The following is a 50781-nucleotide window of genomic DNA, read 5'->3' on the forward strand; positions in this document are numbered from 1 at the left end:
GTAGCGGTCAGGCGGCCGGGAACAGGACGGACAGCGGGTTGCCGCACACCGTGCAGCACATCGCGTCCGGATCCGCAGGGCGGCCCTCAGGAGGTTCACCGCACAACGTGCAGCGGGCGGGAGGGGCAGGGCGGCGGAAGATGAACCGCAGGCCCTCCACGAACATCTCGGCGAACTGGGCTCGCGTGCGGGGCAGGTAGTCAAGCATGTTGTGCACTCGATTCACGGGGGCGGGAAAGCGGTTACCGGGGGTGGCCCCGGCCGGTAGAGGGCCGGGGCCGGGAGGTCAGCGGGTGGCCAGCTGCTCGGCGTGCTCGGCGTCGTCCTGTGCGGCCTGGGCCTCGCCGGACTCCCAGTCGGACGTCCACGCCTCCAACTCGGCGTCGCTGACATCAGGGAGTTCGTTCATCGCCTGGAACAGGTGGACGCCCAGCGAGTCCTCTATGGGCAGCAAGATCGTGCCGTCGAGGACCATGCCGATCAGCTTCGCCGTCTCCTTCGACGCTCCCGGCCAGGCGGCGAACCGGGCCAGCGCCGTGCGGTCGCGGCCTGTGGGGCGGCCCTTGAAGAGCGGGTTCGTCACGTTACGAATCGCGTTGGCGGCGTCGATGACCTGGTTTGGGGTGAAGGCGGCAGCCCACTCGCTGACGGTCACTGTGCGGGAGATGAGCTCGGCGTCCGGGGTGCGGGCGTCCTCGGCCTGCCAGGCGCGCTCGTCGGCTACGCGCTGCTCGAACCACTCGCGGTCTGTCGCGTGGTCGGGGTAGGTCTCGATCAGGGTCTGCCACTTCCCATGCCGGGTGGTGGTGAGGCGGATGGCGTACTCGGTGCGGGTCTCGGCGGTCATCGCGTTCTCCTGCGGTTGAGGTGGGGCAGCGCTTGCGAGTTCAGGGAGGGGAAGGGGGCCCGGGGTCTCCCCCGGGCCGGCGGGTCAGAGGCCGAGCAGTTCGCGGGCGTCGGCGAGCTCGCACCAGTAGCCGTCCCGGATCTCGGGCGTCTGGTCGGCGAGGAAGCGGTCCCTCAGCTCGGGGATGTCCCGGCTGAGCATCTGGTGCATCGCCACGATGATCGCGGCGGTGGCCTTCTCGTCTTCGGTGGCGGTGCGGGCCATCTCGTCTCCCTGGCGTCTCGCTCTGTTCGTGCATATGCACAGTAGCGTGTCGTGCATATGCACGACAACCCCTTCTGTAGACTTTCTGCATATGCACGGCCTATCCTCAGATCATGGTCAGCCGAGCGAAGGAAACCCACACCACCAACCGCGTCGTGCGCGTGGACGACGCCTTGTGGGACGAGTACGAAAAAGCCTGTGCAGACGAAGGCGCCAACCGCTCCGACGACCTACGCGCGCACATGCGACGAAAGGTCGCGGCGTGGAAGCGGCGCCTCGCCAAGAAGCAGCCCGACGCCGGCGAGTAGCCGCTCACCGTCCCCTCGCAGGTGAGGCCAGCCCGTCATGCCCGGTCACCAGGCGCACGCTCGCGACATGGGCACACGAGTCGGCCTCGCCGCACGAGCACACCCACACCCCGTCAGTGAGGCGGACGAAGTGCCGGGCCCGCCGCCCCTGCACGCGGGCCCGCACAACCGTGGGCGGAGAGTCGTTGCCGCCCCCGCTCGCCCGGCACACCAGCACCCCGCCGTCCCGGATGTAGGAGCAGGCGAGGGAACGCACATCGGCGGCCATTACGGCGCCTCCTTCGGCTGGTCCAGCGCGGCGAGGTCGACACCCAGTTCGGCGAGCATCCCGATCGCGGCAACGGTGGCGATGGACGCGGCGCGGGCCACGTCGACCTCGGTCTCGTCCTGGACATGGGCTCGGAGGTGCTGGCCGATCCGCTCGTACAGCAGCTCGTCCGGGGTGAGGTCGGCTCCGGTGCGGCGGGCCCACTCCGGGGACAGACGCGGGGGCGGCTCGGACTCGGGCTTGGCGGGCGGGTCTCCGGGCTTGCCCTTAGTGATGAGCAGCAGCGCCCAGGTGTCACGGCCGATCAGGGTCCGCCAGTAGACGGGGCGGTCCATCTCGGGCGAGGCCCAGGCGTTGGCGAGCTTGGCCAGGCTGAGGATCGGGATGCGGCGGATCATCAGAACGCCTCCCTGGACTGCTGGCCGCGCTCCTGCTTGCGCTTCCACGCGGCTGCGGCTCGGCGCTCGCGGCGGTTGCGTGGGGCTTCCACGTCTACGAGGTCTTTGGTTTCACGGTCTACGAGGGGTCCGCCCTGCTTGTTGACCTTCACCCAGGATCGAGCGATCTTCATCTGCCTTCCTCCCCCGCCTGGTGGGCTTCCTTGTCGGCGTCCATCAGCATCCGGATCAGGCTGTCGGCGTCCTCGCGGGCCATCTCGTACGGCTCGACGTCGAGTTCGCCGTGGGCGATCCACACGGTTTCGGTTTCGCCGACGGCTGCATCTTCGGCGTTGACGGCGTAGTCGAGGATGCGGGCTGCGGCGTCGGGGTGGGCGCTGCCTGAGGTGGTGGTGATGCGGCCGTCCCACCTGAGGATGACGATCTTGGTTGGTTTCATTGCGTTCGGGTCTCCTATCGAACATCGCGTGAATTGATCTTGATCAGCTAGTTATTCGATCTTGAGTTCCCAGCGAAGCGCCCAGAATCGCCACAGAATCGACGCTGGGCGCTCCGCAGAGGCGCGGACCTACACAGGGAGCGGATCGGCCCCTGGAGGCGTCAGCGTCGCTTCTGGGCCACTTCTCGGCCCATCCCCGCCCGGCGCGACCCCAGCCACATCGGCCCCACCGGACCCGATCGCGTTGAACAGCCGGTCCGCCGCCGCCCACGACGACAGCCCTTGCTCGCCCAGGACGGCCAGCTCGTCGAGCACCACCGCCTCGGCCGCCTCGTCCTCGACCGTGAACCGGTACGGGACCACGATCTTGACCGGGGCCTGCCCGTGCACCGACGCCCAGTCCAGCGGCGACGGCCCCGCGGGCTCCTGCGCCGTCTCGGTCGTTGAGGGGGCCGAGCTCCACAGCTCCGGCCAGTGATCCCACCCCCACCCGGGGAACGGCCACGTCACGACGGGCCGCCGTTCAGGGTCCGAGCCACGGCCAGCGCGTGGAACGTGTGGCCGTCCGCGCTGTTGCCGCGCTTCTCCCACATGCGAGCCTCGGTCTCCAGCCAGGAGGCGAGAAGATCCCGGGCGTTGATCAGCGTCACCACCAGCCGCGCCAGGACGCGGTCTTGCACGTCGAAGTAGTGGCAGTTCCGGCAGATCTCGGCGGGCTCGTCGTGGTCGCCGCAGATCACCACGACCGCCGTGTGCTCGATGACGCGGGCGGTCACGGCGGGCAGCAGGTGCTCCCGCGCTCGCGCGGCTGCCTCCCGCATCTCGTCGGCGGGCGTCTCGGCCTTCTTGGGTGCCAGCAGTGCCACTGCGCAGTCCCGGCAGAACTGGCCGGGCCGCCCCTCGAAGAGGTGCAGGTGCTCGAATGTGGACCCGCACCGGGAGCAGGTGTCGTCGGCAGGCGTCTCGGTCCTGGTGTCAGCCATCACGCGAATCCCATCCCTCGAAACACGAGAACCCAGTTGTTCTCGCCCTGCCGCTGGTACATCACGTCGGACATGGCCGCCTCGAAGCGGATCCGCCAGTCCCCGGGCGTCTCCCGCGCCTTGAGCTCGAAGTGCGCCAGCCGCTTCTTCTCGCTGTCGCCCTCCCAGACGATCTCGCCGTCCCGAGTGACGGACACCCGCCCGAACCCGACCGCGCACACCCGAGTCAACGGCAGGGCGGCAGGCTTGGGCGGACACGACAGGCAGCCGCCAGGGACGGGCCGCATCGAGAACACCGGCAGCACGCCCGGCCCGTCGTAGCCGCAGAACGACCACCGGGAGCCCCGCGCGAACCGGTCGGCGAGGATCCGTGTCTTGCGGCGCTGGCCCTTGGCGTACACGTACCGGGCGTCAACCTCGTTGACGGTCAGGTAGCGCCAGCCGTCGTAGCGGTCATCCCGGAGCGCCCACACCTGCCCTGGTGCCACTTCGATCTTGGTCGTCTCAGCCATTCGGGCTCTCCTCGCTGATCGGTTCAGGGGTGGGGTCGGGTGGGGCGGGACTGGAGAAGATCGGAACGACCTCCGCCATAGGCGCAACAGGAGGCGGCGGGCCCAGCCACACCGACTCGCAGCCGTCACTCGTGCAGATGAATCCCGGCCCGCCCGGCGCCTCAGGCAGCCGATAGAAGAACCCGGGGATGACGCCCGCCAAGTCGGCCAGCAGCCGGATCTGCTCCGGTGTGGGAATCCGCGTGCCGGCCTCCCACTCGTCGACCATCGGCTCCTCGCCGCCGAACATCCGGTCGACCTCCGGCCCGTACAGGCCAGCGAGGTTGAGTGCTGCTGTGATGCGATCCGGGAGCGGCTTCTTCGTGGCGAGTTCCCGGTCTTCCCGCTGCCGCAGGAGGGTCATCTTGTACTTCGCTCGGTCGTTCACGCCTCCTCCTTCGGGTCGGCTGGTCCGGGGTCGGACAGCAGTTCGTCGAGCAGGCGGATCAGCTCGTTCAGGTCGCCCCATTCCGAGCCGCAGCAGCACACCTGCGAGGGCGGGCCCTCGAACGGGTAGCAGCCGCCGCAGCTCGGGCACGGGTTGGTGGTGGTCGTGCTCATCGGCTGCCGACCCTCGAACGGATGCTCCAGTACTTCGCCTTAACCGGACCGTCCTTCTGGCACCAGACGACCTCGTCGTGCAGCAGCAGTGACCAGCCGCGATAGGGGAGCTGGCAGAGGTCTCCGACGCCAAGTTGTCCGAGTAGGCGGCAAACGAGACCCGGCATCTCCATGTCGTGTAGACCCATGAACGGTGACGGGCACATGAAGACTTTGAGACGCCCATATCCACGCCAGTAGACATGTGTGTAGTCGACGGCCTGAGCCATCCACGCGGTGAAATCCCGCGTGGTTGCCAGATCGGGGACCTTGAACTCCAGCCCGAAGACCGGCTCATCGTCCTTCCATTGAGAGTCGTCGATGGGACGGAGCACGGCGTCGATGCGGAGTTGCCTGCCCGAGCAGTGCGAGCCCCAGACTTCGCGCTCGACGTGGAACGACTGCGCCAGGTCCTCAAGCACCCGAGCGGCCAGTTCGGCCTCGCTCCACGCCGGCGGGGGAGCGATCCTAGAACGGAGGCGCATCGGGCGTGCCTCCGTTCGCCCACGGGTCATCAGCCGTGCCGCCGTTGCTCGAACGCTCCGCGGTCTTCGGCGGCCAGCGCAGGTTCAAGCCGGCCGACTCCACCCGCACCTCGATACGGGAGTGCTTCTGGCCGTCCTTCTCCCAGCTCGACTGGAACGCCTGCCCAGACACGACCACCGCGGCGCCCTTGCGCAGGTTCTCGGTGACGTGCTCGGCGAACTGATCCCACGCGGTGCAGGTCCAGAACGTGGTGTCGACGTCCTCCCACTGGTCGCCGTTCTTGCGGCGGCGGGAGGTGACGACGGTGAAGCGGGCGATGGCTTTGCCGGTCTGGGTGAACTTCAGCTCGGGATCGTTGGCCATGCGGCCGGTGAGGGTGATGGGTGCGGACATGGGGCTATGCGCTCCTTCGGTCGATGGAGTCCCAGCCGGGGGCGGGGACGAAATCGGGGACGACCTTCCAGGGCCAGTTGCCTTCGCCCCCGTAGGTGAGGCGGGTTGGCCAGTCACGGTCGTCTCGGGCGCCACGCCAGGGCTTGACGGCCACGGTTCGGCAGCGCTCGCCAGGCCGCTGGTCGGGGTCGTCGGGGGCGATTCCGAGGCCGAACTCGGGCCAGCGCAGCAGGAGGCTCGACCCGACTGGGCGGACGGAGCGGTCTTTCCCGCCGCCGGCGTTGCCGTGGCCTGCGTGGGCTTCGATGACCATCGCGCAGTCGGCCAGGACTCGCGCCTGGTCGAGCACGGCGACGGTGGCGCGGGCGGCTTCCTCGTCGTTGATGTTGCCTGCGTGCAGGCGGTAGAACGGGCCGATGAACAGCAGGTCCGGCTTGTGGGCCGTGACCCGTTCGAGCAGCCATGCGGCGTCGCCGGGGCGGAGCATGTCGATTCCCGCGGGCTTGTGGATGAGGCGCAGCGCGCCGTCCGGGACGCGATGCCCGAATTTGATCGACGAGGCGGCGAGCGGCCGGAACTTGCGGCGGGACTGCTGCTCGGAGTTCTCGCAGTCGATCAGCAGCACCCGCATGGGAGGGATGTCCGTCCACTTGAACGGGTGCATCCCCGCGGCGACCATGACGGCCATCTGACGAATGGCCATGCTCTTGCCGAGCCCTTCGAATCCCGTAAAGACGAGCCGGTCTCCGCGCTCCAGCAGGTTGGGCACCACCCAGTCGAAGTCTTCGTCGTCAACGGAGATGAACTCCCACAGGTCCGGCGCGAGATCAGGCTTGGCGGGCTCTTCGCTGGCCCAGATCTCCACCAGGTCCGGCAGCTTCTTGCCCGCCTGGAAGTGGTCTGTGGCGTCCTTGCCGACCGCCGGTTCCGCGATGCGGATGGAGGCGGCGATCCCCGTGAGCGCGTCGCGCACCCGTCGGGCGTGCGCCTCGCCGGGGTTGTCCCGGTCGCAGATGATCGTGACGTCGGCGTCGCGGAACACCTCGTTGTACTCGGGCCGCCACTTGCCGGCGCCGCCAGGGTTGCACGTCGCGACGAGCCCTTGGCCTTCCAGCGTGTGGACGTCTTTCTCTCCTTCGGTGATGAAGATGACGTGGCCGTCGCGGATGCCTTCGATCACCCTGGGGAGGCGGTAGAGCGGGCGGCGGGTGTCGCCGAGCTTCCAGCTCCAGCCCTTCGGCCGGGACGGGTCGGGGATCCGGCAGGGGAACTGCTTGTCCGCGGTGCGCATCACCTGGAACAGCAGCTTGCCGTCTTCGTCCACGTAGTCGTAGATCGCAGTTGCCGGGCCGCGGGGCGTCCACTCGCCGCGCTCCTCGCGCTGGCCACGCGGCTTGCACAGGTCCTCCCAGGTGAGGCCGATCGCGTCGAGGATGGCGTCACGGTCGCATCCGGCGTGGCAGGTGAACACCACGGGGTGCTCCTTGCCGACGGCGAGCGAAAGGCTGGCGGTGCCGTCGTTGTGGGCGGGGCACCGGGCCATGAAGCTGCCGTTCTGGGAGCGGACCCCGTCCAGCTTGGGCAGGAGCATCTCGCGCAGGATGTCCATCAGTTCTCCCAGAACATGCCGACGTTGGCGGGCCGATGAGTTTCAGCGTGGGTCAAGGGCTGGTCTTTCCAGCGCTCGCCGTTGAGCCAGGTGGACGGGTGGGCGATGAACTGGGGATCACGTGACCGGGTGGGGTCCATCCGGAACCGCTCGGCGCCAGCGATGATCTCTTCAGGGTCGACGTTGTCGTCCATCGCCTTGGCCCATGCCTTCTTGGCGTGGCCCTTGCCGACCTTGCGGGGGTAGGTCTCCCAGAATCGGGCGAAGCCGGGATCGTCATCTCCGACGCGGCGTGAGCCGCGTTTCCCCCTCTGGGGGGTAGGGGGGTTATTTCCCTGCTCCCTGCTCCCTGCTCCCTGCTCAGGGCCGAAGGTCTCCGGAACGTTCCCGCCGCTCTCGCGAGACTCTCCGGAGAGTGGGACTACGACATCTGACTCGTCTTCGTCGTCGCAGCTCAGCATGTATGCCATGGCGAACGCGTCGTCGATTTCGTCCGGTGTCGGCCGGACGTAGCGAGGCTTTCCGGGGTGCGACACCTTCTGGTGCTCATCCCAGCTCGTGATGAACAGGAGAGCCCTTCCGGCGGCCTCGTAACGCACGATCAAACCCGCCTCGGAGAGTCTCCGGAGATCCTCCCGCGTTCTCACGAGAGCCTCCAGAGGGTCATCCTCAAGGGGCCAAATCGCAGCAGCGATGAGCCGCACGTTGTCGGCGGCCACTCCGTTGTCGTCCGCGTGCGTCCACAGGCCGATGAACGTCAGGCGAGCCGACATGGGCAGGGATGCGATCTTCTCCGACGTGAAGAAATCGGGCTTGATCGACCTGATGCGCGCCATCTATTTGCCGCCCTTCTTGCCGGCGATCTCAGGGCGTGGAGCTCGGCGCATCTGGTACGTGCGGAAATGGTCCTCCGGTTTCACCGCAGACGCGGGCCAATACCACTGACCGACTGCGCAGTTGCTGCCGTAGCAACGCCAGCAGGTGCCGTCCCTCTCCGCCCAGGTCCAGTTGTCATCACGGTGCCCGCACCGCGTCAGGTAGACCGTCCGCTCACTGTCAGGCACATGCCAACTGATGGCATCCCCCGGGCCGGCAGCCTCAAGGACAATGACGTGAGCTTCCTGCCACCAGCCGACGCCGCCCGCCTTGAGCATTCGCCGGAGTTCGATGGCCTTGTCCATGCGCTCCCAGTGCGGGCCCTTCACTTCCGCCCAGGTATTGATGGCCGGCAAGTGAAAGTCGGGCAGGTATTGCTGCCCACTGGGGAGTTGGAGCGCGATCGGCTCGTACTGCCAGTGGAGATCCAGCTCGTCGAAGGTGCTTGCCCAGTCAGCTTCAAGGCTGGATCGGAACTTGATCCCCTTGTAGGTCAAGGGGACGGCGCGGATGTTCAAGTGCGGGAGGACCTTCCGTGCTGATGGTGCTGATGGGACCGACGAGGGCTCGTGCTCCCCCGCTTGTTACGTTCTTCCACTCCTCACACTATGCCACTACCCATGGCATTGCCTAATGGCCACTAGAGTTGGCTATACTGAGACCATGGGAGACAGCCATGCCCTGATGCCTCCACCCATGTGCGAACATGAACCGGTGGATAAGGACCGTCAGCAGCGCCTGCGCCGCCTTGCGGCCACGTACAAACGCCGCACGGATGCCGCCGAAGCGGCTCACGACGAACTGGTGCGCGAGGTCCTCGACGCGCTCGACGATGGGGAGCAACAGGTCGACATCGTTCGAGAGATCGGCTTCACCCGCGAATGGGTCCGCCGCAAGGTCGTCGACGCCCGAAAGGCCAAGGCGCACCAAGACGAGAGGCGACGCCAGAGCGCCCCCTCCTCCTCCGACTGACCTGTTCACGCCCGCGCCGATCATGCTGCGCTCTTCTTCCTGTGCTCCCTAACCCGGCGCCGGTCGTACTCACGAGCCGCGGCCACCATCAGCGGGGACTGGTCGCCGTGCCGCCTGTGCGCGTAGTGGCAGGCGGCGATCTCGCCGTCGTCCATCAACCGGACGCGGCGCCGCAGCTCGGCTTCCAGGTCCTCGCCAATCAGGTCGATCAGGTCATCCCAGGCAACCGGCGGCAGCCACCCCTTCGCCGCGGCGACTTTCTTGACCCGGCGGATGCTGGCGCCCAGCTGACCTGCGCCGGCAGGGTCGACGTTCCACAGCCGGTCGTAGACAGCGGCGACTGCGCGGGCCGTCCGCGCTTTCACCCGGCCACCGTCCGGTGCCGCGAGGATGCGGTGGGCGTGAGCGTCGGGCAGCCCGGCCAGTTCCCCCACATGCTTGATCGGCCATCCAATGGCGGCGAGCGCCTGCAAGCGGCGGCGCGTCCCCACCGCGGGGAGCCAGCCGCGGGTAGGGACCTGGCCCGCGTGAACCGCGAGAATCTTGTCCGCGGTGGACGGCCGCACCGTCTTGGAGGGCGGCTGATTCTTCGACGGATGCCCGTACATGAGTGCGGACAGCCGTTGCGTGTCCAGCCCGGCCAGCTCCGCGATGGCGGGGATGCCAAGCCCGGAGTTCTGCAGGCGCTGAACGTGCTGGCGTACCGGCTCGGCGTGAACGTCGCGCCGGTGGGTGCCGGACATGAGGCCCATCCGGTACCGGTTGGCCGACGCCGCGTTCGCGGCCCGGCACGGCCCGCACCGGCAGCCGCCGTACCGGTAGCGGCGCACGTCCCCGTGGGGGTGCTCGGCCATCACGCCACCGCCTCCTGCTTACCCTCGCGGCGGCGGCGCGCAGCCTCGTTGGTGCAGGGGCGGCACATCGAGTTGAGTCCGTCAGATGACCGCTTGTCCCTCCCGAACCAGCCGGCGGGCAGCGTCTCCTCGCATTGGTGGCAGCGCTTCTCGTCCACCGTGGGCTCCTGGGGGATGACGGAGGCGTGGAAGCCTGCCCGCTGTCGCCTTCGCCTCGCTGAGACGCGCTCGTCTTCGTTGAGGCCACCCCACAGGCCGGCGCGTTCCGGATGGGACAGCGAAAATTCGAGGCACTCGCTACGCACCGGGCACCCGGCACAGATGGCCTTGGCCTTGCGCTCGCGCACGTCCCGTTCGGGCTGCCGTTCTCCGTCAGGGCCGAAGAACAGGACCAGGTCCTCCCCGCGGCACGAAGCAGAGTTCTGCCACTCCCAGCTAGGCGCCGCCATTACTGGCCTCCGTTTCAGATCGTTCCGAGGTGTTACGAATCGCGCCGGAAGCGTCCGAAGTCATCCGGTCGTGTCCGGCCAGCAGCCCTGCGACCGCCTCGTACGCCACCTCGGCCACCACCCGCGGGTCGGCATAGATCAGCCCTCCCACGGCGTGACAGCAGCCGGTGAGTGCTTCTACGAGCTCGTCGGGCACTCGGGCGGTGGTGCGGACCACCCGGGCGCGGGCTCGCAGCGTTTCCGCCGCCTGCGCGAGGGTGCGGTCGCGGACGTGGTCCTCGTGGTCCTTGAACTCCGCGGCGACGATCTCCGTCACTCGCATCAGGTCCTCGGGGAGGCGCAGCACCGGGCCGGCCTCTACGGTCTGGTCAGGCATCGGCGGCCTCCGGAGGCTTACGTACGGTCACATGGCAGCCGCCAGGACCCTCAGCGCAGCGGCAGGCGCACCGGTTGGCGTCGGCGACGTCGGCGGGCAGCGGCCACGGGTGGCCCGCATGCTCGGCGTCTTCCGGATCCATCCAGGTGTGCGCTTGCGGCGGGTCGAAATGCTGGCCGAACTGGCAGGCCCAGCAGCGGGTCAAGCAGACGATCGCGTAGTCAGGCATCGGCCGCCTCCGCTCTGGCGAGAGCGTCAGCGACGGTGTAGCCGCGGCACGCAAGATGTGGAGCGAGACGGCCAGCAAGAGCGCACGCCGCCTTCTCGTCGAACCGGTGCCGGGCCAGCCAGTCGTCACGGGCGGCGTTGTCTGCGGCGATCTCCTCGTCGGTGACCGGCTCCTTGTCGCCGGGCGGCCCCCACGAGCGGTTGCCTTCGGCGTCGAAACAGGCACCGCGCAGGGTGACCGCCCAACGACCTTCGCCGCGATACTCGACGATCAGCGTGAACATGTCAGCGTCCGGGTGCATCTCGGGCAGACAGGACACCTGGAAGCGGGTGATACGCACCTCGGGCTTGGGAATTGTCACGGGTGCTATCCGCCTCTCTTGGGCTCGTCGAGAAGGTCAGGGTTGGGCCTGGGCACTCGGCACACGCGGGCGTGATCCTCGGCGGAGATGCCGTCGAGCTCGGCGACGACGCAGCAGTACGGGCGCAGGTCCCCAGTCATGCGGCCACCTGCTCTCGCTTGTCTACGGCGACGATGTGGCGGGCGACCTGCTCCACGACAGGGACGGCGACCGCGTTGCCTGTCTGCCGGCACCGGGCGGCGTCGGACTGGCCTGCGGTCCAACCGTCCGGAAAGCCCTGCAAGCGCTCACGTTCAAGTGGGGTTAGCTGCCGTACGGCCCAGCCGATCTGCACTGCGGTCGCCTGAGTCGTGGTCAGCGCGGTCGGGGTGGGGCCGTAGCCGAGCCGCATGTCGCCGCCGGTCTGCGGGTTGAACGCCATCGGCGGTGCTGCTGCGATACGTACCGGGAGCAGCGTGGACGTGGCGTCAGAGTCGGGGCCCTTCGCGTCGCGGGCCTTAACCGTCGTAGCGATCAGGTGGCCGGCTTGGGCGGCGTTGTCGTCCGGGCCGCCACCGCCTCCAACGCTGTTAGCAGTGAGGGCGGCAACGACCTGCCCCGACGCTCGGCCCGGCGTAGGATTCCCTGCGCCGCCTTCGGGCTCAAGTAGTACTTGGACGGGACCTCGAGCGTCGGCTCCAGCACGTCCGACAATGATGACTCGACGGCGCTGCTGAGGGACTCCGTGGTACTGAGCGTCCAGCACTCGGTAGGCGAACCCATACCCGCGGTCTCCCAGCGACCCGAGGACGAGACCCATGGCGCCACCGTGCGCTCGCATGCATCCTCCGGGGCAGGATCCGCCGGCGAGCTGGTGGGGTTCGGCGCATCCGTCGTGCTGCCCGGTACCGGGACAGGGGCAGACCGCTGACAGGAGGCCAGGGACGTTTTCGAGGACGACCCAGGCGGGGCGAAGGTCAGCCAAGAGCCGGTCGATCTCCCAGTAGAGGCCAGATCGTGTCCCTTCACCCATGCCGCGGCGACGTCCTGCCACGGAGAGGTCCTGGCAGGGGAAACCTCCGGTGAGGATTCCTCGCTCTGGAACAAATCCGGCTGCTCGTAGCTGGTCACCGGTCACCTCTCGCACGTCTTCGAACAGGGTCACGTCGGGGAAGCGGCGGGCGAGGACGGAGCGGGCGGCGGGGTCGATCTCGACTGCGGCGACCACTTTGACGCCGGCTCGCTGTAGCGCCAGGTCGAAGCCCCCGATACCGGCGAACAGGGAGACTGCGGTGAGGTCAGTCACGGCCCTCCTCCTCGGGGAACACGTCGTGTATGTCGTCGTCAGCCAGCAGGGCGGCCCACAGCCGATCCCAGGCGGGATCGTCAGGCGGAGGAACAGCCACACGCTTCCGGCGGTCTTGGCGGAGCGACCACGCCCAAGCGGCGGCGCACCAGCAGAAGGCGGCGACCACGAGGGCGCCGATCCCGGCGAAGACATTGCGGATCAGGTCAGCCACGGTCGCCTCGCTCCGCGTCCCACCGCATGAAGTCGGGGACATCGTCGGTGTTCTCGGGCCGGTAGGTGGTGGGCTCGTAGGCGGCCCACCACCCTGCCGCCGCACGGTCGGCGGGCTCTGACACCTCTCCCAAGGGGCGGGCCAGGTAGCCGATCAGGACCCCGCCGGTGAGGAAGAACAGGCACAGCAGGCCGACGAGAAGGAGCTCAACCTGGTCAGGGGTGATCACGTCTGCCCCATCCGCTTGGTGAGGAGGGAGACGACCTCGCCCGGGGTGAGGCTCTCCACCTGGGCGCGCAGTTGGGTGTTCTCCCGCTCCAGGTCTGCGATGTACACCCGGTACTCGGCTGCTCTCTCGCTCCATGCAGCGGTGAGCCGGTCAGCGGCGCGAGCTTTGGCGGCCCGGTCACGTCCCCAGAACCACCACCACAGGGCGTTGGCGGAGACGAAGGCCACCACGCCGGCGACCGCGATGACGAGGTCGCCCTTGCTGGCACCGGCCGCCGCGAGAGCACGCACGGCGAGCGTCATCAGCGTCGCGCCGACGATCGCGCCCCCGACCACTGCGACGGCGCCGATGGCCACCGGGGGAACGCGGGGCACCCACCGCTTCACGACGGCCCGGATCTTGGCGAGGTCAGCCACGGGGCTCACCGCCCTCGTCGGCGTCGAGGTTGTCGAGCCAGTCCGCCTCGGACGCGAACTCCGTGATCACCTTCATGGCGGCGGCGGGGTCTCCGGCGTTGGCCAGCCGGACTGCGCGGCGGATCTCCAGGGCCACCACGTCGATGACCCGGGCGAGATCCCGGGCCGCCTGTGCGCCGCCCTGGAGCTGGCCACCGAGCAGTTCCACGGCGGCCTTGAGCCGGTCCACCTCGGCCGCAGGCGTGACCATGTCCAGCGCGTTCACCCACGGGTCGTTGCCGGAGGAGTGCTCGCCGATCACCTCGATCGGGGCAACCGCAGCCGCGAACCTGTCGAGCAGTGCGTGGAAGTTGTCGCGCTCGTCGATCAGGTTGCCGGTCGCCTGCTCTTCCCGCTCGGCATCGAGGCGGAGGCGCTTGTTCTCGGCCTTGAGGCGGGCCACCTCGCGCTCCCAGTCGCCGATAGCCACCCGGTTGAGCCGGTCGTGGGTGACGATCTGAGCGTTGAGGCGATCCACCTCGGCGAGCAGGTCCTTGCGTGCGGATTCCAGGGCCCACACGTCCGGGTTGTACGGGGCGTCGGCGGAGCAGGAGTCCACGCGGAGGTCCCGGATCTCGGCGAGACGCTGCTCTGGGGTGATCGGCTCAGACATCGGCCTGCCCGCCGTCTTGCTCTGCCTGAGCCGGATTCACGGCGCCGAGGTAGAGGGCCAGCAGATGCCGGGCCACCTCATGCGTGGGCTGTGCGAGCGCCTGCCACATGACCCCTTCAGCGGCCTCCAGGCGTGCCTTGAGCTGCTCCACCTCTGCCGGGTCCGGGACGGTCTCACCCTCGACCACGACCGCACAGAAGCGCTCAATCTGGGAGGGCTTGCCCTTGGGCGTGAACCCGATCCGCAGGACAGCGCCCTCACAGGCCACGTCCACGAAGCCGGCCAACGCCCGGTTCTCGAAGACCTCGCTGCCGCGCAGGTGCTCGGCGATCCTCTCCGGGGTGATGTCGTTCATGCGGAACGCTCCAGGGAGGTGTAGTCGTGGGCGGCCAGCGGGAACATGGCCAGCGGTGTGGTGCGCGGGGTGGTGAAGTCGTCGAAGAGAGCCGGGCGGATCTTCGCCAGGCACGACCAGCCGGTGTACGAGCCAGCGCAGTGACGGGAAGGGACCAGGCCGAGCAGGCGGGCCACCCGATGTAAGGCCGTCACCGGGACACGCCCTCTCTGGCGTCCTGGTGGTCGTGCAGCTCGCCGAGGCGCTCCAGGTTCGCGTCCGGGTCCGGCGCCAGGTCCGGGACCGCCGTGAACGATCCCTCCGGCGAGGCGAACCCGTCCCACGACGCCGGGTACGGCTCCCCACGCGGGGTCACCGACGCGCCGCCGATCACGTCGCCGCGCATCTTCGCCTGACGCCGGCCGATCGTCTCGTGCAGGTCCGTCATTTCCTCGTCGACGCTGCCGACCTCCGCCATGAGCCGGACGCGCTCGGCTCGCAGCAGTTCCAGTTCCTGCTGGTCGCGGTCGTTCAGCTTCCGCAGGCGGGTGATGCCGTTCTCCGTGAGAGTGCGCATCTGCTGGGCGTCGGCGATGGTCGTGTACGGCTGAGCCATTGGTGTTCTCCTGAGTCTGGTGTGGTCGGGGAAGGCCCGGCGTGCCCACAAGGGCGGGCACGCGGGCGGGCTAAGGGGTCAAAGAATCGGAGGGGGTGGCCGACGACTTGCCGTGGCGCGTCAGCAGGTCTTCGAGGTGGTCCAAGCGCTCGGACATCTCCGCGAAGTCAGTGGAGGTCTCCCGCCTGAGGGTCTTGATCTCGCTCTGGCGCTGCTCGTCGCGCTGCTCCAGGCGGCGGATCATCTGCGAGTGCTGGCGGAGATTCATCTCCAGCCCGTCCATCCGCTTGCGCTCGTCAGCCGTAAGGGCGGACCTGTTGGCGCTCGCGGCCTTGTCGACGGCCTTGCCGAGCTGGCGGCGGGACTTCTTGTGGTGGTGGCGGGCGAGCGCTTCGTGCTCGCGGGCCTCGATGACGCGATATCCCTCATTGCGGACGCTGACGACGGTCCTGTGGTCCTCGATCTCAAGCTGCCGGATGGCCCGGTAGATGGGGCTGCGGTCCTCGCGGAAGTCGCGCTTCAGGATGGCGTCGAGCTTCTCGTAGGTGAGGACCTTGCCGACTTCCAGCGCGGCGAGTGCGTCGTACACGAGGACCCACTGGGCCCTGTCGCCCTTGATTTCAAACATGCGAAACTCCAGGTAGAAGTGAAGATCCCTGCCTTGCCGCGCCCATGGCGGCCTTGGACGGCCCAGCCACGCCTTGCCGCACCCAGATGAGCGGGCGCCGGAGAGTCGAACTCCAGCGATGAGCCGAACGCCCTGGTGAAACCCCTGCCTTGCCTCTCCCTGCCTTGCCGCGACATGCCGGGCCGAGCCATGCCGTGCTCGTGGGTGGCGCGGAGTCGAACCGCGCAGAAGACCGTCCACCCGAATCCATGCCTCGCCAGGCCGTGCCAAGCCCGGCCTGAACCAGCCACGCCTCTGCACGCCCCACCAAGCCGCACACCCAATCGGGGGCGGTCCAGGGCTGAGGTGCTAGACCCCAACCCCAGACCGTCACCGGCACCACGCCCTGCCCGGCCGAACAAAACCGGACCATGCCCTGGCGCGCCACGCCCTGCGCCGCCGCACCAAACCGGACCACGCCTTGCCGTGCCGTGCGCTGTTGCTGCCCGGGGGCAGCGGAGGGCCGCGAGACAAGCTCGCGACCGACCGCCGTCACCGGCCCAAACCTCACCCAGCCCGACCCGGCCAAGCCGTTCCGCGCCCGAGATCGGCACGCCATGCCAAGCCAAGCCCGCTCGGAAGCGGGGGAAGACCACGGAGCTAGTCCGTGATCGACCTCCGTCGCCGGAACCTTGCCCGGCCTCGCCACGCCCTGCCTAGCCCGTCCGCGCCCTGCCGAGTCGAGCCGAACCGAACCCCGAATTGGGGGCGGCGCGGGAGTCGAACCCGCGCTACGACCATTCGCCCACCCACGCCATGCCTTGCCATGCGGTGCCTTGCCCCTGCTTGCCACGCCTTGCCCGGCCAAGCCCCAGAGCGCGGGTGCCGAGGGCTCGAACCTCGGAGCCTGCCAGCCACCCTCCAAGCCTTGCCAGACCCCGCCGAGCCCAGCCATGCCGCTCCCGGCCCTGCCTTCGGCCCTGCCATGATGCGCGGGCGTCGGGGCCTCGAACCCCGAAGGCTGCCAGTCGCCCTCCATGCCACGCCGAGCCTTGCCGAACCGAACCACGCCTTGCCATGCCCTACCGGTCCTTGCCGCTCCGAGAGCGCGGATGGCCGGGGAGTCGAACCCCAGCTTGCGACCATCCATCCGTCCCTGCCCTGTCACGCCTCGCCGGGTCGAGCCCGGCCATGCAGCACCCAGACCGGCCAGGCCAAGCCCAACCACGCCCCGCCTTGACAGGCTCTGAACAGTCCGGGAAGTAGGCATGTCAGATCTCGCTGACCTCAGTCGAGAACCTGCCGTACATGGTCCGGAAGTCGCCGAGTCCTTCCATCTCGCCGGCCAGGCGGGCGACCTCGCGGAACTCGTCGTACTCGATCGCCTTCGGGTCGACGATGACGTCCGCCTCGACCAGCCAGTCACGGAAGATCGGGCGGCACCGGTCGACCTTGTTCCGCTGGACCGTGACCGGGCGGATGTCGACGAACTCGGACTCGCCGCCGCCCCACAGGCCCTCGACGTCGCGCGGCCCCTTGTAGATGAGCGGCAGCATGAAGTCGGCGATGACCACGCCGCGCTCGATCTTCTTGCCCGCCTTGATCAGCCGCGCCCCGCCGATCAGCGACCGGAACAGGTTCTGGCCGGGCATGTACGGGCCGAGCTGCGGATCGAAGTACAGGGAGCCTTCGAACTCGACGCGGGCGACCTCAAGGCGGTCCTCGTCGGTCTTGGTCCGCTTGGAGTTGAGCGCCTTCAGCTTCTTCGCGTACGGGTTGAGCGGGCTCGCAAGCTGCACGTTATGGAGCAGCAGCGGGCGGGTGCCCGTGCAGGTCATGCGGATCTTCAAGGACTTGCCCTTCGTTTCGTTGTCCACTTTGTTCGCGAACATTGTTAACGGTAGGAGTATGACCTAGAGGTGTCAACTCTGTTCGCGCTATTCGTTCGCGCATACAGTTGTGAGACCATGCCGTTATGGCCAGAGAGGAAATCCCAGAACTGCGGACGCTGCGTGACGACTACGACCGCGCGCGAGCGGCTCTGTTCGCCGGCATCCGCAAGTACCTGGCCGAAGGGCGAGGCCCATCCGAAATCGGCCGTAGCGTCGACTGGACCCGCGAGTACATCGCGAAGATCCGCGACGGCAAGGTCAAGGACTAGCGCCACCTGGCTCTCCTCCTCTCGGATGTATGGGGTACTGGGTAGGTCCCGTCGCTGTCCCGACCCCCGATGGACGGGACAGCGACGGGAGAGGCGGGCTAGAAGGGCGCTTCCGGGTCGATCTCCAGCCACGGCTGCAACACGTGGAGGCGGTAGAAGACCTTGCAGCCCGGCGTCTTGTCGGCGTGGTCGAGGGCCTTAGACGCTGACTGGAAGGGGATGATGAGCCCCGCCTTGTCCGGGTGGCCGCTGGCGACCACGATCTCCATGCGGGTCTCCAGCGCCTCGAACTCGGCGATCCGCTCGCGGGCCTCGCGAAGCTCCGTCGCCATGCGGGAGACGACCGTCACCAGTTCCTCGGCCGCTTTGCCGCTGTCGTCGTCGCTGCCGCCGTAGTAGACGCGGATCGACTCCTCTACCGCGTCCAGGTCTAGCGGCGGTTCCTGCTCGGGCTCGTCGGGCTCTCGGTCGTTGGCCTCGTACAGGTCGTCTACGTGGGTCACGGTCGTTCCCTTCAGGGGGTCAGGGGGTTTCGATGTCAGATGGGGAGCCGTACCGGGCGAGATCGGCCGTCATCGCGGCGATGCACGCGAGGCAGGCTCCGCACGGCGTCTCGTCCGGCTGGCGCTTGGTGCATCCGACCGCGCCGGCCGAGCAGTCGTGGTCTACGGGGAGCCAGGCGTCACACCAGTCGCAGTAGCGCATGTCCTCGACGACGCTCACGACGCCGTCACCTCGATCAGCCAGAACGGCGACGAGCCGCAGGAGCACGTGTAAGGGCCTTCGGCGGGAGTCGGGCGGCCGGGGCACTGGGCGTGCCCGTACCGCTCCACCGCCTCAGCGAAGGCAGCGCCGGCCACCACCGGGATGGGGCGTTTGCCGTCCTGGTGCGACCCCTCAGGGGCGGGCCGGAACCCGCCCCTGTCGTCCAGCAGCACCCAGCCCAGACGGGCGTGCTTGACCGGCACCTCCCACGGACGGGCAACGCCCTCGCGCAGCTTGTAGCCGAGCCGCTCCGCCGCAGCGGGCGCCACCGCATCCGTGAGCCTGTGGCACGGCCGGCACGCCCACTGGACGTTCGACGGCGCGTTCGACCACCGCTTCGACGTGCCGCCGATCTTCTTCCCCTCGCGGTGCGCCGAGTCCGTCCCAGCCGCCGCGCCGCGGCACGCCAGGCCGATCTCACACAGGCCCTCCGAGCGGCGGCGGATGATGTCCCGCACCCTCGCCGGGACACCCTTGGGCGCCGACTGCTTCAGCGTGGACGTCCGCTTCTTCGGGTCGTTGGCCCGCTTGAAGCCGGCACCGCGAGACATCTCCGTCTTCGCCTTCAGCGGCGTCTTCCGCTGCGGCATCGGCGACCTCTTCATCGGCCACCGCCCCGGTGGTTGATGCTCTGTCCAGACTGGGCGTTGTTATTGAGCGACTGGAACAGGCTGATCTGGTCCTTGATCTTCCAGGCGTAGCTCGTCGCGATGTTCAGCAGAACCTCGGCGTCGTGAAGTGCTTCCCACTCCGTCGCGGTGCTCCTGGCGACCCAGGCGTCCCGTTCTGCCGCGGTGACCGTCCCGACCGTCCGGCCCACCCTTGGGCAGTCCGGCGACATCAGGAGCCTCGTCTCGGCCTTCTTAAGCGACTTCTGGCACTCGGCGACCTTGCGAGTCGCCTCAGCTACGGCGTCGGTTGAGGCTTCCAGCGCGTTGTTGATGTGCTGCAGCAGGGCGTCGGTCTGGTCGGGTCTCAGCGGGGTGCCTGGAGCGGTCAGGACGAGTCCGCCGCTCGGCGTGCGCTGGTAAGCCTCACTCACCGGGCTCACCCGCCTCGATGGCGGAGCGCAGGACGTCGGCCAGCACGCCGGCCAGATCGCCGCGGCGCCACGCATCCATGACCGCTTCCGACGCGCCCTCGCACGGCGTGTACGCGAACGCCCCCGACCGGGGCGCGGTGGAGGACTCCAGCACCTTCACCAGTTCGCCAGTCGCCCGGTTGAGGACCTGCCCCTTGGCGTTCGCGCTCTTGAGGACCTTCGCCCGGTAGGCGGGCTGGATGGTCTTCTGCAGCAGCTCGGGCCGGTTCTCCCGCACCCACGCCAGCAGCTCCGGATCCGACTCGGCGCCAGGCCGCAGCCCTTCGGCGATCTCGCCGGGCGCCATCTCCTCCACCAGGCTGAACAGGGTCGGCTCGTACACCTTGACGGTGGTCTTGCCGACCTTGATGGCGATCGACCCGAGCGGAGTTCCGTCGTCCAGCGTGACGTCTATCGACTTCGTGCCGGACTCCTGGTGGGCGGCGGCGAACGCAGCCTCGGCCTGGCTGCGGGTCATGTCCGCCGCGGCCTTGACCTCGTCGCTGATGAACCGCAGGGCGGCGACACGCTGACCGTGCAGGCGCGGGTTCACGCGGCATCCCCGCTCACTTCGGCGGGCTTCGGCTTGGACAGTTCCATCCACCGGCGGCGGGCCAGCTCGCCGAGCTGGGTGGCGTCGCCGTGCTCGTCGATGACCTGGGCGCCGAACAAGCCACGCTTGCGGATCTCCCCACCGGCCGCGGCGACGTCATCGAGGGTGGCGTACTGGTCGAGCAGCAGGTCCCGGAAGTGCAGAGCGTCCGGGCTAGGCTTGCCGTCACCGAGCCACGCGGCGATCTCCTGCGCGAACTCCGCGCCCGGCTTCGGCACTACCCGGCCCGCGATCGTGCGGGCCCTCGACTTGGAGATGACCAGCGTGTTCTCGTGGTCCAGGTCTCCGACAATGTCGAACTCGTACTCGATGCCTTCGCGCTGCTCCGGCTTGAGGCCAACCTTGCGCGGCACCTTCCTGCCGCGCTGGTCCTCCTCGATGACGTAGTCCGTCTTGGACCGCATCGTGACGATGACGTGGCCCGGATACGACACGAGCGCGTCGATCATCTGGCGTTCCTGCGGTCGGGCTTCCTTCCACCCTCCGAAGGAGTTGCCGCCGTAGCCGCGCTTGGCGGCCGAGTCGACCTGTTCCAGCATGCCGCCGGTCCCGGACCAGAAGTGCGTCAGCGAGTCGATGACCGCCACGTCGTGCCCCTGGGAGGCGGCCACGGCCAGCACCTGGCAGAGGGTTGCCGGCTCGAACGACTGCAGGTTGAGCCGGTTAAACGAGAACTCGTCGGCGTACTTGCTGGCGCTGCCCCGCTCGGTGTCGATGACGGCGACCTTCTCCCCCAGTACGGTGGCGATGGTCAGCGCGGTGTAGGTCTTCCCGGACCCGGTCGGGCCGGTGAGCGCGACGCGCGCTTTGGCCTCATCCTTGGTCGCAGGCTCGAACGTGAAGTTCACTGCTCGTTGTCTCCCTCGTCGTTGGGGGTGTTGTCGTAGTCGCGCTTGCTGCGCTCGAAGTCGAGTTCCGCTTCGTGGCCGATGTCGGGTCCTTCACCGACCGGGACGGCGGTTCTACGGCGGCCGTACCGGGCCACGTACGCGTCGACGGACGCCTCGGACACCCGCACGTGCTCGTGCGTCGACTCCACGCGCAGGCCGCCCTGCTGGCGGCCGAGCGCCATCACGTCCTTCGCGTTCAGGAGGCGGCCGGTTCCGGCCCAGATCCGGGTGATGGTGGTGCTGACGTTCAGCCAGCGGACTGTGGGCCCCATCACAGGTCCTCACCGCCCAGGAACCGGACGTACAGCCGCCGCTCGCCCCGCACCGTGCGCGTCACCGCGTCGAACTGTCCGAACGGGGCCAGCGCCTCGATGGAGCCGTTACGGACCCGGACCGCGTACTGGCCGGCGGCGAGAGCACAATCGAGCACGGCGACGCGCGCCCACTCGCCCGGCCTGCGGGTGAGCTCTGCGGCGACCTCGCGCCATACGAGGACGGGCGCACCGTTGCCTCTATTGGTGGTGCGAGCCGGAGGGTTCTCGAAGGAGATCTCACGGGAGAGAATCACGACGCGACTCCCGCCTGCTCGGCGGGCTTGGCAGCCTTGGCGGCGTCGTACTGCTGGATCCCCCACAAGATGCCGTGGCAGGCCCACAGGAACCACCAGTCGTAGTCCTTGAACTCCCACTCCCACGTGTCGTCGAAGGAGAAGCTGTCCCCGAACTGGGTCGTGGTGCTGTGCTTGCCCTCGGACTCACGGAGGTGGCGGTAGCCCCAGGAGGAGGCGTCGATGGGGTCGTCGAACGTCGCGCTCGCGCCGCATGTGCACGTCACCGTGTGGGTGCGGTACTCGAAGTCCTCCAGGGCGCGGCGTGCGCCGCCTTCCCAGGTGATGTCGCCGTTCTCAAGCAGGTCGCGAACGGCTTGGCTGATCCCTCGCGGCGCACTCCGGTCCACGATCGCCTCGGCGACGTACTCCTTGACCTGCCGCTCGAACGAGTCCTGGTCGTACTTCATGACGCTGTCGCGGTCGCTCGTCAGCTTCTCCGCCCAATAGTGCGGGTTGATGTGAAGCGAGCCGTCCTCCCAGATGCCGGAGCGAAAGAACTCGAACATGTCCGTCAGCCGGCGGAAGACGTAGCTGTCGCCGTCGCCCTGGAAGATCAGCGAGCCAGGGGCCGTGATCAGGTCGAACCAGTACGAGCTGTGGCCGGGCTTGAGGAACCGCAGGTGCCGGTACAGGCCGTCGTCGTGCAGGACCTGCATCTCGTGGCTGGCGGTCTCGCGCTGGAACCGCTCGGCGATCTCCGGGTACTCGCTCACGCTGCGATGCCCCTCTGTGCGGCGAGGCTCGCGGCCTGCTTCAGGAAGTCGTCGATCTGGGTGCCGGAGAGCGTGTCGCTGGCGTCGCCCAGCAGCGCCACCAGCTGGTTGAGTGACATCGTCCGCACCGGCTGAAGGGGAGCCATCACCTCGGCCAGAAGGCGGGCGGCCTCGATCACCGCGCGGGTGTTGGTGTCCAGCTCCTCAAACTCGAAGCCGCGCCAGAACAGCCACATGTCCGCTTCGGCTCCATCGGCGATGGCGAGCGCGCCAGGCAGGTCCACGCGGCCGTCTTCCGTCTTGAACTGGCCGATGCAGCGTCCGCGCTGCTTCAGCACTCCGCGAGCCGCGTTGAGGATGTTCTCGGGGGTCATGCCGCGCTCCCGTCCGCGTCCGGCTCCCACCGGTAGCCGTTGGCGATCCATTTCGGCCGCCCGTGGTAGTCCCGCAGCACGTAGGTGACGTAGGCGATGCCGCCGCCCTGTACGGCTTTGCACGCGGCGTGCCAGGCGTCCCGGTGCATCGGGAGGTGGCCGTTGCGGACGCCCGCCAGCGACAGGTGCCAGCCGTCCGTGTAGCCCCACCCGATCAGCGCCCGGTCGCCCGGCAGCACCACCCAGTGCGGGACGTCGTCCAGGACGGGCACGTACACCTGCTCGCGGCCTTCGGTCGGCAGGTGCAGGCGCACTCCCTGGCCGGGCCGGGTGGGGACGATCGCCACCTCGTGCGGGGCAGGGCGGACGTCCACCAGCGAGATCGTCTGAGTGCTCACTTGGCGGCCTCCGCCTGCTTACGCGGGGTGCCGTCCAGGTCGACGGTGAGCGCGTACTGGACGTCCTCGACCACGCCGACCACGACGCGGCTGCATACCTTGTCAGCGTCGGCGTACACCTTCAGGCGGATGGGGCCGAAGTTCAGCTTGACGCCGCCGTGACGGCCATTTGCCTCTTCCTCCACCCGCGCTCCGGCCTCACGCCCCGCACGGGCGGCGTCGGTGATGGTCCCCGCAGGGTCCACGGCCGAGTTCACGCAGGCGAGGAAGCCCGTCCCGTGGTAGTAGTGGGCGCGCTTGGCCAGATCCGGGTTCGTGGCCAGGAAAGCGGCCACCTGCCCGTAGGCGTGGGCGTACTCCAGCGCCTCGGCGACGCTCTTCGGGGTCGTCTCCGGCGTCGTGCCGGTCTCGGCCTCGTTTATCGTGGTCATTGGTTCCTGCTCCTTGTTCGTGGTCCGAATAGGTCTGAGCGGGGATCTCGCGGGTCCGGCAGTTGCCTCTGCTGGGCCCGCACTGCGTCTAAGCGGCGGGCGTCAGCCCGGCCAGGCGCGCCTTGCGCTGCTCGCGCCGGTCCGCCTTCTCAGCGGCCTTGACGGCGCGCTTGTCGAACGCGGCGCTGGACTGGCTGCGGCGCTTCTTGGCCGCCCGACGGCGCTGACGCGGGGTGAGGTCGCCACGGTTGGTCTGGTCCAGATAGCGGGACACGCGGGCGGCGTCATCGAGCATGGTGAGCTCCTCGCTGGGTGGGGATGGTGGAGACCGCCTCGTCGGCGGCACGGTCGAGCTCGTACAGCGCCGAGAGTCGGTACGACAGGCCGGCGGTCATGAGTGCGGCGCCGAGACGCTCAGCGGCGGTCACGCCGCACGCCCCCGCTCCTTGGCCTCGCGGTTCTCGCGCCGCTTCTGGGCGCTCTTGGCCGCGAGTTCCTGCATGTGTGCCTTGCGGAGGTGTCCAGCGCGGCGCTCGCGCTCGGCGGCGGGAAGCTCGTTGTTGGGGTCCACCTGCTGCTCGAAGCGCTTGAGGAAGCCATCACGGGCGGGCTTGGTGCGCGCGGCCGGGTCGGAGGTGTTGGCCCATGAGGTGTGGGCGCCTTTGCGGGCTCGGAGAGAACGCTCCGCAGGGGTCGCGGTCATCGTGCGACTCTCCTGCGGCGCAGCAGCTTGGGGTTCTCGTGACCCTCAAGCGCTCCGCGAGGGACTCCCAGAACGCGGGCGATACTGCCGAGCAGTTGCACGGACGGCTGCTTGTGTCCCAGTTCGATGTTGCGGATGTAGTCGGGGTGCCGCTGGACCCCTTCCTGGTCCAAGAGTTTGGCCACCAGTTCATCGACGGTGAGCTCTTGGCGTTCGCGTTCGCGACGGATTTTGGTTCCATCGGCCTGAGTCAGTTGGGCCATGGCAAGAAGCTAGGGCAGATCAAGGCAGATAGCAAGAGATATTTTGCTTCATCTGCCCTTTGCCTGGCCTCAGCTGCCCCTGTTGCGCCTGATGTCAGAGCGACGAACGTGACATGACCTGCACTGCTCTTGCCTGATCTGCCTAGACCTGCCATCGCCAGTCAGGCATGATGCGTACGTGCCGCACCCGCGTGACACCGACCCGGCCGCCCGCGCACGCCTCCACAACGTCATGGAGAAACGCCGCGTGCACCTTCGCCTTACCTGGAATCAGGTGGCCAAGCTGGCGGGGCTGACCAAGGAAGGGTTGAGATCCGTCCGCACGGAGACTCGCCGCATGATGCCCCTCACCAAGAGAGGCATCGAGACCGCACTCCAGTGGGAACCAGGCAGCGTCGACCTCGTCCTTGAGGACCGGCCGCCAATCGATGCCCACGAGAATCGCACCCGCGATTCTCTCTCCGGCGCCGCCGGCTCCGACGAGACGACCCCTGGCGTGCAGCGCTGGTTTCTGGCGGAGCTGCGTCGCCGCAAGCTGTCGCTGACAGACCTGGCTGCGTCCATCGAAGCTCTACGAGAAATCGGCGTCCACCACGGGCAAACACTGGCAGAGCTTCTCATCGAGTCGGGGTTGGCGGATCGCGACGAGCTAGAGGTCCGCGACCTCCCCCAAGCCACGAAGAACGCAATTACTCGTTTTCATAGCGAGCTTGAAGGGATTACCTCATCCCCGCGACTTTCCGCCCGCCAGCGGCGCAAGCTCGAAGAAAGCGCCGCCGAGGGGCTCCAAGAAATTCGGAAAGAAAGTCGCGAGGACCGGTAAACCGAAAGCCCTCTTCAGGCGACGGACTCCAGTCGGCTACGCCCCCGCGCGCCCTTGTCGTCGTTTGCCGCTTCAGGCTCTTCCTTGATTGCGTTCTCTAGCCGGCGGAGCGCGCCTTCCAGTCTGAGGTGGGCGAGCCGGCCATGGTCGGGCCGCACCAGCCAGCAGGCGATGGCGATGAGGCTTGCGACCAGCGTCGCGAGCCATACCGTCTGGTACACCTGGATGTGCGGCTGGATCACGGCGCCCGTGGCGATGACGGCTCCCCACATCACTCCGGCGGCTCCTGTCACGCTCCAACGCGTAGTGCGTTCTTTCACGTCCACCCCTTCGTGGCCCGTCCTGACGCAGTTGCGACGGCCATACTGCGACATACCTTTTCCCGAGGTTCACGGCAGCATGGTGACTGTAGGTCAGGTATGCGACTTATGGAACCAGGCGAGCGACTGTTTCTTACTGACCATTATCATTTCGACCTGGTCAAATTTCCTGACTCGACCCATCCTCACGTTCACCTGCGGCGATAGTTAAAAGTAGGATTACCTAAGTTTCCGCAGCCCGGCGGCGTGGTGACGCAAGCCTTACCTTCAAGCCAGCATGTCGGATGATCCGAACGCACGTACGACCCGCTTGTACGCGCTCGTGCGCGCTCGTGCACGCGCGTAGCCGCTTGAGCAAGCGTGACCATGATCGCTTAACGTTCTCGCGTGATCGACTTCCGACCGAACGCCTACGTGTGGGCGCAGATCCGAGACGAACTGAAGGCCCGCATCGCCAGGGGCACATACAGAAGTGGCCAGGTGCTGCCAAGTGAGACCACTCTGGTGGAAGAGTTCGGGGTTGCGCGCAACACTGTCCGCAAGGCCATCAAGGCCCTGCGGGAGGAAGGGTTGATCACGACCGTGCCACACCTGGGGAGCTTCGTCGCCGAGTCGGTACCGCCAAGTTCTGACGAGACCGCGAACTGAGGGGAAGTGCGACGATGCACCCAAGAGGGGCCGGGGATCCCGGTAGCGTCTCTATCGGGATCCCCTTTCCCCTTGCGGGACCGCATCGGTCCAGCTTGCTGCGCCTCGGGACTGGCTACTGGACCGATGCGGCGTCCGTGAGCCCTTTGTTCCCAGATGGGGCAGTCATTGATCTCGGATCGTAGCTAATCAATCGCGTGGTGTCACTGGCTGATCATAGATTGCCAGCAGCTACTCAGACATCACAACTCATCACTCAGCGCCGTCCGCCGTCCGGCATCCCTCGCACGCTCGCTCGCCGTCGAAGCCGCGTACCGGTCCAGCATCTGACGCGACCGCCACCCCGCCAGCCGCATCAGCTCCTCCTCAGAAATGCAGAGCTTCTTGTAATGCGCCCACGAGTGCCGCAGCAGATGCGGGTACAGCTCCGGCACCCCAGCGGCCCGCCCGCGGCGCTTGAGCATCTCGTAGATGCCCCACCTGGTGAGTGAGCCCCGATGCTTCTCCGCCAGCCACAGCTTCGGCGAGTCGGCGAGCCGCTGCTTCGACCGGTCCCGCAGATACCGGTCGAGCGCGACGGCCGTCTTGCGTCCGTAACTCACCACCCGGTTCCGCCGTCCTTTGCCGTGGACCGTGACCTCCCGCATCTCCAGATCGAGATCCTCCACTTTGATGGCGGCCATCTCTGCGCGGCGGATCCCGGTGTCCATGAACAGGTAGAGGATGCACAGGTCTCGCCGGTCCACGAAGCTTTTGCCGGAGCAGTCCTTGAGGAGCGCGCCGAGCTGCTCCTTGCGTAGAACCGGCACCTCTTGCTCTGGGACCATCGGCGGCCGGAGTCCGGCCATCGGGTTCGGCTCTTCCGTCCAGGCCGCCCACCATTTGAAGAACTGCTGGACGGAGCGGTAGAGGTTGTTGGCGTAGCCGGCGGATTTCTTCTCCAGGATGGAGATGATCCAGTCCTGGATGTGTTCGGCGCGCACGTCTTCCCACGCGGTGATCTCGTCGGCGCGGTTGTCGGACAGCCAGTGGGCGAGCTTGCGCGCCGCCCCGGTGTAGATCGTTACGGTGTTCTCGCTCTTGTTTTCCGCTCGGAGGTGCCGGGCGAAGGGACCAATGTCCGTTTCTAAGGCCGGGAGCATGCGCGAAAGTTTATGGGGCACTAAGCGCTGTACTACGGGATGACAGCCAGAAATCTGCCAGAGGTAAGCAGATTATGGCTGGTCAGAGTATCCAAGGTGGGCGGTACTGGTTTCGAACCAGTGACCCCTCGCTTGTAAGGCGAGTGCTCTACCCCTGAGCTAACCGCCCCTGATCGGCACTACACCTTACGACACCAAGGGCGCCGACCGCACCTCCACTTCCCACCCCGCCCCCAGTTCAGGCCGCCCCGCCGCCCGCCACCCCAGCAGTGCCGCCCCCAGCATCCCGGCGTCCACCCCGAGGGCGGCGGGAAGCAACGGTGGCGCGTCACGGAAGGCCAGGCGCTTGACGAGGCGCGTACGAACCGGGTCAAAAAGCGCGGGCCCCGCCTCGGCGAGCCCTCCGCCAAGGACGATCATGGACGGGTCCAGCAGGAGGGTGTAGGTGGCCAGGGCGAGCGAGAGGGCCTCCACGGCCTCGTCCCAGACCTCGATGGCCACCGGGTCGTCGGAGGTGACCACCTGCTCGGCCCGTACGTCCTCCAGGCCCGCGCGCTGGCTGTAGCGCCTGCCCACGGAGGCGGCCGAGGCATAGGTCTCCAGGCAGCCGAACTGGCCGCAGGCGCACTGCTCGCCGTCGGGGAAGACGGGGATGTGCCCGATCTCGCCGCCCCAGCCGGAGGTGCCGCCGTACGGCTCGCCGTTCACGATCATGGCGCCGGCGATGCCGGTGCCGATGGGGAGGAAGAGGAAGTCGGCGACCCCTCGTCCCGCTCCGAGGACGTTCTCGGCGAGGCCGCCGGTGCGGACGTCGTGGCCGAGCATGACCGGGGCGTCGAGGTCGGTGAAGTCCTTGGCGGGGATGTCGCGCCAGCCCAGGTTGGCGGCGTAGATGGCGGTGTCCTCGGAGACCAGGCCGGGCACGGCCAGGCCCACGCCTGCGGGCGTGCCGTCGCCGGAGGTGGCGAGGTGGCCGATGAAGTCGCGGATGGCGGTGACGACCGCCTCCGGGCCCTCGGAGCGGGGGGTGTGCCGCCGCTCCGACAGCAGCACCGCGCCCGACTCACTGACCAGGCCGCCCTTCATGGACGTGCCACCGACGTCCAGCGCGACGACGAACGAAGTAGAGGACACGGAACGAGACGATATCGCAGCTCAGCAAATGTCCGGAAAGGCCCGGGGTGTCAGGCGCGGCCGAGCACCCTGTTGAGTGCGGCCTCCACCTCGGCCGAAAGCCCCGGTAGCCCCGGGGGCGTGCTCATCTCCGACCCCACGAGGGAGTCCGAGCGGGCCGGCCGTACGGAGCCGCACGAGCGGCACTCCACCTCACCGAGCCGGCAGATCAGCGTCGTGGACCCGCAGGTCTCGCACGCCTCCAGGTCCAGGCCGTGCAGTCGCTGGCAGTCCGGGCAGATCAGCACCTGCGTCTCGCGGCGCACGCCGCGCTTCCATGGACTGGCGCCTCGGACCGGATCGGTCTGCCGGGCCCCGCAGCGGTAGCAGGGCATCGTTGCCTCCGTTACGAAATGTCGGCGAGTGCCTTGAGGTAGTCGGCGACGTCACGCGCCTGGCCGGTCGGGTTGACCACCGACCAGCGGATCACGCCCTCGCCGTCGAGGATGAAAGTCCCCCGGCGCGCGACGCCCTTCGCCTCATCGAGGACACCGTACGCCCGCGCGACCTGTCCATGTGGCCAGAAATCGGAGAGTAGAGGGAAAGAAAAACCCTCCTGATCCGCCCAGGCACGGTGGGTGAACAGGGAGTCCACCGAGACGGTGAGCAGCTGCGCGTCGGCCTGGAACGCGCGCAGCGCTGTCAGCTCACCGTGACATACCCCGCTGAAGGCAAGCGGGTAGAAGACCAGCACGACCTCCCTGCCCCGGAACTGAGAAAGTCTCACCGGAGTGCCGTGCTGGTCCCGCAGCTCGAAATCCGGAGCCTGGGCACCGACCTCGACAGGATGCGCGTTCACGCGTCTCATCCTGCCGTACGCCTGACGCTCGTGCTCCTTACCGTCGGCCCTTCGGCGCGACGAGCCTGGTCCCTGACCAGTCGGGTGCGGCGGAGATGCTGCTGGTCTGTGAAAGACCGGCGGTCGTGGCATCCTCCCCGATGTCGCTCGGCTCCACGTGGCCGTCACGCCCGGCCTTTGGAGTCAGCAGCCAGATCTGACCGCCCTCGGCGAGTGCTCGCATCGCGGAGGTCAGAACGTCGAAGAGGTCTCCGTCGCCGTCACGCCACCACAGCAGCACCACGTCGACGACGTCGTCGGTCTCTTCGTCCAGCAGATCGTTGCCGGTGAGGCTCTCGATGGAATCCCGAAGCTCGTCGTCGACGTCCTCGTCCCAACCGATCTCCTGCACCACCTGACCCGCCTTGAGGCCAAGTCGTTCGGCCAGGCCGCGCTCGCCCTGCGCCTGACCCGCGGTCGCGCTCACGTTTATCCCTCCTGCTTGAGTGGCCCCGCTTATGCGGTTTATCGCTTCGGGACAGTCCACACGCTGTGACCCTCGGTCGTCAACGGTCGCCACGGGTACGGCCGTACTCGGCCAGAATCAATCCGACAGAAACGACAGCCGAACCTGGCGTTGCCGGTTGTCGACATTGAGGTCCACGAGGGCCACTGATTGCCACGTGCCCAGGGCCAGTCTCCCACCCAGGACGGGGATCGTGGCATACGGCGGGATCAGCGCGGGCATGACGTGCGACCTGCCGTGCCCTGCCGAGCCGTGGGCGTGGCGCCACCGGTCGTCGGCGGGCAGGAGTTCGCCCAGCGCTGAAAGCAAATCGTCGTCGCTGCCGGAGCCGAGCTCCAGCAGCGCGACTCCGGCCGTCGCGTGCGGGACGAAGACGTGCAGCAGCCCGTCCTCGCCCTGCGTACGGACGAATTCCGCGCATTCGCGAGTGATGTCGTGCACCGTCTCCCGTGAACCGGTGGCCACCGAGATGAGTTCAGATCTCACACGGAGATCCTATGTATGCATGACCACGGCGTCAGGGCCGGGAAACACCAGCGTGGTGTGCCCGTCGTCGAATCGCACCAGGTACGGAGGCCCGCCGCCGGGGCCCTGGATCTCGATGATGATTCCGCTCCGGTCCCGTTCGCCGACGGTGTTCCCGTGCACCACGAGCCGGTCGCCTAGCGTCGCCTTCATACCTCCAGATTCGTACGTCGAGTGCCGTACGAGAAGAGGCCGGCCCTCCCGGAGGCGACAAGGATTGATGACCAAACCGTTACCGAGCCGGCCGATTCCTGCGAGTCTGCTGGCAAGTTCCGCGCAAGGCGGAATGCCGGGCCGTCACGCGGGCAGGACGAGACCGTGGACCCCGGTCCCCACGACGTCCCCGCGCCGTCCCGCGACCGGGGCGGCACCCCGGAGCGCCTGATCAGCGGGGGCGCGGCTAGACTCCGGCGGCCCGGATGTGACGCGCGAACCGGGCCGGGGGATACTCGAAGACGTGTAGGCAAAATTTCGTAGCTTTTCTGTTCTTGTTAAATTGAGATGCGGCGGTAACCTAGGCCGTGATTCGTCCTACCATCGGTGGACTAGGCCACCTGTGACACCCCTGCCTGCAGGGGCACCCTGGTTACTCGCCAGTAGAGATGCACTTTCTACGACTAGCGACCAGGATGGAAAGCGACCCAGACCAGACATCAGTCATCCTCGGAAGGCGAGACCCAGTGGCTTCCGGACGCCAGCGTTTCTCGATCATCAGCGACGGCCTACCCAGCCAGCTGCCTGATGTCGACCCCAGTGAGACCAACGAGTGGCTCGAGTCCCTCGACAACGTCGTCAAGACGGAGGGCCGCACGAGAGCCCGTTACCTGATGCTCCGCATGCTGGAGCGGGCCCGCGAGCACCAGGTCGGCGTGCCGGGCCTGCGCAGCACCGACTACATCAACACGATCCCGCCGGAGCGTGAGCCCTGGTTCCCCGGCGACGAGCACGTCGAGCGGCGCATCCGGGCCTACATCCGCTGGAATGCCGCGATCATGGTGACGCGCGCCAACGCCCGCACCAACGTGGGCGGCCACATCGCCACCTACGCCTCGGCCGCGTCGCTCTACGAAGTGGGCTTCAACCACTTCTTCCGCGGCAAGGACCACGGCGAGTCGGGCGACCAGGTCTTCTTCCAGGGCCACGCGGCGCCGGGCATCTACGCCCGCGCCTTCCTGGAGGGCCGGCTCAACGAGGGGCAGCTCGACGCCTTCCGCCAGGAGCTGTCGCACGGCTTCCACGGCCTGCCCTCCTACCCGCACCCGCGGCTGATGCCTGACTTCTGGGAGTTCCCGACCGTCTCGATGGGCCTGGGCCCGATCGGCGCGATCTACCAGGCGCGGTTCAACCGCTACCTGCTCAACCGCCAGATCAAGGACACCAGCCGCAGCCACGTCTGGGCGTTCCTGGGCGACGGCGAGATGGACGAGCCCGAGTCGCTCGGCGCGATCGGCCTGGCCTCGCGCGAGGAGCTCGACAACCTCACCTTCGTCATCAACTGCAACCTGCAGCGGCTCGACGGCCCCGTACGCGGCAACGGCAAGATCATTCAGGAGCTGGAGTCCTACTTCCGGGGCGCCGGCTGGAACGTCATCAAGGTCGTCTGGGGCCGCGACTGGGACCCGCTGCTCGCCGCGGACGTCGACGGTGTGCTGGTCAACCAGATGAACACCACCCCCGACGGCCAGTTCCAGACCTACTCCGTCGAGTCGGGCGGCTACATCCGCGACAACTTCTTCGGCGGCGACCCGCGCCTGCGCAAGATGGTCGAGCACCTGACCGACGACGACATCCGCAAGCTGTCGCGCGGCGGTCACGACTACCGCAAGGTCTACGCCGCGTTCAAGGCCGCCCGTGAGCACGTCGGCCAGCCGACGGTGATCCTGGCCCAGACCATCAAGGGCTGGACGCTCGGCAAGGACTTCGAGGCGCGCAACGCCACGCACCAGATGAAGAAGCTCACCAAGGCCGAGCTCAAGGAGTTCCGCGACCGGCTCTACCTGCCGATCCCCGACTCCGCGCTCGAAGGCGAGCTGCCCCCGTACTTCCACCCGGGCGAGCACGACCCCGAGATCGAGTACATGAAGGAGCGCCGCGCGGCGCTCGGCGGCGTGCTGCCCAAGCGGGTCATGCGCGCCAAGCCGGTCAAGCTCCCCGGCGACGAGATCTACCAGGGCTTCCGCAAGGGCTCCGGCAAGCAGCAGGTGGCCACCACGATGGCCTTCGTCCGCGTGCTGAAGGACCTCATGCGCGACAAGGAGATCGGCCACCGGTTCGTGCCGATCATCCCGGACGAGGCGCGCACGTTCGGTCTCGACGCGATGTTCCCGACGGCGAAGATCTACTCCCCGCACGGCCAGAACTACGAGGCCGTCGACCGGGAGCTGCTGCTGTCGTACAAGGAGGCGGTGCAGGGGCAGATCCTGCACGAGGGCATCACCGAGTCGGGCTCGATGGCCTCGGCGATCGCGGCCGGCTCGGCCTACGCCACGCACGGCGAGCACATGATCCCGATCTACATCTTCTACTCGATGTTCGGCTGGCAGCGCACCGGCGACCAGATGTGGCAGATGGCCGACCAGATGACCCGCGGGTTCCTGCTGGGCGCCACCGCCGGCCGCACCACGCTCAACGGCGAGGGCCTGCAGCACGAGGACGGCCAGTCGCCGCTGATCGCCTCGACCAACCCGGCCGCGATCTCCTACGACCCGTCCTGGGCGTTCGAGGTGGCGTACATCGTCCAGGACGGCCTGCGGCGGATGTACGGCGAGCAGCCGGAGGACGTCTTCTACTACCTGACCGTCTACAACGAGCCCTACCTGCAGCCCGCCCAGCCCGCCGACCTCGATCTGCAGGCGCTGCTCAAGGGCCTCTATCGGTTCGCCGAGGGCCCGCAGACGCAGGGGCCGAAGGCCAACATCCTGTCCTCGGGCGTGGCGGGCCCGTGGGCGATGGAGGCGCAGCGGCTGCTGGCCGAGGACTGGGGCGTTTCGGCCACCGTCTGGTCGGCGACGTCCTGGGCGGAGCTGCGCCGCGAGGCGCTGGCCTGCGACGAGCACAACCTGCTCAACCCGGACGCCGAGCCGCGGGTGCCGTACGTCACCCAGGCGCTGTCCCAGGCGTCGGGGCCGATCGTGGGCGTCAGCGACTACATGAAGGCCGTGCAGGACCAGATCGCGCAGTGGGTGCCGGGTGACTGGTCCTCGCTGGGCACCGACGGGTTCGGCCTGTCCGACACCCGCTCGGCGCTGCGCCGCCACTTCCACGTGGACGCCGCCTCCATCACGCTGGCCGTGCTGACCAGCCTGGTCAAGCGGGGCGAGCTCGACGGCGAGGTGCTGCGCGAGGCGATCGCCCGCTACCACCTCAAGAACGGCGTGACCGAGGCCGGTGGCGCCGAGAGCAACGACACGCAGTCGATGGGCATCTGACATGGGCATCTGACCCGTCCGTCACGGCGGCCCCTCGCGAAGAGACTTCGCGAGGGGCCGCTGTTGTACGCGTCGTCACCCTCACTTACGTGAACGCTCACGTATTGTGGGCACTACCTCCCCCTGTGCCGATGAGGGGAAGAGTCGTATGCGCCGCGTCCTTGCCGCTGCCGCCCTGGCCGTGACGGCCACCGCCTGTGCGAGCCCGGCCAAGCCGGCCGCCGATGTGGTGCCCGAGACGGAGAAGATCGCCTGGGGTCCGTGCACGGATCTCACCCGTCCCGACGGCGAACCGCCGGCCCGGCAGGATCCCACCGTGCGGTGCGGGAAACTCTCGGTGCCCTTGGACTACGGCGCGCCGGACGGCGAGCGGATCGACCTCGCGTTGATCAAGCTAGCGGCGACCGACAAGAAGAACCGGATCGGCTCGCTGCTGTTCAACTTCGGCGGCCCGGGAGCCTCCGGCGTGGACACGCTGGACCAGGCGGCCAAGTCGCTGTCGGCGCTGCGCGCCCGCTACGACCTGATCAGCTTCGACCCGCGCGGCGTCGAGCGCAGCTCCGGCGTACGCTGCGGCAGCCCCGCCGACCTGGACGCCTACACCGCGATGGACACGCTGCCCGTCAACGCGGAGACCCGCGCGAAGGTCGACGCGGCCAACAAGAGGTTCGCCGAGCTGTGCGGCCGCGACGCGGGCGAGATCCTGCCGTTCGTCGGCACTGCCAGCGCCTCCCGCGACATGGACCGCATCCGCGCCGCCCTCGGCGAGGAGAAGCTCAACTACGTCGGCATGTCGTACGGCACGCAGCTCGGCGCGGTCTACGCCACGCAGTTCCCCGGCAACGTGGGCCGGATGGTGCTCGACGCGCCGCTGGACCCGAGGGTCGGGTTCAGGGAGCGCACGCTGGCCCAGACACGTGGCTTCCAGAGGACGTACGAGAGCTTCCTGAAGGCGTGCGTCAGGGAGCGGTGCGAGGTCGGCGAGAGCGTCGCCGCCGCCAACGCCAACGTGGAGCGGCTGATGAACCAGCTGACCAAGCAGCCGATCAAGGTGGGACAGCGGGAGCTCACCCAGGGCCTGGCGGTCACCGGCGTCGCGGCCGCCCTCTACTCGGAGCTCACCTGGCCGCTGCTGGGCAACGCGCTCGGCCAGGCGCTCCAGGGCGACGGCTCGGCGCTGCTCTACCTGTCCGACTCCTACACCGGCCGCCGCCCGGACGGCACCTACTCCACGCAGATGACCAGCTTCCCGGCGATCACCTGCGTGGACACCACCGAGCGTCCTAGCGTGGCCATGCTGCGGCGCACGCAGGACGCCGCGATGAAGATCTCGCCGCTGTTCGGCAGCGAGGGGTCCGGCGGGCTGTGCCGGGTGTGGCCGACCAAGGGCAGCGACGAGGCCACCCGGGTGAACGCGACCGGCTCGGCGCCGATCCTGGTGGTGGGCGGCAAGAACGACCCCGCCACCCCCTTCCAGTGGGCGCCCAAGCTGACCGCCCAGCTCAAGACGGCCACGCTCGTCACCTACCAGGGCGAGGGGCACGGCGCCTACCTGTCGGGCAACAAGTGCGTCGCCCGGCTCGTGGACGACTATCTGATCAAGGGCAAGCTGCCCGAGCGAGGCGCCAGTTGCGCGGCCGCCTAGGCTCGGCCGGGTGACGGACTACTTCGCGCTCATCGAGAACGAGACCGCGCGCCTGGCCGAGCTGACCACGGCGCCGGAGACACCGCTGCCGACCTGCCCCGGCTGGACCCTCGCGGACCTCATCACGCACCTCGGCACGCTGCACCGGTGGGTGACCCACCTGGTGACGACGCGCGCCCAGGAGCCCGTCCGGTCGCGGGACGTGCCCAACGGCCTGGCCGAGGGCGAGCATGGCGACCACGCGTGGCTCACCTCCGGGATGGCGGAGATGGTCCGGACGCTGCGCGCGACCGACCCGGACACGCCGCTGTGGACCTGGGGGCCCGGCGGCCGGGCCGGCTGGTGGGCCCGGCGGATGGCGTACGAGCTGGTCGTGCACCGGGTCGACGCCGAGCTCGCGGCCGGCCTCGAGCCGGTCGTCGAGCCGGCGGTCGCGGCCGACGGCGTGGAGGAATTCCTCGGCAACCTGTCGTCCGCCGGCTGGGTGACCAGACGCCTGGCCGCGCTGGACGGCATGGCGGGCGCCACCTTCCACCTGCACGCCACGGACACGCCGGGCGAGTGGACGTTCGTCCCGGCCGCCGACGGCGGGATCTCCTGGGAGCGCGGGCGCGCCAAGGGGGACGCGGCGGTGCCCGCGCCGGCCGCCGACCTGCTGCTCCTGGTGTACGGGCGCCGCCCGGCCGACGGGCTGACCGTGCACGGCGACCGGGCGCTGCTGGAGCGGTGGCTGCGGACGGCCACGCTGTGAGCCCTGGACGCGCCGCCGCTCGGCGGTCGGCGGCGAGTCCAGGAGCAGACCGGTCACTCGCGAGAGCGGGCCCGGGGCGCGGGGAAGGCATGTCCCCCGGCCCGCGACGCGTTCGACACAGGCCATGATGCGACACCGGCGCGACAACCCTATGTCGGTGTTTTAGAACAATTAATCGAGAACGGCGCCGTGCACCACCATCTCGGGCACCTCGGTCGCGAACCCTTCCAGCGGCCGCTCCGGGCAGCGCTCGGCGGTGACGGCCGCCGCGGCGATCCGGTCGAACCGGAAGACGCGCACGTCGTCACGCAGACGGCACCACGCCACCAGATACCAGAACCCGCCCCGGCCGCCCAGGAACACGCCCGGCTCGACGTCACGGGAGGTCAGCGCCCCCTTGGCGTCGGCGTACTCCAGCCGGAGCACGCGGCGGCGCAGCAGCGCCTCCTCGATCGCGCGGGAGACGCCCTCCGCGCCGAGCGGCCGGATCCCGCCGGCCGGCTCGGGCGGCTCGGCGACGAGCACCCGGCGGGCCAGCTCCCTGGCGAGCTCGCCCTCGGTGCCGGGCATGGCGGCGACCACCTTGCGTAACGCGCTGCGCGCCTGCCTGCCGAACGGCTGGTCCCCCGCCCGGCCGAGCGCCACGGCGATGGCCACCGCCTCGGCGGGGGTGAAGTTGAGCGGCGGGAGGGACATCTTCTTGTCGAGGGTGTAGCCGCCGGTGCGCCCGGCCTCGGCGTAGATCGGCACCCCCGACTCCTGCAGCGCGGTGATGTCGCGCTCGATCGTGCGCACGCTGACCTCGAACCGGGCGGCGAGCTCGCGGGCCGAACGGCGGCGCGGCGCGATGGCGCGCAGGTCCTCGACGAGCGCGTAGAGCCGGTCGGTGCGGTTCACATCTGCGACGGTACGCCCGGCCACCGACAATCGCGTGCGCGCAGGCGATACAGCGTCATCGCGTCCAGGTCAGCAGCTCCTCCAGCGGCCAGGTGTTGACGATCCGCGCCGGCTCGATCCCGCAGCGCGCCGCCCGCTCGCAGCCGTGCCGCTGCCAGTCGAGCTGGCCCGGCGCGTGCGCGTCGGAGTTGACGGCGAAGACGCAGCCCTGCTCGTAGGCCTGGCGCAGCAGCCGTTTGGGCGGGTCGAGCCGGTCGGGCCTGGAGTTGATCTCGACAGCCACGCCGAACCTCCGGCACGCCTCGAAGACGATCTCGGCGTCGAACTCCGACTCCGGCCGGCGCTCGCCGCGCGCGCCACCGGCCCGCACGACCCGCCCGGTGCAGTGGCCCAGCACGTCCACCCGCGGGTCGGCGATCGCCATGACCATCCTGCGGGTCATCTCGGGGCCGGGCATCCGCAGCTTGGAATGCACGCTGGCCACCACCACGTCCAGCCGGTCCAGCAGCTCCGGCTCCTGGTCCAGGCCGCCGTCGAGATCGATGTCGACCTCGACGCCGGTCAGCACGCGGAACGGCGCCAGCCGCCGGTTGAGCTCGTCCACCCGGTCGAGCTGCTCGCGCAGGCGAGCCGCCGGGAGACCGTTGGCCACCTTCAGGCGCGGCGAGTGGTCGGTCAGCGCCAGGTACTCGTGGCCGAGCGCCATCGCGGCGCCGGCCATCTCCTCGATCGGCGAGCCGCCGTCGGACCAGTCGGAATGGCTGTGCAGATCACCCTTGAGCGCGGCCAGGAGCGCGGCCGTCTCGTCGTCGAGGTCGGCCCCCTCGGTGGCCCGCATCCTGCGCAGGTAGGTCGGCACCTGACCGGCCAGCGCCTCGGTGATCACCAGCGCGGTCACCTTGCCGATGCCCGGCAGGCCGGCCAGGCCGCCCGAGTCCGCCAGCCGTACCAGCTCCGCGCGGGGCAGGTCGGCGACGACCGAGGCGGCGCGGCGGAAGGCGCGCACGCGATAAGTGGGCTCTCCCGCCCGTTCCAGGAGAAAGGCGATCTCCTGGAACGCCTCGACCGGTTCCATACGTTCATGAATACCAAAGGCTCGGCTCGTCGATTGATGCCGGAGGCCACCACCGATAGTCTGTCCGGCCGGAGAGAGCAGGAGCTAGATGGCCCACACGCCACCCCCACCCCACCAGCCCCATCGCCCGAAGAAGCGGTCGAAGGCGTCCAACGTGATCACTCTCACGGTCATCGGCGTCGTCTCGGTCATGGTGGTCGGCTACTGCGCCGCCACCCAGAACGACGAGGAGGTCACCGCCGACTGCGTCGACATGAACACGCAGTTCGACGACGGCTCCTACCAGGTGGTGGACGAGGACCTCTGCGACGAGGACGACGACGGCAACAGCCACTACTACGGCGGTTCGCGCGGCGCCTACATCTGGTACTACGGCGGCACCCGCGTCGGCACCCGGGTGCGGGCGGGCACCAGCTACCGCCCCTCCGACGTCGCCATCAAGTCCCGCGCCGGCCGCGAGATCCAGCGAGGCGGCTTCGGCAGCTTCCGCACCGGAGGAAGCTGACCCGTGCGGCGCGAGCGAGGCACTCCCAGGGACGACTGGGAGAAGACGATCGAAGGCCAGGGGCTCGCCTACCACCGTGCGGCCCACCCCGAAGGCCTGAGCAGGCCCTACTGGGACGAGTCCGTCCACTACGCCTTCTCCATGCAGGAGGTGGAGTCGCTGGAGGAGCAGGTCGAGGAGCTCCACGGCATGTGCCTGAGCGCCGCCGAGCACGTCGTCTCGACGGGCCGCTTCGCCGACTTCGCCATCCCCGAGTGGGCCGTCCCCGACGTGACGCGCTCCTGGGAGCGCCGCGACCCCTATCTGTACGCCCGCTTCGACCTGCGCTACGACGGCACCGGCCCGGCCAAGCTGCTGGAGTACAACGCCGACACGCCCACCTCGCTGCTGGAGTCGTCGGTCGTGCAGTGGTTCTGGCTGAAGGACACCCACCCCGGCGACGACCAGTGGAACTCCATCCATGAGCGGCTCATCGACCGCTGGCGGGAGCTGCCGCTGCCGCCGGGGCCGATCCACTTCGCCTGGACCAACCGGGATGAGTCGGGCGAGGAGGCGATGACGCTCGCGTACCTGCAGGAGACAGCAGAGCAGGCCGGCCTGCAGACCGTCGCGGTCGCCATGGAGGACATCGGCTGGGACTCCCTCAACCGCCGCTTCGTCGACGTCGAGGAGCGGATGATCCGCTCGGCCTTCAAGCTCTACCCGTGGGAATGGATGCTGGCCGAGCCCTTCGGGCGCCACGCGGTGCGCCACGGCACCTGGATCGAGCCGCTGTGGAAGGCGCTGCTGTCCAACAAGGCGCTGCTGGCCGTGCTGTGGGAGCTGTTCCCCGGCCATCCCAACCTGCTGCCCGCCTACCTCGACGGCCCCCGCGACCTGACCTCCTACATCGCCAAGCCGCTGCTCGGCCGGGAGGGCTCCTCCATGCGGATCGTCACCCCGTCGGGCGGCCAGGAGACGCCCGGCTCCTACGGCCAGGAGGGCTTCGTCTTCCAGGGCTTCGAGGCGCTGCCCGACTTCGACGGCCAGCGACCCGTGCTCGGCGCCTGGGTGATCGCCGACGAGGCCGCGGGGCTGGGCATCAGGGAGACCACCGGGTTGATCACCGACGACACCTCGTCCTTCGTACCTCACCGAATCGAGCAATCATGAACGCCCTCCTGGAGATCCTCGTCCGCGGCGCGGGCGCCATCGCCTCCTACGCCGCCGTCGGCGTGATCCTGCTGATCGTCGGCTTCTACGTGATCGACCTCGCCACGCCAGGAAAGCTGAGCGAGGTCATCCGCAACGAGCGCAACCCCAACGCCACGTTGCTGGCGGCCTCCGCGATGGCCGCGATCGGCCTGATCGTGGCGGCCTCCATCTGGTCGTCCGGCGGCCGGCTGGCCGAGGGCCTGGCGGGCACGGCGGTGTTCGGCCTGGTCGGCATCGTGGTGCAGACGCTGGCGATGCTGCTGTTCGACCGGGTGGTGGGCATCTCGGTCCGTGACCTGGTCAAGGAGCCCGAGCTGCAGCCCGGCGCCCGCCTGCTCGCGGTCACCCACGTGGCGATCGGGCTGATCACCGCCGTCGCGGTCATCTAGCCGGACCTGGCACTCTAGAAGGTGTGACAGACCGGACCCGGGAGGACACCACTCGCAGGCTCGAGCGCGCCATGGGCTCGCTCGGCACGGCGGCCATGTCCCGTATGGACGACCAGTTGCCGTGGTTTCGAGCGCTCAGCGCCGAGGATCGCTCGTGGGTGGGCCTGGTGGCGCAGGCCGGCATCGCCGCGTTCGTGGAGTGGTTCCAGCACGCGGGCGAGGACCGGCCCACGCCCAGCATCGAGTTCTTCGGCACCGCGCCGCGCGAGCTGAAGCGGTCCATCTCCCTGCAGCAGACCGTCGACATCGTCAGGGTCGTCGTCCAGGTGGTGGAGGCCCAGACCGACGAGCTGGCGGCGCCCGGCGGCGGCGACCAGCTCCAGCAGGCCATGCTGCGCTACACCCGCGACGTGGCCTTCGCCGCCGCGCACGTCTACGCCCGCGAGGCCGAGGCGCGCGGGGCCTGGGACGCCAGGCTGGAGGCGCTGATCGTGGACGCCCTGGTGCGCGGCGAGGTCGACGACGGCCTGCACTCCTGGGCGGCGGCGCTCGGCTGGACGTCCTCCCCGGTGGTGGTCATCGCCGGCCACGCCCCCGACGGCGACCCGCGCGCGGTGATCGACGGGCTGCGCGAGCGGGGCCGCCGCATCGGCATGGACCTGCTCGCCGGGGTGCAGGCAGACCGGCTGATCGTGATCGTAGGCGGCGCCACCAGTGTGAACGACGCGGCCAAGCAGGTCGTGGCCCGCTTCGGCGAGGGCCCGATCGTCATCGGCCCGGAGGTGCCCGACCTGCACGCCGCCGCCCGGTCGGCCAGGGCCGCGCTGGCCGGGCTGCAGGCCGCCTCCGGCTGGCCGGACGCCCCCCGCCCGGTGCACGCCGAGGACCTGCTGGCCGAGCGGGCGCTCGACGGCGACGGCGACGCCCGGGAGCAGCTCATCGAGAACGTCTATCTGCCCCTCGCCGGCACCCCGCTGCTCGACACCCTGGCCACCTACCTGGAGCAGGGCACCTCGCTGGAGGCCACCGCGCGCCTGCTGTTCGTGCACCCGAACACGGTCCGCTACCGCCTCAAGAAGATCACCGAGCTGACCGGCTACCAGCCGACGGAGGGCCGCTCCGCCTTCACCCTCCAGGTGGGGCTCATCCTGGGCAGGCTCGCGGAGAGCGCGCAGACGTGGCGCGCCCTAACGTAGGACTACCGAAACCCCTATTGTGGGCTTCCTACAAATCACCGTGGACAAAGTTCGTTCACATCTTCATCAGCGTGTCGGACATCTACAGGGCAGGGTTGAGTTCGTGCTTGTACTCGTCGCGCCAGGCCAAGGCGCCCAAACTCCTGGCTTCCTCACACCGTGGCTCGAGCTGCCCGGTCTCGCCGACCGGCTGGCCGCCTGGTCCGAGGTCGCCGGCCTGGACCTGATCGCCTACGGCACGACCGCCGGGGCCGACGAGATCCGCGACACCGCGATCGCCCAGCCGCTGCTCGTGGCCGCCGCGCTGGCGTCGGCCGAGGCGCTCGGCGTGACCCCCGACCTCCTCGCCGGCCACAGCGTCGGCGAGTTCGCCACGGCGGCCCTGGCCGGGGTGCTGACCCCGGAGCAGGCGCTGACCCTGGTGCGCGAGCGCGGCCAGGCCATGGCCAAGGCCGCCGGAGTCACCCCGACCGGCATGACGGCGGTGCTGGGCGGGGTGGAGGCCGAAGTGCTCGCCGCCCTCGACAAGCACGGGCTGACGCCCGCCAACGTCAACGGCGCCGGGCAGATCGTCGCCGGCGGCACGCTGGAGCAGCTGGCCGCGTTCAAGGACGACGCGCCCGCCCGCGCCCGCCTGATCCCGCTGTCCGTGGCCGGCGCCTTCCACACCGTGCACATGGCCCCGGCGGTCGACCAGCTGCGCGAGGCCGCACAGCACGTCGAGCCCGCCGACCCGCGGGTCAAGCTGCTCTCCAACGCCGACGGCCAGGTCGTGACCGACGGCGCCGAGCTCATGCGCCGCCTGGTCGCCCAGGTGAGCAGTCCCGTCAGGTGGGACGCCTGCATGACCTCCATGGCCGATCTGGGCGTCACCTCGATGATCGAGCTGCTGCCCGGCGGCACGCTGACCGGCCTCGCCAAGCGCGGCCTGCGCGGCGTGCGGACCGTGGCACTCAAGACCCCAGATGATCTCGACGCCGCCAGGGAGCTGACCCAGTGAGGATTCTCGACACCGCGCCTGGTGCGAAGGTGCTGGCACTCGGCCACTACCAGCCCTCCCAGGTCGTCACCAACGACGACCTGGCCAAGACCATGGACACCAACGACGAGTGGATCCAGTCACGGGTCGGCATCAAGGAGCGCCGGGTCGCCCCCGACGGCGAGACCCTCGAGGACATGGCCACCCAGGCGGGCGGCAAGGCGCTGGCCGCCAGCGGCCTGTCCGCCGCCGACATCGACCTGGTGATCGTGGCGACCTGCACGCTGGAGAGCCAGATCCCCAACGCCTCGGCCATCGTGGCCCACCGCCTCGGCATCGACTCCCCGGGCGCGTTCGACGTCAACGCGGCCTGCTCCGGCTTCTGCTACGCGCTCGCCGCCGCCGACGCCGCGGTCCGCGCCGGCTCGGCCACGAACGTCCTCGTCATCGGCGCGGAGAAGCTCTCACAGTGGCTCGACTGGACCGACCGGTCGACCGCGGTGATCTTCGCCGACGGCGCGGGCGCCGCGGTGGTCGGCCCCTCGGACACGCCAGGCATAGGTCCGGTCGTCTGGGGCAGCTCGGGTGACAAGTCCGAAGCCATCAGGATCCCCGACCGCCACGACTCGCTGCGCCAGGAGGGCCAGACCGTGTTCCGGTGGGCCACCACCGCGCTGCACCCGGTCGCCAAGCTGGCGTGCGAGCGCGCGGGCGTGGACCCGTCCGAGCTTGCCGCCTTCGTCCCGCACCAGGCTAATTTGCGCATCATCGAGTCCATCGCCCGTAAGCTGGGCGCCGACAACGCCGTCGTCGCCCGCGACATCGTCACGGCCGGCAACACCTCCGCCGCGTCGGTCCCGCTCGCGCTCTCGCGCATGCTGGAGCGCGGCGAGGTCCGCTCGGGCGGGCTCGCGCTCATCCTCGGCTTCGGCGCCGGCCTGACGTATGCGGGACAGGTCATCGAGATTCCATAGGATCGCGTACGGCACACGCGCCGTACGCATGTCAGAGCTTGTACGGCGACGCCGTGCAGAACCCAGGAAAACTAAGGAGAACTAGCGACATGGCTGCCACCGAGCAGGACATCCTCGAGGGCCTCGGCAAGATCATCAACGAGATCACCGGCATCCCCGCCGCCGAGGTCACCCCCGAGAAGAGCTTCGTGGACGACCTCGACATCGACTCCCTGTCCATGGTCGAGATCGCCGTGGCCGCCCAGGACGAGTTCGGCGTCGAGATCCCTGACGACCAGCTCAAGAACCTGAAGACGGTCAAGGACGTCCTCACCTTCATCCAGAACTAAGTGATCCTCTCTGCCTGCTGATCGACAAGGAGTGCGAAACGTGAGTGCAAACCGGGTACGTGTCGTCGTCACCGGGCTCGGCGCGACGACGCCCGTCGGTGGAGACGTCAACTCATCCTGGTCGGCGCTCCTCGCCGGTCAGTCGGGTGTCAGGGCCCTCACCGAGGACTGGATCGACACCGTCCCCGTGACGTTCGCGGGGACGGCCGCGGTCGACCCTGCCGAGGTGCTGCCGCGGCCCGAGGCACGACGCCTCGACCGCAGCGAGCAGTTCGCCATGGTCGCCGCGCGTGAGGCGTGGCAGGACGCGGGTGCGCCCGAGGTGGCGCCGGAGCGGCTGGGCGTCGTCGTGTCCAGCGGCATCGGCGGCATCAACACCACCCTGTCCGCCTACGACACCTACAAGGAGCGCGGCTGGAACCGGCTGTCGCCCTTCACGGTGCCGATGCTCATGCCCAACGGCCCCGCCGCCTGGATCGGCCTCGACAGGGGCGCCCAGGCGGGGGTGCACGCCACGGTGTCCGCCTGCGCCTCCGGAGCAGAGGCCATCGGCTACGCGATGGACATGATCAGGGCCGGCCGGGCCGACGTGGTCGTCGCCGGCGGCACCGAGGCCGCCATCCACGGCCTCAACGTCGCGGCCTTCGCCGCCGCCCGTGCCATGTCCACCCGCAACGACGACCCGCAGGGCGCCTCGCGGCCGTGGGACCGCGACCGTGACGGGTTCGTGCTCGGCGAGGGCGCCGGCATCCTGGTGCTGGAGTCCGAGGAGTACGCAAAGGCCCGCGGCGCGCGGATCTACGCCTACGCCTGTGGTGTCGGCTACTCGTCCGACGGCTTCCACATCACCAACCCCGAGCCCGAGGGCCGGGGCATCAGCATGGCGATGACGCACGCGCTCACCGACGCCGGGCTCACCGGCCGGGACGTCAAGCACGTCAACGCGCACGCCACCTCCACCCCCGCCGGCGACGTCATCGAGGTGCAGGCCGTGGCCAAGGCCATCGGCACCCACCCGCTGGTGACCTCGACCAAGTCCATGACCGGCCACCTCCTGGGCGGCGCGGGTGGCATCGAGTCCGTCTTCACCGTCAAGTCGCTCCAGGAGCGCATCGTCCCCGCCACCATCAACCTCAGCAACGTCGACGACGGCATCGAGGTGGATCTCGTGCACGGCGCGAACCGGGCGCTGCCCGAAGGTGACATCGCCGCCGTCAACAACTCCTTCGGCTTCGGCGGCCACAACGTGACCGTCGTGTTCCAGGGGGCCTAATGACCGTGCTCGACGACCGAGCACCGAAGGAGGGCTCCGATCCGGAGCCTGCCGATCCCCGGGACCCGGCCGTACGCCTGGCCGCGCTGCTCGACGAGGGCTCGCTGCGGCTGATCACCTCTGAGGACAAGAGCGGCGTGCTCGCCGCGATGGGCCGCGTCGAGGGTGTCCCCGTCGTCGCGTTCAGCAGTGACGCCCGTTTCCAGGGCGGCGCGATGGGCAGCGAGGGCTGCGAGCACATCGTGCACGCCTATGACGTGGCCGTCCGCGAACGGGTGCCGATCCTCGGGATCTGGCACTCCGGCGGTGCGCGACTCGCCGAAGGCGTCGAGTCGCTGCACGCCGTCGGCCGGGTCTTCGCCGCCATGACCAAGGCGTCGGGGGTGGTGCCGCAGATCTCCGTGGTCGTCGGCGCCGCCGCCGGTGGCGCCGCCTACGGCCCGGCGCTGACCGATCTGGTGATCCTCGCCGACTCCGGCCGCATCTTCGTCACCGGCCCCGACGTCGTACGCAGCGTCACGGGCGAGGACGTCACCAGCGCCGCGCTGGGCGGCCCCGAGCCGCACAGCAAGCGCAGCGGCGTCGTGCACATCGTCGCCGAGACGGAGGCCGACGCGCTGCTGCGGGCCCGCCGGCTCGCGGTGCTGCTGGGCCACCAGGGCCGGGTGCGCGCTTCCGCCGTGGACGAGGTGGACTTCTCCACGCTGCTGCCGGAGTCGGCGCGGCGTGCCTACGACGTCAAGCCGCTCGTCAACGGCCTGCTGGACGAGCCGGGCATCGAGCTGCACCCCAAATGGGCGCCCAACATCGTCACGTCGCTGGGCCGCCTCGGTGGCCGGACGGTCGGCGTGATCGCCAACAACCCGATGCGGCTCGGCGGCTGCCTCGACGCCACGTCCGCCGAGAAAGCCGCTCGCTTCGTCCGTATGTGTGACGCTTTCGGAGTCCCATTGGTTGTCCTCGTGGACGTGCCGGGTTATCTGCCCGGCGTCGGCCAGGAGCACGACGGCGTGGTCCGGCGGGGAGCCAAGCTGCTGCACGCGTTCGCCGAGGCGTCGGTGCCGCGCGTCACGCTGGTCACCCGTAAGGCCTACGGCGGCGCCTACGTCGCCATGAACTCCCGCGCCCTGGGCGCCACCAAGGTGTTCGCCTGGCCGACCGCCGAGATCGCGGTCATGGGCGCGGTCGCCGCGGTGCGCGTGCTCAAGCGCAGGGAGCTGGCCGCCGCTCCCGAGGAGGAGCGGGCCGAGCTGGAGCAGCGGCTCGCCCGGGAGCACGAGAAGCTCGCGGGCGGGCTCACCCGCGCGCAGGAGCTGGGCGTGATCGACGAGGTCATCAAGCCGGAGGAGTCCCGCGGCGCGATCGCCAAGGTCCTCGCCCAGGCCACTCCTGCCAGGGGCGCGCACGGGAACATCCCGCTGTGATCCAGTGACACGAAGGGCCCCGCACCGGTAAGAGGTGCGGGGCCCTTCGGTATGGCCTCGGATCTTCGTACGGGTCCTCGTAGGGGGCTGCCCGGGTCTTCGCATGGGCGGGCTCGGGTGGTCGCGGTCGAGGGGCGCACCTCAGACGGCGGCGTGCAGCCAGCGCACGGGAGCGCCGTCGCCCGCGTAGCGGAACGGCTCCAGCTCCTCGTCCCACTGCTTGCCGAGCAGTTTGTCCAGCTCGTCCTCCAGCACGGAGCGCCCCTGGGCAGCCGTCAGCATCACGGCGCGCAGCCGGTCCTCGGGGATCAGGATGTCGCCGGCGGCGCCGATGACCGCGCTGAAGGCGCCGAGCGTCGGCGTGTAGGCATGCCGGGAGCCGTCGACACCCGGCGAGGCGTCCTCGGTGATCTCGAACCTGATGCGCTGCCACCCCATCAGGGAGGAGGCGATGGCCGCCGCGATGCCCGCGCGACCTTCCCACTCCGCCTGCGCCCGCACCACGTTGGGTGCCGCGGGTTGCGGGGTCCAGGTCAGGTCCACGGGCACGCCTAGGACGCCCGCGACCGCCCATTCGATATGAGGGCACAGCGCGGGCTGAGCCGAGTGGACGTACAGCACGCCACGAGCAGACACCGGACCTCCCGATTCGGTACGAGGTGCGCCTTCCCCAACGGCCTCGTCCTGGGATGATCACAAGTGACTAGGGAGAGACTACCGTCGGTTGTAATCGGACACCAGAGGGGGGCCATACCAAGTTGGTGCGCGTGTGGCATGTGACAGCTGGGCAAGCTGGGAAAGATACCCGCTCATGGACATCGAACCAGTCGGCGAGGCGCTCATCCGCCCAGGCCAGATCCTGACGGATCGCAGCGCGCTGTCGGCCGCCGCACGCTGGACCCAGGCGGTCTCGGAGGCCGACGGGGTCTGCGTCATCCACCTGACGTCCGGGGTGGACCCGTGCGAGCTCACCAGGGATCTGCGCGAGCACGGTTTCCGGGCCTCGCCCAATCACGTCCTCGTCGGGCAGCCCCTGTTCTTCGGCGGCCCGGCCACCAGGCCCTTCCCCTGCCCGCCGGTCACCTACCGGCCGGGCAGGGCCAGGTCCCAGGTGGTGGTGGGGCTGGTCGACACCGGCGTGGCCGCGCACCGATGGTGGGCCGACAGCGACTGGTACGCCCGGATGGGCGCCGAGGGCGCCGACGCGACCGAGGGCTCGCAGGCCGGGCACGGCACGTTCCTGGCGGGCCTGCTGACGCGCGGGGCGCCCGGCGCGTGGCTGCAGGTGAGCCGGGTGCTCAACGGCGACGGGGTGGGCGACGAGGCCACCGTGGTCCGGGCGCTGCACCGGATGCGCGACCGGCCGCCACAGGTGCTCAACCTGTCCTTCGGCGGCCACACCTTCGACGACAGGCCGCCGCCCCTGCTGGCCGACGCGCTCGCCGAGCTGCAGGACACGGTGGCCGTCGCGTGCGCCGGCAACACGGCCTCGGAGCGGCCCTTCTATCCCGCCGCGCTGGCCGGCACGATCGCGGTGGGCGCCGTGGACCACACGCTGGAGCGCCGCGCGCCGTTCTCGGCCCACGGCTCGTGGGTGGACGCCTGCGCGCGCGGCGAATGGCTGTCGAGCAGCTTCCTGGAGCGGGGCGAGTTCGCCGGCTACGCCTCCTGGAGCGGCACGTCGTTCGCCACGGCCATCGTCGCCGGGGCCATCGCCGACGCCGCCCGGGACCTGCCGGTCAAAGAGGCGGCGCTGCGGGTGCTCGACCCCCGGGAAACCCGGCAAATTCCCGATCTGGGAGTTCTCGTCCCCTCGATTCTGTAGAGTTTACGCTCAGTCCTCGGACGATCACGGGGAGGCAGATTCGCCTCTCCGTGCGGGTCGGAAAGGAGGCCGTAATGCAGGACCCACGCGATCCAGCGGAGCTGCTCTCAGCCGCGGCCGACGGCGACCAGCGGGCCTGGGACGAGCTCGAGTCCAGGTTCGGCCCGCGCATGTGGGCGGTCACCCGCGCGTGCGGGCTGGGCGAGGCCGACGCGGCGGACGCGGTCCAGGGCGCCTGGCTGCGCCTGCTGGAGCATCTCCACAGCATCAGGGAGCCGGCCCTGGTCGGCGCCTGGCTCGCGACGACCGCCCGGCGCGAAGCGCTCCTGCTGCTGCGCAAGACGCCGCTCGGCCTCGGCTTCGAGCCGGCCGACGCCCCCGACCCGGCGTCCGCCGTGCTGGAGGCCGACGGCAACCGCCTGCTCTGGCAGACGGTCTCCGCCCTGCAGGAGCCGTGCCGCACCCTGCTCCACCTCGTCGCGACCGACCTCGGCAGCCGCCAGATGGCGACGCGGCTGGGTGTCCCTGTCGGTAGCGTCGGCCCGACCAGGGCCCGGTGCCTGGAAAAACTGCGCACCCTGATCTCACTACAGGAGACGGTGCAATGATCAACGACGAATACTTTCTGGCGGCCCTCAGGCTCGCCTCCGGCAACGATCCGATCCCGGGCCATGTGTCCGCCGCGGCGCGTGACGTCTTCGAGCTGCGGGTGCCCCGGGCGGTGACCGCCATGCCCGCCGAGGGCGCCACGGCTCGCGGCGTGCGCGGGACGGACGCCCCGCAGTCGGTCCGGTTCGTCGCCGCCGGGCTCACCTTCGACCTGGAGGTGACCGTGGGCGACGGGCTCATCGACGTGGTCGGTCAGGTGTTCCCGGCTCCCTGCGAGGGCAGCCACGTCGAGGTCCGCACCCCTCATCTGACGCTCACCAGGAGCCTGGCCGGCAGCGGTCAGTTCGCGGCCACCGGCCTGCCACCGGGCTGGCTCAGCGTGGTCTGCCACCGCCCCGGCCAGGAGCCCGTCCAGACCAGGTGGGTGCGCGTCCGCCCGTGAGAGACCCGGCCGGGCCGCGCCTGCCCGCCGCACCAGCAAAACCGAGGCACACATGGCGACACCGGTGAGACATCAACCGCCCGGCCGTTCCCCGGACACCGCCCTGCTCGTGCGGGCCGCGGAGATGGCCGTGCTGCGGTCGGTGGTGGATCCCGGGCAGGCCCTCGACGCGGGCCGTACCATCCTCAAGGCGGCCGTGGCGGCCGGATCCGCCGAGGCGGAGGTCGTCGCGCTGCGGGCCATGGCGCTGGCGGCGCGTGAGCTCGGCGATCTGCCGGGCGCGGAGGAGTATCTCCGGCAGGCCGTCCACACCGTGGGCGCGCCCGCCGAGCGGCGCGCCCAGGCCAGACTCTCGCTGGTGACGGTACGGACCGAGCGCGGCCATCCCCTGCAGGCGCTCCGGGTCGCCGCCCTGGCCTGGGCCTACCTGTCGCCGCTCGACCGGGCCAAGCTCGACACGCAGCGGGCCGTCGCCCTGGCCCACCTGGGCCGCTATCAGGAGGCCATCGCCTCCTGCGACCGGGCGCTGCAGGCCCTGGCCGCCGCCCCCGGCACCGTCGACGACCGCCGGTTCCTGGCCGGCGGCCTGCTCAACCGGGGCCTGGTGCACGCCTACCGGGGCGACTGGGACGACGCCATGCGCGACATCAGCACCTGCCAGGAGATCGCCCGGCACGCCGGGCTCCGCCACCTGACCCGCCTGGCCGCCGCCAACCTGCCCTTTCTCGCGGTACGGCGCGGCGACGTCGGCGGCGCCTTCACCCACTACCGCGCGGCCGAGGACACCCTGTTCGGCTTTCCTGAGCGGCTGGCCACGATGCGCGCCGACTTCGCCGCCGCGCTGCTGGCCGCCCACCTGCCCGGCGAGGCCCGGGCCCTGCTCAGCCTGGCCGTGCCCGATCTGGAGAGAACCGGTGCGCACGTGGCGCTGGCGGAAGCGCGGCTGAAGCTGGCCCAGGTGGAGTTGCTGACCGGTGACCCGCACGAGGCGATGGCGGTGGCCGAGCGAGCCATGCGGGAGCTGTCGGCGCAGGATCGGCGGACATGGCTGCCCCTGGCCCATGAGGTCGTACTGCGGGCCAGGCTGGCCCTGGAGCCGCCGACGTCCGCCCTGCTGGCCGAGCTGGTCACGTGCGCGACCGAGCTGGAGAAGGACACCGCCCACCTGGCGGAGGCCGCCGCGCTGCGGCTGGTGGCGGCCGAGATCGCGCTGGCCGTCGACGACCATCCGGCCGCGTCGGCCCAGCTCGCCCGGCTCACGGCGCACGCCAGGCGGTGCGAGCGCTGGACGCC

81 protein-coding genes and 1 tRNA gene (1 of these 82 cut by a window edge) are annotated in these 50781 nt (G+C 69.4%); 21 read left to right on the forward strand and 61 right to left on the reverse strand.

Annotated elements, in window-relative coordinates; translation table 11 throughout:
- Nucleotides 1–7 precede the first annotated feature (7 nt).
- The 3 genes from ACIBQX_RS11555 to ACIBQX_RS11565 form a co-directional block, all read right to left on the reverse strand.
- A complete protein-coding gene (locus ACIBQX_RS11555; protein ID WP_397003204.1) occupies nucleotides 8–208 on the reverse strand; it encodes a hypothetical protein in 201 nt (66 codons plus the stop codon).
- Between the two features lie 78 nt (nucleotides 209–286).
- Nucleotides 287–847, reverse strand: a complete 561-nt coding sequence (locus tag ACIBQX_RS11560; RefSeq protein ID WP_397003206.1) for a hypothetical protein — start codon at nucleotides 845–847, stop codon at nucleotides 287–289.
- A gap of 84 nt (nucleotides 848–931) precedes the next feature.
- Nucleotides 932–1111: a hypothetical protein gene (locus ACIBQX_RS11565; RefSeq protein WP_397003207.1), complete on the reverse strand. Its 180-nt coding sequence runs from the start codon at nucleotides 1109–1111 to the stop codon at nucleotides 932–934.
- Between the two features lie 113 nt (nucleotides 1112–1224).
- Between ACIBQX_RS11565 and ACIBQX_RS11570 the strand changes: the two genes are divergently transcribed.
- On the forward strand, nucleotides 1225–1419 hold the full coding sequence (locus ACIBQX_RS11570; protein WP_397003209.1) for a hypothetical protein: 195 nt from the start codon (nucleotides 1225–1227) through the stop codon (nucleotides 1417–1419).
- 4 nt (nucleotides 1420–1423) lie between these two features.
- On the opposite strand, the gene ACIBQX_RS11575 is transcribed toward ACIBQX_RS11570, so the two are convergent.
- From ACIBQX_RS11575 to ACIBQX_RS11640, 14 genes are all read right to left on the reverse strand, one after another.
- Nucleotides 1424–1687, reverse strand: coding sequence for a hypothetical protein (locus ACIBQX_RS11575; RefSeq protein WP_397003211.1), 264 nt, complete (start codon nucleotides 1685–1687; stop codon nucleotides 1424–1426).
- On the reverse strand, nucleotides 1687–2085 hold the full coding sequence (locus tag ACIBQX_RS11580) for a hypothetical protein (RefSeq protein ID WP_397003213.1): 399 nt from the start codon (nucleotides 2083–2085) through the stop codon (nucleotides 1687–1689). The genes ACIBQX_RS11575 and ACIBQX_RS11580 overlap by 1 nt, the downstream gene beginning before the upstream one ends.
- Complete coding sequence (locus ACIBQX_RS11585) at nucleotides 2085–2258, reverse strand: hypothetical protein (RefSeq protein ID WP_397003215.1); 174 nt, start codon at nucleotides 2256–2258, stop codon at nucleotides 2085–2087. The genes ACIBQX_RS11580 and ACIBQX_RS11585 overlap by 1 nt, the downstream gene beginning before the upstream one ends.
- Nucleotides 2255–2524, reverse strand: a complete 270-nt coding sequence (locus tag ACIBQX_RS11590) for a hypothetical protein (RefSeq protein ID WP_397003216.1) — start codon at nucleotides 2522–2524, stop codon at nucleotides 2255–2257. The genes ACIBQX_RS11585 and ACIBQX_RS11590 overlap by 4 nt, the downstream gene beginning before the upstream one ends.
- Before the next feature lie 129 nt (nucleotides 2525–2653).
- Nucleotides 2654–3034, reverse strand: coding sequence for a hypothetical protein (locus tag ACIBQX_RS11595; RefSeq protein ID WP_397003218.1), 381 nt, complete (start codon nucleotides 3032–3034; stop codon nucleotides 2654–2656).
- The gene (locus ACIBQX_RS11600) at nucleotides 3031–3507 is read right to left on the reverse strand and encodes a hypothetical protein (RefSeq protein ID WP_397003220.1); all 477 of its coding nucleotides are present in this window, start codon (nucleotides 3505–3507) and stop codon (nucleotides 3031–3033) included. The genes ACIBQX_RS11595 and ACIBQX_RS11600 overlap by 4 nt, the downstream gene beginning before the upstream one ends.
- A complete protein-coding gene (locus ACIBQX_RS11605; protein ID WP_397003222.1) occupies nucleotides 3507–4019 on the reverse strand; it encodes a hypothetical protein in 513 nt (170 codons plus the stop codon). Before ACIBQX_RS11605 ends, ACIBQX_RS11600 begins: the two co-directional genes overlap by 1 nt.
- A complete protein-coding gene (locus ACIBQX_RS11610; RefSeq protein WP_397003224.1) occupies nucleotides 4012–4446 on the reverse strand; it encodes a hypothetical protein in 435 nt (144 codons plus the stop codon). The genes ACIBQX_RS11605 and ACIBQX_RS11610 overlap by 8 nt, the downstream gene beginning before the upstream one ends.
- Nucleotides 4443–4619, reverse strand: coding sequence for a hypothetical protein (locus tag ACIBQX_RS11615; protein ID WP_397003225.1), 177 nt, complete (start codon nucleotides 4617–4619; stop codon nucleotides 4443–4445). The genes ACIBQX_RS11610 and ACIBQX_RS11615 overlap by 4 nt, the downstream gene beginning before the upstream one ends.
- Entirely contained in the window at nucleotides 4616–5143 is a 528-nt protein-coding gene (locus tag ACIBQX_RS11620; RefSeq protein ID WP_397003227.1) for a hypothetical protein, read from the reverse strand. Before ACIBQX_RS11620 ends, ACIBQX_RS11615 begins: the two co-directional genes overlap by 4 nt.
- Nucleotides 5127–5537 (reverse strand): single-stranded DNA-binding protein, encoded by a 411-nt coding sequence (locus tag ACIBQX_RS11625; protein WP_397003229.1) that lies wholly within the window; start codon nucleotides 5535–5537, stop codon nucleotides 5127–5129. The genes ACIBQX_RS11620 and ACIBQX_RS11625 overlap by 17 nt, the downstream gene beginning before the upstream one ends.
- Before the next feature lie 4 nt (nucleotides 5538–5541).
- The gene (locus ACIBQX_RS11630; protein ID WP_397003231.1) at nucleotides 5542–7146 is read right to left on the reverse strand and encodes an AAA family ATPase; all 1605 of its coding nucleotides are present in this window, start codon (nucleotides 7144–7146) and stop codon (nucleotides 5542–5544) included.
- A complete protein-coding gene (locus ACIBQX_RS11635) occupies nucleotides 7146–7982 on the reverse strand; it encodes a hypothetical protein (protein WP_397003233.1) in 837 nt (278 codons plus the stop codon). The genes ACIBQX_RS11630 and ACIBQX_RS11635 overlap by 1 nt, the downstream gene beginning before the upstream one ends.
- Nucleotides 7983–8540, reverse strand: a complete 558-nt coding sequence (locus ACIBQX_RS11640; RefSeq protein WP_397003235.1) for a hypothetical protein — start codon at nucleotides 8538–8540, stop codon at nucleotides 7983–7985.
- 145 nt (nucleotides 8541–8685) lie between these two features.
- Here ACIBQX_RS11640 and ACIBQX_RS11645 point away from each other — a divergent pair, with 145 nt between their 5' ends.
- Entirely contained in the window at nucleotides 8686–8994 is a 309-nt protein-coding gene (locus tag ACIBQX_RS11645) for a hypothetical protein (protein WP_397003236.1), read from the forward strand.
- A gap of 20 nt (nucleotides 8995–9014) precedes the next feature.
- Here the strand turns inward: ACIBQX_RS11645 and ACIBQX_RS11650 are convergent, their stop codons facing one another.
- From ACIBQX_RS11650 to ACIBQX_RS11725, 16 genes are all read right to left on the reverse strand, one after another.
- Nucleotides 9015–9848, reverse strand: a complete 834-nt coding sequence (locus ACIBQX_RS11650; protein ID WP_397003238.1) for a hypothetical protein — start codon at nucleotides 9846–9848, stop codon at nucleotides 9015–9017.
- Nucleotides 9848–10297, reverse strand: a complete 450-nt coding sequence (locus ACIBQX_RS11655; protein WP_397003240.1) for a WhiB family transcriptional regulator — start codon at nucleotides 10295–10297, stop codon at nucleotides 9848–9850. The genes ACIBQX_RS11650 and ACIBQX_RS11655 overlap by 1 nt, the downstream gene beginning before the upstream one ends.
- Complete coding sequence (locus tag ACIBQX_RS11660; RefSeq protein ID WP_397003242.1) at nucleotides 10284–10673, reverse strand: hypothetical protein; 390 nt, start codon at nucleotides 10671–10673, stop codon at nucleotides 10284–10286. Before ACIBQX_RS11660 ends, ACIBQX_RS11655 begins: the two co-directional genes overlap by 14 nt.
- Complete coding sequence (locus tag ACIBQX_RS11665) at nucleotides 10666–10902, reverse strand: hypothetical protein (protein ID WP_397003243.1); 237 nt, start codon at nucleotides 10900–10902, stop codon at nucleotides 10666–10668. Before ACIBQX_RS11665 ends, ACIBQX_RS11660 begins: the two co-directional genes overlap by 8 nt.
- Nucleotides 10895–11263, reverse strand: a complete 369-nt coding sequence (locus ACIBQX_RS11670) for a hypothetical protein (protein WP_397003245.1) — start codon at nucleotides 11261–11263, stop codon at nucleotides 10895–10897. The genes ACIBQX_RS11665 and ACIBQX_RS11670 overlap by 8 nt, the downstream gene beginning before the upstream one ends.
- Before the next feature lie 5 nt (nucleotides 11264–11268).
- The gene (locus ACIBQX_RS11675; protein ID WP_397003247.1) at nucleotides 11269–11403 is read right to left on the reverse strand and encodes a hypothetical protein; all 135 of its coding nucleotides are present in this window, start codon (nucleotides 11401–11403) and stop codon (nucleotides 11269–11271) included.
- On the reverse strand, nucleotides 11400–12548 hold the full coding sequence (locus ACIBQX_RS11680; RefSeq protein ID WP_397003249.1) for a DNA cytosine methyltransferase: 1149 nt from the start codon (nucleotides 12546–12548) through the stop codon (nucleotides 11400–11402). Before ACIBQX_RS11680 ends, ACIBQX_RS11675 begins: the two co-directional genes overlap by 4 nt.
- Complete coding sequence (locus ACIBQX_RS11685; RefSeq protein ID WP_397003251.1) at nucleotides 12541–12762, reverse strand: hypothetical protein; 222 nt, start codon at nucleotides 12760–12762, stop codon at nucleotides 12541–12543. The genes ACIBQX_RS11680 and ACIBQX_RS11685 overlap by 8 nt, the downstream gene beginning before the upstream one ends.
- Complete coding sequence (locus tag ACIBQX_RS11690; RefSeq protein WP_397003253.1) at nucleotides 12755–12991, reverse strand: hypothetical protein; 237 nt, start codon at nucleotides 12989–12991, stop codon at nucleotides 12755–12757. Before ACIBQX_RS11690 ends, ACIBQX_RS11685 begins: the two co-directional genes overlap by 8 nt.
- The gene (locus tag ACIBQX_RS11695; protein WP_397003255.1) at nucleotides 12988–13407 is read right to left on the reverse strand and encodes a hypothetical protein; all 420 of its coding nucleotides are present in this window, start codon (nucleotides 13405–13407) and stop codon (nucleotides 12988–12990) included. The genes ACIBQX_RS11690 and ACIBQX_RS11695 overlap by 4 nt, the downstream gene beginning before the upstream one ends.
- Entirely contained in the window at nucleotides 13400–14059 is a 660-nt protein-coding gene (locus ACIBQX_RS11700; RefSeq protein WP_397003257.1) for a hypothetical protein, read from the reverse strand. The genes ACIBQX_RS11695 and ACIBQX_RS11700 overlap by 8 nt, the downstream gene beginning before the upstream one ends.
- Nucleotides 14052–14414: a hypothetical protein gene (locus ACIBQX_RS11705; protein WP_397003259.1), complete on the reverse strand. Its 363-nt coding sequence runs from the start codon at nucleotides 14412–14414 to the stop codon at nucleotides 14052–14054. Before ACIBQX_RS11705 ends, ACIBQX_RS11700 begins: the two co-directional genes overlap by 8 nt.
- Nucleotides 14411–14608, reverse strand: coding sequence for a hypothetical protein (locus ACIBQX_RS11710; RefSeq protein WP_397003261.1), 198 nt, complete (start codon nucleotides 14606–14608; stop codon nucleotides 14411–14413). The genes ACIBQX_RS11705 and ACIBQX_RS11710 overlap by 4 nt, the downstream gene beginning before the upstream one ends.
- The gene (locus ACIBQX_RS11715) at nucleotides 14605–15009 is read right to left on the reverse strand and encodes a hypothetical protein (protein ID WP_397003263.1); all 405 of its coding nucleotides are present in this window, start codon (nucleotides 15007–15009) and stop codon (nucleotides 14605–14607) included. Before ACIBQX_RS11715 ends, ACIBQX_RS11710 begins: the two co-directional genes overlap by 4 nt.
- A gap of 70 nt (nucleotides 15010–15079) precedes the next feature.
- Entirely contained in the window at nucleotides 15080–15637 is a 558-nt protein-coding gene (locus ACIBQX_RS11720) for a hypothetical protein (protein ID WP_397003265.1), read from the reverse strand.
- 1250 nt (nucleotides 15638–16887) lie between these two features.
- Nucleotides 16888–17508 (reverse strand): hypothetical protein, encoded by a 621-nt coding sequence (locus tag ACIBQX_RS11725; RefSeq protein WP_397003267.1) that lies wholly within the window; start codon nucleotides 17506–17508, stop codon nucleotides 16888–16890.
- Between the two features lie 83 nt (nucleotides 17509–17591).
- Between ACIBQX_RS11725 and ACIBQX_RS11730 the strand changes: the two genes are divergently transcribed.
- On the forward strand, nucleotides 17592–17777 hold the full coding sequence (locus ACIBQX_RS11730) for a hypothetical protein (protein ID WP_397003269.1): 186 nt from the start codon (nucleotides 17592–17594) through the stop codon (nucleotides 17775–17777).
- Between the two features lie 98 nt (nucleotides 17778–17875).
- Here ACIBQX_RS11730 and ACIBQX_RS11735 read toward each other — a convergent pair whose 3' ends face one another.
- From ACIBQX_RS11735 to ACIBQX_RS11810, 16 genes are all read right to left on the reverse strand, one after another.
- Nucleotides 17876–18280, reverse strand: coding sequence for a hypothetical protein (locus ACIBQX_RS11735; protein WP_397003271.1), 405 nt, complete (start codon nucleotides 18278–18280; stop codon nucleotides 17876–17878).
- Nucleotides 18281–18299: 19 nt separating this feature from the next.
- A complete protein-coding gene (locus ACIBQX_RS11740) occupies nucleotides 18300–18500 on the reverse strand; it encodes a hypothetical protein (RefSeq protein ID WP_397003273.1) in 201 nt (66 codons plus the stop codon).
- Nucleotides 18497–19132, reverse strand: coding sequence for an HNH endonuclease (locus ACIBQX_RS11745; RefSeq protein ID WP_397003275.1), 636 nt, complete (start codon nucleotides 19130–19132; stop codon nucleotides 18497–18499). Before ACIBQX_RS11745 ends, ACIBQX_RS11740 begins: the two co-directional genes overlap by 4 nt.
- Nucleotides 19133–19143: 11 nt before the next feature.
- On the reverse strand, nucleotides 19144–19584 hold the full coding sequence (locus ACIBQX_RS11750; protein WP_397003277.1) for a hypothetical protein: 441 nt from the start codon (nucleotides 19582–19584) through the stop codon (nucleotides 19144–19146).
- Entirely contained in the window at nucleotides 19577–20176 is a 600-nt protein-coding gene (locus tag ACIBQX_RS11755) for a hypothetical protein (RefSeq protein WP_397003279.1), read from the reverse strand. The genes ACIBQX_RS11750 and ACIBQX_RS11755 overlap by 8 nt, the downstream gene beginning before the upstream one ends.
- Entirely contained in the window at nucleotides 20173–21084 is a 912-nt protein-coding gene (locus tag ACIBQX_RS11760; protein ID WP_397003281.1) for an ATP-binding protein, read from the reverse strand. The genes ACIBQX_RS11755 and ACIBQX_RS11760 overlap by 4 nt, the downstream gene beginning before the upstream one ends.
- Nucleotides 21081–21398 (reverse strand): hypothetical protein, encoded by a 318-nt coding sequence (locus ACIBQX_RS11765; protein WP_397003283.1) that lies wholly within the window; start codon nucleotides 21396–21398, stop codon nucleotides 21081–21083. The genes ACIBQX_RS11760 and ACIBQX_RS11765 overlap by 4 nt, the downstream gene beginning before the upstream one ends.
- Nucleotides 21398–21694: a hypothetical protein gene (locus ACIBQX_RS11770; protein WP_397003285.1), complete on the reverse strand. Its 297-nt coding sequence runs from the start codon at nucleotides 21692–21694 to the stop codon at nucleotides 21398–21400. Before ACIBQX_RS11770 ends, ACIBQX_RS11765 begins: the two co-directional genes overlap by 1 nt.
- Complete coding sequence (locus ACIBQX_RS11775) at nucleotides 21691–22449, reverse strand: hypothetical protein (RefSeq protein WP_397003287.1); 759 nt, start codon at nucleotides 22447–22449, stop codon at nucleotides 21691–21693. The genes ACIBQX_RS11770 and ACIBQX_RS11775 overlap by 4 nt, the downstream gene beginning before the upstream one ends.
- Nucleotides 22446–22823, reverse strand: a complete 378-nt coding sequence (locus ACIBQX_RS11780) for a hypothetical protein (RefSeq protein ID WP_397003289.1) — start codon at nucleotides 22821–22823, stop codon at nucleotides 22446–22448. Before ACIBQX_RS11780 ends, ACIBQX_RS11775 begins: the two co-directional genes overlap by 4 nt.
- Nucleotides 22820–23221: a hypothetical protein gene (locus ACIBQX_RS11785; RefSeq protein ID WP_397003291.1), complete on the reverse strand. Its 402-nt coding sequence runs from the start codon at nucleotides 23219–23221 to the stop codon at nucleotides 22820–22822. Before ACIBQX_RS11785 ends, ACIBQX_RS11780 begins: the two co-directional genes overlap by 4 nt.
- The gene (locus ACIBQX_RS11790) at nucleotides 23218–23652 is read right to left on the reverse strand and encodes a hypothetical protein (RefSeq protein ID WP_397003293.1); all 435 of its coding nucleotides are present in this window, start codon (nucleotides 23650–23652) and stop codon (nucleotides 23218–23220) included. The genes ACIBQX_RS11785 and ACIBQX_RS11790 overlap by 4 nt, the downstream gene beginning before the upstream one ends.
- Nucleotides 23653–23740: 88 nt before the next feature.
- Nucleotides 23741–23947 carry a hypothetical protein gene (locus ACIBQX_RS11795; protein ID WP_397003295.1) on the reverse strand — a complete coding sequence of 69 codons (207 nt, stop codon included), beginning with the start codon at nucleotides 23945–23947 and terminating at the stop codon, nucleotides 23741–23743.
- Nucleotides 23937–24080: a hypothetical protein gene (locus ACIBQX_RS11800; RefSeq protein WP_397003296.1), complete on the reverse strand. Its 144-nt coding sequence runs from the start codon at nucleotides 24078–24080 to the stop codon at nucleotides 23937–23939. Before ACIBQX_RS11800 ends, ACIBQX_RS11795 begins: the two co-directional genes overlap by 11 nt.
- Nucleotides 24077–24355, reverse strand: a complete 279-nt coding sequence (locus tag ACIBQX_RS11805) for a hypothetical protein (RefSeq protein WP_397003298.1) — start codon at nucleotides 24353–24355, stop codon at nucleotides 24077–24079. Before ACIBQX_RS11805 ends, ACIBQX_RS11800 begins: the two co-directional genes overlap by 4 nt.
- Complete coding sequence (locus ACIBQX_RS11810) at nucleotides 24352–24618, reverse strand: helix-turn-helix domain-containing protein (RefSeq protein WP_397003300.1); 267 nt, start codon at nucleotides 24616–24618, stop codon at nucleotides 24352–24354. Before ACIBQX_RS11810 ends, ACIBQX_RS11805 begins: the two co-directional genes overlap by 4 nt.
- Before the next feature lie 178 nt (nucleotides 24619–24796).
- Here ACIBQX_RS11810 and ACIBQX_RS11815 point away from each other — a divergent pair, with 178 nt between their 5' ends.
- Entirely contained in the window at nucleotides 24797–25441 is a 645-nt protein-coding gene (locus ACIBQX_RS11815) for a hypothetical protein (RefSeq protein WP_397003302.1), read from the forward strand.
- Between the two features lie 14 nt (nucleotides 25442–25455).
- Here the strand turns inward: ACIBQX_RS11815 and ACIBQX_RS11820 are convergent, their stop codons facing one another.
- Entirely contained in the window at nucleotides 25456–25761 is a 306-nt protein-coding gene (locus ACIBQX_RS11820; protein ID WP_397003304.1) for a hypothetical protein, read from the reverse strand.
- A 387-nt stretch (nucleotides 25762–26148) separates the two neighbouring features.
- Here ACIBQX_RS11820 and ACIBQX_RS11825 point away from each other — a divergent pair, with 387 nt between their 5' ends.
- Nucleotides 26149–26409: a GntR family transcriptional regulator gene (locus tag ACIBQX_RS11825; protein WP_397003306.1), complete on the forward strand. Its 261-nt coding sequence runs from the start codon at nucleotides 26149–26151 to the stop codon at nucleotides 26407–26409.
- Between the two features lie 242 nt (nucleotides 26410–26651).
- Here the strand turns inward: ACIBQX_RS11825 and ACIBQX_RS11830 are convergent, their stop codons facing one another.
- From ACIBQX_RS11830 to ACIBQX_RS11865, 8 genes are all read right to left on the reverse strand, one after another.
- Nucleotides 26652–27551, reverse strand: coding sequence for a tyrosine-type recombinase/integrase (locus tag ACIBQX_RS11830; RefSeq protein WP_397003308.1), 900 nt, complete (start codon nucleotides 27549–27551; stop codon nucleotides 26652–26654).
- Nucleotides 27552–27648: 97 nt separating this feature from the next.
- A tRNA-Val gene (locus ACIBQX_RS11835) sits at nucleotides 27649–27720 on the reverse strand.
- A 17-nt stretch (nucleotides 27721–27737) separates the two neighbouring features.
- On the reverse strand, nucleotides 27738–28685 hold the full coding sequence (locus ACIBQX_RS11840) for an ROK family protein (protein WP_397003310.1): 948 nt from the start codon (nucleotides 28683–28685) through the stop codon (nucleotides 27738–27740).
- A 50-nt stretch (nucleotides 28686–28735) separates the two neighbouring features.
- Nucleotides 28736–28990 carry a hypothetical protein gene (locus ACIBQX_RS11845; protein WP_397003312.1) on the reverse strand — a complete coding sequence of 85 codons (255 nt, stop codon included), beginning with the start codon at nucleotides 28988–28990 and terminating at the stop codon, nucleotides 28736–28738.
- 80 nt (nucleotides 28991–29070) lie between these two features.
- A complete protein-coding gene (locus ACIBQX_RS11850) occupies nucleotides 29071–29523 on the reverse strand; it encodes a peroxiredoxin (protein WP_397003314.1) in 453 nt (150 codons plus the stop codon).
- 37 nt (nucleotides 29524–29560) lie between these two features.
- Nucleotides 29561–29989, reverse strand: coding sequence for a DUF3052 domain-containing protein (locus ACIBQX_RS11855; RefSeq protein WP_397003316.1), 429 nt, complete (start codon nucleotides 29987–29989; stop codon nucleotides 29561–29563).
- A gap of 117 nt (nucleotides 29990–30106) precedes the next feature.
- A complete protein-coding gene (locus ACIBQX_RS11860; protein ID WP_397003318.1) occupies nucleotides 30107–30514 on the reverse strand; it encodes a secondary thiamine-phosphate synthase enzyme YjbQ in 408 nt (135 codons plus the stop codon).
- Nucleotides 30515–30523: 9 nt separating this feature from the next.
- The gene (locus ACIBQX_RS11865) at nucleotides 30524–30706 is read right to left on the reverse strand and encodes a DUF1918 domain-containing protein (RefSeq protein ID WP_397003320.1); all 183 of its coding nucleotides are present in this window, start codon (nucleotides 30704–30706) and stop codon (nucleotides 30524–30526) included.
- 527 nt (nucleotides 30707–31233) lie between these two features.
- Here ACIBQX_RS11865 and aceE point away from each other — a divergent pair.
- From aceE to ACIBQX_RS11880, 3 genes are all read left to right on the forward strand, one after another.
- Nucleotides 31234–33981: a pyruvate dehydrogenase (acetyl-transferring), homodimeric type gene (gene aceE / locus ACIBQX_RS11870; protein ID WP_397003322.1), complete on the forward strand. Its 2748-nt coding sequence runs from the start codon at nucleotides 31234–31236 to the stop codon at nucleotides 33979–33981.
- Nucleotides 33982–34129: 148 nt separating this feature from the next.
- Nucleotides 34130–35626 carry an alpha/beta hydrolase gene (locus ACIBQX_RS11875; protein ID WP_397003324.1) on the forward strand — a complete coding sequence of 499 codons (1497 nt, stop codon included), beginning with the start codon at nucleotides 34130–34132 and terminating at the stop codon, nucleotides 35624–35626.
- 10 nt (nucleotides 35627–35636) lie between these two features.
- A complete protein-coding gene (locus ACIBQX_RS11880; RefSeq protein ID WP_397003326.1) occupies nucleotides 35637–36377 on the forward strand; it encodes a maleylpyruvate isomerase family mycothiol-dependent enzyme in 741 nt (246 codons plus the stop codon).
- A 171-nt stretch (nucleotides 36378–36548) separates the two neighbouring features.
- On the opposite strand, the gene ACIBQX_RS11885 is transcribed toward ACIBQX_RS11880, so the two are convergent.
- Together ACIBQX_RS11885 and ACIBQX_RS11890 are read right to left on the reverse strand one after the other, a co-directional pair.
- Nucleotides 36549–37274: a helix-turn-helix transcriptional regulator gene (locus ACIBQX_RS11885; RefSeq protein WP_397003328.1), complete on the reverse strand. Its 726-nt coding sequence runs from the start codon at nucleotides 37272–37274 to the stop codon at nucleotides 36549–36551.
- A 55-nt stretch (nucleotides 37275–37329) separates the two neighbouring features.
- Complete coding sequence (locus tag ACIBQX_RS11890; RefSeq protein ID WP_397003330.1) at nucleotides 37330–38349, reverse strand: PHP domain-containing protein; 1020 nt, start codon at nucleotides 38347–38349, stop codon at nucleotides 37330–37332.
- A gap of 154 nt (nucleotides 38350–38503) precedes the next feature.
- Between ACIBQX_RS11890 and ACIBQX_RS11895 the strand changes: the two genes are divergently transcribed.
- The 9 genes from ACIBQX_RS11895 to ACIBQX_RS11935 all read left to right on the forward strand — a co-directional run bounded on the left by ACIBQX_RS11895 (nucleotide 38504) and on the right by ACIBQX_RS11935 (nucleotide 46612).
- Nucleotides 38504–38854: a hypothetical protein gene (locus tag ACIBQX_RS11895; protein WP_397003332.1), complete on the forward strand. Its 351-nt coding sequence runs from the start codon at nucleotides 38504–38506 to the stop codon at nucleotides 38852–38854.
- 3 nt (nucleotides 38855–38857) lie between these two features.
- On the forward strand, nucleotides 38858–40006 hold the full coding sequence (locus tag ACIBQX_RS11900; protein WP_397003334.1) for a glutathionylspermidine synthase family protein: 1149 nt from the start codon (nucleotides 38858–38860) through the stop codon (nucleotides 40004–40006).
- Entirely contained in the window at nucleotides 40003–40437 is a 435-nt protein-coding gene (locus ACIBQX_RS11905) for a DUF350 domain-containing protein (RefSeq protein ID WP_397003336.1), read from the forward strand. The genes ACIBQX_RS11900 and ACIBQX_RS11905 overlap by 4 nt, the downstream gene beginning before the upstream one ends.
- Nucleotides 40438–40508: 71 nt before the next feature.
- On the forward strand, nucleotides 40509–41633 hold the full coding sequence (locus tag ACIBQX_RS11910; protein ID WP_397003867.1) for a PucR family transcriptional regulator: 1125 nt from the start codon (nucleotides 40509–40511) through the stop codon (nucleotides 41631–41633).
- Nucleotides 41634–41736: 103 nt separating this feature from the next.
- Complete coding sequence (locus ACIBQX_RS11915; RefSeq protein ID WP_397003338.1) at nucleotides 41737–42633, forward strand: ACP S-malonyltransferase; 897 nt, start codon at nucleotides 41737–41739, stop codon at nucleotides 42631–42633.
- Nucleotides 42630–43586: a beta-ketoacyl-ACP synthase III gene (locus ACIBQX_RS11920; protein WP_397003340.1), complete on the forward strand. Its 957-nt coding sequence runs from the start codon at nucleotides 42630–42632 to the stop codon at nucleotides 43584–43586. Before ACIBQX_RS11915 ends, ACIBQX_RS11920 begins: the two co-directional genes overlap by 4 nt.
- Nucleotides 43587–43675: 89 nt before the next feature.
- Nucleotides 43676–43915: an acyl carrier protein gene (locus tag ACIBQX_RS11925; protein ID WP_049565669.1), complete on the forward strand. Its 240-nt coding sequence runs from the start codon at nucleotides 43676–43678 to the stop codon at nucleotides 43913–43915.
- A 40-nt stretch (nucleotides 43916–43955) separates the two neighbouring features.
- Nucleotides 43956–45188 (forward strand): beta-ketoacyl-ACP synthase II, encoded by a 1233-nt coding sequence (fabF, locus tag ACIBQX_RS11930; protein ID WP_397003342.1) that lies wholly within the window; start codon nucleotides 43956–43958, stop codon nucleotides 45186–45188.
- Nucleotides 45188–46612, forward strand: a complete 1425-nt coding sequence (locus tag ACIBQX_RS11935; RefSeq protein WP_397003344.1) for an acyl-CoA carboxylase subunit beta — start codon at nucleotides 45188–45190, stop codon at nucleotides 46610–46612. Before fabF ends, ACIBQX_RS11935 begins: the two co-directional genes overlap by 1 nt.
- 141 nt (nucleotides 46613–46753) lie before the next feature.
- Here the strand turns inward: ACIBQX_RS11935 and ACIBQX_RS11940 are convergent, their stop codons facing one another.
- Nucleotides 46754–47248, reverse strand: coding sequence for a DUF3145 domain-containing protein (locus tag ACIBQX_RS11940; protein WP_397003346.1), 495 nt, complete (start codon nucleotides 47246–47248; stop codon nucleotides 46754–46756).
- Between the two features lie 175 nt (nucleotides 47249–47423).
- Here ACIBQX_RS11940 and ACIBQX_RS11945 point away from each other — a divergent pair, with 175 nt between their 5' ends.
- From ACIBQX_RS11945 to ACIBQX_RS11960, 4 genes are all read left to right on the forward strand, one after another.
- A complete protein-coding gene (locus ACIBQX_RS11945) occupies nucleotides 47424–48437 on the forward strand; it encodes a S8 family peptidase (protein WP_397003348.1) in 1014 nt (337 codons plus the stop codon).
- A gap of 74 nt (nucleotides 48438–48511) precedes the next feature.
- Nucleotides 48512–49045 (forward strand): RNA polymerase sigma factor, encoded by a 534-nt coding sequence (locus tag ACIBQX_RS11950; protein WP_397003350.1) that lies wholly within the window; start codon nucleotides 48512–48514, stop codon nucleotides 49043–49045.
- Nucleotides 49042–49488 (forward strand): hypothetical protein, encoded by a 447-nt coding sequence (locus ACIBQX_RS11955; RefSeq protein WP_397003352.1) that lies wholly within the window; start codon nucleotides 49042–49044, stop codon nucleotides 49486–49488. The genes ACIBQX_RS11950 and ACIBQX_RS11955 overlap by 4 nt, the downstream gene beginning before the upstream one ends.
- Before the next feature lie 64 nt (nucleotides 49489–49552).
- Nucleotides 49553–50781, forward strand: the 5' portion of a protein-coding gene (locus ACIBQX_RS11960; RefSeq protein WP_397003354.1) for a CHAT domain-containing protein. Its footprint extends 1438 nt past the window's final position; 1229 of the gene's 2667 nt are visible here — the first part of the coding sequence; its start codon is at nucleotides 49553–49555; its stop codon lies beyond the right edge, outside the window.

It is taken from the genome of Nonomuraea sp. NPDC049714, assembly GCF_044465295.1.
In the GTDB taxonomy this organism is placed as follows: domain Bacteria; phylum Actinomycetota; class Actinomycetes; order Streptosporangiales; family Streptosporangiaceae; genus Nonomuraea.

Excerpts from the sequence above, each read along its gene's own strand:
- ACIBQX_RS11945 (WP_397003348.1), top strand. The coding sequence starts at position 47,424 with ATGGACATCGAACCAGTCGGCGAGGCGCTCATCCGCCCAGGCCAGATC.
- ACIBQX_RS11575 (WP_397003211.1), bottom strand. The coding sequence starts at position 1,687 with ATGGCCGCCGATGTGCGTTCCCTCGCCTGCTCCTACATCCGGGACGGC.
- ACIBQX_RS11730 (WP_397003269.1), top strand. The coding sequence starts at position 17,592 with ATGGCCAGAGAGGAAATCCCAGAACTGCGGACGCTGCGTGACGACTAC.
- ACIBQX_RS11570 (WP_397003209.1), top strand. The coding sequence starts at position 1,225 with ATGGTCAGCCGAGCGAAGGAAACCCACACCACCAACCGCGTCGTGCGC.
- ACIBQX_RS11950 (WP_397003350.1), top strand. The coding sequence starts at position 48,512 with ATGCAGGACCCACGCGATCCAGCGGAGCTGCTCTCAGCCGCGGCCGAC.
- ACIBQX_RS11620 (WP_397003227.1), bottom strand. The coding sequence starts at position 5,143 with ATGCGCCTCCGTTCTAGGATCGCTCCCCCGCCGGCGTGGAGCGAGGCC.
- ACIBQX_RS11555 (WP_397003204.1), bottom strand. The coding sequence starts at position 208 with ATGCTTGACTACCTGCCCCGCACGCGAGCCCAGTTCGCCGAGATGTTC.
- ACIBQX_RS11875 (WP_397003324.1), top strand. The coding sequence starts at position 34,130 with ATGCGCCGCGTCCTTGCCGCTGCCGCCCTGGCCGTGACGGCCACCGCC.
- ACIBQX_RS11600 (WP_397003220.1), bottom strand. The coding sequence starts at position 3,507 with ATGGCTGACACCAGGACCGAGACGCCTGCCGACGACACCTGCTCCCGG.
- ACIBQX_RS11565 (WP_397003207.1), bottom strand. The coding sequence starts at position 1,111 with ATGGCCCGCACCGCCACCGAAGACGAGAAGGCCACCGCCGCGATCATC.
- ACIBQX_RS11630 (WP_397003231.1), bottom strand. The coding sequence starts at position 7,146 with ATGGACATCCTGCGCGAGATGCTCCTGCCCAAGCTGGACGGGGTCCGC.
- ACIBQX_RS11805 (WP_397003298.1), bottom strand. The coding sequence starts at position 24,355 with ATGACCGCGACCCCTGCGGAGCGTTCTCTCCGAGCCCGCAAAGGCGCC.
- ACIBQX_RS11650 (WP_397003238.1), bottom strand. The coding sequence starts at position 9,848 with ATGGCCGAGCACCCCCACGGGGACGTGCGCCGCTACCGGTACGGCGGC.
- ACIBQX_RS11810 (WP_397003300.1), bottom strand. The coding sequence starts at position 24,618 with ATGGCCCAACTGACTCAGGCCGATGGAACCAAAATCCGTCGCGAACGC.
- ACIBQX_RS11560 (WP_397003206.1), bottom strand. The coding sequence starts at position 847 with ATGACCGCCGAGACCCGCACCGAGTACGCCATCCGCCTCACCACCACC.
- ACIBQX_RS11830 (WP_397003308.1), bottom strand. The coding sequence starts at position 27,551 with ATGCTCCCGGCCTTAGAAACGGACATTGGTCCCTTCGCCCGGCACCTC.
- ACIBQX_RS11605 (WP_397003222.1), bottom strand. The coding sequence starts at position 4,019 with ATGGCTGAGACGACCAAGATCGAAGTGGCACCAGGGCAGGTGTGGGCG.
- ACIBQX_RS11705 (WP_397003259.1), bottom strand. The coding sequence starts at position 14,414 with ATGAACGACATCACCCCGGAGAGGATCGCCGAGCACCTGCGCGGCAGC.
- ACIBQX_RS11715 (WP_397003263.1), bottom strand. The coding sequence starts at position 15,009 with ATGGCTCAGCCGTACACGACCATCGCCGACGCCCAGCAGATGCGCACT.
- ACIBQX_RS11890 (WP_397003330.1), bottom strand. The coding sequence starts at position 38,349 with ATGGAACCGGTCGAGGCGTTCCAGGAGATCGCCTTTCTCCTGGAACGG.
- ACIBQX_RS11655 (WP_397003240.1), bottom strand. The coding sequence starts at position 10,297 with ATGGCGGCGCCTAGCTGGGAGTGGCAGAACTCTGCTTCGTGCCGCGGG.
- ACIBQX_RS11635 (WP_397003233.1), bottom strand. The coding sequence starts at position 7,982 with ATGGCGCGCATCAGGTCGATCAAGCCCGATTTCTTCACGTCGGAGAAG.
- ACIBQX_RS11645 (WP_397003236.1), top strand. The coding sequence starts at position 8,686 with ATGGGAGACAGCCATGCCCTGATGCCTCCACCCATGTGCGAACATGAA.
- ACIBQX_RS11765 (WP_397003283.1), bottom strand. The coding sequence starts at position 21,398 with ATGGGGCCCACAGTCCGCTGGCTGAACGTCAGCACCACCATCACCCGG.
- ACIBQX_RS11590 (WP_397003216.1), bottom strand. The coding sequence starts at position 2,524 with ATGAAACCAACCAAGATCGTCATCCTCAGGTGGGACGGCCGCATCACC.
- ACIBQX_RS11580 (WP_397003213.1), bottom strand. The coding sequence starts at position 2,085 with ATGATCCGCCGCATCCCGATCCTCAGCCTGGCCAAGCTCGCCAACGCC.
- ACIBQX_RS11910 (WP_397003867.1), top strand. The coding sequence starts at position 40,509 with ATGGGCTCGCTCGGCACGGCGGCCATGTCCCGTATGGACGACCAGTTG.
- ACIBQX_RS11745 (WP_397003275.1), bottom strand. The coding sequence starts at position 19,132 with ATGCCGCAGCGGAAGACGCCGCTGAAGGCGAAGACGGAGATGTCTCGC.
- ACIBQX_RS11865 (WP_397003320.1), bottom strand. The coding sequence starts at position 30,706 with ATGAAGGCGACGCTAGGCGACCGGCTCGTGGTGCACGGGAACACCGTC.
- ACIBQX_RS11675 (WP_397003247.1), bottom strand. The coding sequence starts at position 11,403 with ATGACTGGGGACCTGCGCCCGTACTGCTGCGTCGTCGCCGAGCTCGAC.
- ACIBQX_RS11795 (WP_397003295.1), bottom strand. The coding sequence starts at position 23,947 with ATGCTCGATGACGCCGCCCGCGTGTCCCGCTATCTGGACCAGACCAAC.
- ACIBQX_RS11955 (WP_397003352.1), top strand. The coding sequence starts at position 49,042 with ATGATCAACGACGAATACTTTCTGGCGGCCCTCAGGCTCGCCTCCGGC.
- ACIBQX_RS11665 (WP_397003243.1), bottom strand. The coding sequence starts at position 10,902 with ATGCCTGACTACGCGATCGTCTGCTTGACCCGCTGCTGGGCCTGCCAG.
- ACIBQX_RS11615 (WP_397003225.1), bottom strand. The coding sequence starts at position 4,619 with ATGAGCACGACCACCACCAACCCGTGCCCGAGCTGCGGCGGCTGCTAC.
- ACIBQX_RS11905 (WP_397003336.1), top strand. The coding sequence starts at position 40,003 with ATGAACGCCCTCCTGGAGATCCTCGTCCGCGGCGCGGGCGCCATCGCC.
- ACIBQX_RS11790 (WP_397003293.1), bottom strand. The coding sequence starts at position 23,652 with ATGACCACGATAAACGAGGCCGAGACCGGCACGACGCCGGAGACGACC.
- ACIBQX_RS11935 (WP_397003344.1), top strand. The coding sequence starts at position 45,188 with ATGACCGTGCTCGACGACCGAGCACCGAAGGAGGGCTCCGATCCGGAG.
- ACIBQX_RS11720 (WP_397003265.1), bottom strand. The coding sequence starts at position 15,637 with ATGTTTGAAATCAAGGGCGACAGGGCCCAGTGGGTCCTCGTGTACGAC.
- ACIBQX_RS11625 (WP_397003229.1), bottom strand. The coding sequence starts at position 5,537 with ATGTCCGCACCCATCACCCTCACCGGCCGCATGGCCAACGATCCCGAG.
- ACIBQX_RS11780 (WP_397003289.1), bottom strand. The coding sequence starts at position 22,823 with ATGACCCCCGAGAACATCCTCAACGCGGCTCGCGGAGTGCTGAAGCAG.
- ACIBQX_RS11585 (WP_397003215.1), bottom strand. The coding sequence starts at position 2,258 with ATGAAGATCGCTCGATCCTGGGTGAAGGTCAACAAGCAGGGCGGACCC.
- ACIBQX_RS11660 (WP_397003242.1), bottom strand. The coding sequence starts at position 10,673 with ATGCCTGACCAGACCGTAGAGGCCGGCCCGGTGCTGCGCCTCCCCGAG.
- ACIBQX_RS11925 (WP_049565669.1), top strand. The coding sequence starts at position 43,676 with ATGGCTGCCACCGAGCAGGACATCCTCGAGGGCCTCGGCAAGATCATC.
- ACIBQX_RS11700 (WP_397003257.1), bottom strand. The coding sequence starts at position 14,059 with ATGTCTGAGCCGATCACCCCAGAGCAGCGTCTCGCCGAGATCCGGGAC.
- ACIBQX_RS11725 (WP_397003267.1), bottom strand. The coding sequence starts at position 17,508 with ATGTTCGCGAACAAAGTGGACAACGAAACGAAGGGCAAGTCCTTGAAG.